Source organism: Nocardioides nitrophenolicus, assembly GCF_016907515.1.
Classification (GTDB): Bacteria; Actinomycetota; Actinomycetes; order Propionibacteriales; family Nocardioidaceae; genus Nocardioides; species Nocardioides nitrophenolicus.
This window is the reverse complement of record NZ_JAFBBY010000001.1, coordinates 4,893,777-4,949,384: the sequence shown is the minus strand read 5'-3', so window position 1 is coordinate 4,949,384 and position 55,608 is coordinate 4,893,777. Positions and strand designations below refer to the sequence as shown.

At 73.4% G+C, this 55,608-nt stretch carries 55 protein-coding genes (2 of these 55 running past the window's edge); 24 read left to right on the top strand and 31 right to left on the bottom strand.

The window, feature by feature from the left end; translation table 11 throughout:
* From JOD66_RS23840 to JOD66_RS23830, 3 genes are all read right to left on the bottom strand, one after another.
* Positions 1-94: the 5' portion of a PhoH family protein gene (locus tag JOD66_RS23840; RefSeq protein WP_204839288.1), read on the bottom strand. It extends 953 nt beyond the left edge of the window; 94 of the gene's 1,047 nt are visible here — the first part of the coding sequence; its start codon is at positions 92-94; its stop codon lies beyond the left edge, outside the window.
* Between the two features lie 110 nt (positions 95-204).
* Entirely contained in the window at positions 205-549 is a 345-nt protein-coding gene (locus JOD66_RS23835) for an HIT domain-containing protein (protein WP_307823687.1), read from the bottom strand.
* 33 nt (positions 550-582) lie between these two features.
* On the bottom strand, positions 583-1,449 hold the full coding sequence (locus JOD66_RS23830) for a hypothetical protein (protein ID WP_204839287.1): 867 nt from the start codon (positions 1,447-1,449) through the stop codon (positions 583-585).
* An 87-nt stretch (positions 1,450-1,536) separates the two neighbouring features.
* On the opposite strand from JOD66_RS23830, the gene JOD66_RS23825 reads away from it, so the two are divergent.
* From JOD66_RS23825 to JOD66_RS23815, 3 genes are read left to right on the top strand one after another with little or no spacing between them, the layout of a single operon-like run.
* The gene (locus tag JOD66_RS23825) at positions 1,537-2,109 is read left to right on the top strand and encodes an RNA polymerase sigma factor (RefSeq protein ID WP_204839286.1); all 573 of its coding nucleotides are present in this window, start codon (positions 1,537-1,539) and stop codon (positions 2,107-2,109) included.
* A 29-nt stretch (positions 2,110-2,138) separates the two neighbouring features.
* A complete protein-coding gene (locus tag JOD66_RS23820) occupies positions 2,139-3,026 on the top strand; it encodes a Gmad2 immunoglobulin-like domain-containing protein (RefSeq protein WP_204839285.1) in 888 nt (295 codons plus the stop codon).
* Complete coding sequence (locus tag JOD66_RS23815; protein ID WP_204839284.1) at positions 3,023-4,075, top strand: winged helix DNA-binding domain-containing protein; 1,053 nt, start codon at positions 3,023-3,025, stop codon at positions 4,073-4,075. Before JOD66_RS23820 ends, JOD66_RS23815 begins: the two co-directional genes overlap by 4 nt.
* Before the next feature lie 65 nt (positions 4,076-4,140).
* Here the strand turns inward: JOD66_RS23815 and JOD66_RS23810 are convergent, their stop codons facing one another.
* The 3 genes from JOD66_RS23810 to hrcA are packed head-to-tail and all read right to left on the bottom strand — an operon-like array spanning position 4,141 to position 7,093.
* The gene (locus JOD66_RS23810) at positions 4,141-4,893 is read right to left on the bottom strand and encodes a 16S rRNA (uracil(1498)-N(3))-methyltransferase (RefSeq protein ID WP_204839283.1); all 753 of its coding nucleotides are present in this window, start codon (positions 4,891-4,893) and stop codon (positions 4,141-4,143) included.
* Positions 4,894-4,895: 2 nt separating this feature from the next.
* Positions 4,896-6,056, bottom strand: coding sequence for a molecular chaperone DnaJ (gene dnaJ / locus JOD66_RS23805; protein ID WP_204839282.1), 1,161 nt, complete (start codon positions 6,054-6,056; stop codon positions 4,896-4,898).
* Positions 6,057-6,067: 11 nt separating this feature from the next.
* Complete coding sequence (hrcA, locus tag JOD66_RS23800) at positions 6,068-7,093, bottom strand: heat-inducible transcriptional repressor HrcA (protein ID WP_204839281.1); 1,026 nt, start codon at positions 7,091-7,093, stop codon at positions 6,068-6,070.
* A 173-nt stretch (positions 7,094-7,266) separates the two neighbouring features.
* On the opposite strand from hrcA, the gene JOD66_RS23795 reads away from it, so the two are divergent.
* The 5 genes from JOD66_RS23795 to JOD66_RS23775 all read left to right on the top strand — a co-directional run bounded on the left by JOD66_RS23795 (position 7,267) and on the right by JOD66_RS23775 (position 12,201).
* Positions 7,267-8,001 carry a DUF2470 domain-containing protein gene (locus JOD66_RS23795; protein WP_204839280.1) on the top strand — a complete coding sequence of 245 codons (735 nt, stop codon included), beginning with the start codon at positions 7,267-7,269 and terminating at the stop codon, positions 7,999-8,001.
* A gap of 16 nt (positions 8,002-8,017) precedes the next feature.
* Positions 8,018-8,797: an MBL fold metallo-hydrolase gene (locus JOD66_RS23790; protein ID WP_204839279.1), complete on the top strand. Its 780-nt coding sequence runs from the start codon at positions 8,018-8,020 to the stop codon at positions 8,795-8,797.
* A gap of 111 nt (positions 8,798-8,908) precedes the next feature.
* Complete coding sequence (locus tag JOD66_RS23785) at positions 8,909-9,694, top strand: SDR family oxidoreductase (RefSeq protein WP_204839278.1); 786 nt, start codon at positions 8,909-8,911, stop codon at positions 9,692-9,694.
* Positions 9,691-11,175, top strand: coding sequence for a flavin-containing monooxygenase (locus JOD66_RS23780; RefSeq protein ID WP_204839277.1), 1,485 nt, complete (start codon positions 9,691-9,693; stop codon positions 11,173-11,175). Before JOD66_RS23785 ends, JOD66_RS23780 begins: the two co-directional genes overlap by 4 nt.
* A gap of 81 nt (positions 11,176-11,256) precedes the next feature.
* On the top strand, positions 11,257-12,201 hold the full coding sequence (locus JOD66_RS23775) for an AraC family transcriptional regulator (RefSeq protein ID WP_204839276.1): 945 nt from the start codon (positions 11,257-11,259) through the stop codon (positions 12,199-12,201).
* 44 nt (positions 12,202-12,245) lie between these two features.
* Here JOD66_RS23775 and JOD66_RS23770 read toward each other — a convergent pair whose 3' ends face one another.
* From JOD66_RS23770 to JOD66_RS23755, 4 genes are all read right to left on the bottom strand, one after another.
* Positions 12,246-13,697, bottom strand: coding sequence for a purine-cytosine permease family protein (locus JOD66_RS23770; protein ID WP_204839275.1), 1,452 nt, complete (start codon positions 13,695-13,697; stop codon positions 12,246-12,248).
* Between the two features lie 83 nt (positions 13,698-13,780).
* Positions 13,781-15,877 (bottom strand): hydantoinase/oxoprolinase family protein, encoded by a 2,097-nt coding sequence (locus tag JOD66_RS23765; protein ID WP_204839274.1) that lies wholly within the window; start codon positions 15,875-15,877, stop codon positions 13,781-13,783.
* Between the two features lie 17 nt (positions 15,878-15,894).
* Positions 15,895-17,673, bottom strand: coding sequence for a hydantoinase B/oxoprolinase family protein (locus tag JOD66_RS23760; RefSeq protein WP_204839273.1), 1,779 nt, complete (start codon positions 17,671-17,673; stop codon positions 15,895-15,897).
* On the bottom strand, positions 17,663-18,847 hold the full coding sequence (locus tag JOD66_RS23755) for a M24 family metallopeptidase (RefSeq protein WP_204839272.1): 1,185 nt from the start codon (positions 18,845-18,847) through the stop codon (positions 17,663-17,665). Before JOD66_RS23755 ends, JOD66_RS23760 begins: the two co-directional genes overlap by 11 nt.
* Positions 18,848-19,036: 189 nt before the next feature.
* Here JOD66_RS23755 and JOD66_RS23750 point away from each other — a divergent pair, with 189 nt between their 5' ends.
* The 8 genes from JOD66_RS23750 to JOD66_RS29655 all read left to right on the top strand — a co-directional run bounded on the left by JOD66_RS23750 (position 19,037) and on the right by JOD66_RS29655 (position 25,988).
* Positions 19,037-19,801 (top strand): IclR family transcriptional regulator, encoded by a 765-nt coding sequence (locus JOD66_RS23750; RefSeq protein ID WP_204839271.1) that lies wholly within the window; start codon positions 19,037-19,039, stop codon positions 19,799-19,801.
* Positions 19,802-19,972: 171 nt separating this feature from the next.
* On the top strand, positions 19,973-21,298 hold the full coding sequence (locus tag JOD66_RS23745; protein WP_204839270.1) for an aromatic ring-hydroxylating oxygenase subunit alpha: 1,326 nt from the start codon (positions 19,973-19,975) through the stop codon (positions 21,296-21,298).
* A complete protein-coding gene (locus JOD66_RS23740) occupies positions 21,295-21,903 on the top strand; it encodes an aromatic-ring-hydroxylating dioxygenase subunit beta (RefSeq protein ID WP_204839269.1) in 609 nt (202 codons plus the stop codon). The genes JOD66_RS23745 and JOD66_RS23740 overlap by 4 nt, the downstream gene beginning before the upstream one ends.
* A 1-nt stretch (position 21,904) precedes the next feature.
* Positions 21,905-22,189 carry a hypothetical protein gene (locus tag JOD66_RS23735; RefSeq protein WP_204839268.1) on the top strand — a complete coding sequence of 95 codons (285 nt, stop codon included), beginning with the start codon at positions 21,905-21,907 and terminating at the stop codon, positions 22,187-22,189.
* The gene (locus JOD66_RS23730; protein ID WP_204839267.1) at positions 22,186-22,848 is read left to right on the top strand and encodes a type 1 glutamine amidotransferase; all 663 of its coding nucleotides are present in this window, start codon (positions 22,186-22,188) and stop codon (positions 22,846-22,848) included. The genes JOD66_RS23735 and JOD66_RS23730 overlap by 4 nt, the downstream gene beginning before the upstream one ends.
* Positions 22,849-22,876: 28 nt before the next feature.
* A complete protein-coding gene (locus JOD66_RS23725; RefSeq protein ID WP_204839266.1) occupies positions 22,877-24,361 on the top strand; it encodes a glutamine synthetase family protein in 1,485 nt (494 codons plus the stop codon).
* A 2-nt stretch (positions 24,362-24,363) separates the two neighbouring features.
* On the top strand, positions 24,364-24,687 hold the full coding sequence (locus tag JOD66_RS23720; protein WP_204839265.1) for a 2Fe-2S iron-sulfur cluster-binding protein: 324 nt from the start codon (positions 24,364-24,366) through the stop codon (positions 24,685-24,687).
* Positions 24,684-25,988, top strand: a complete 1,305-nt coding sequence (locus JOD66_RS29655; RefSeq protein WP_204839264.1) for an NAD(P)/FAD-dependent oxidoreductase — start codon at positions 24,684-24,686, stop codon at positions 25,986-25,988. The genes JOD66_RS23720 and JOD66_RS29655 overlap by 4 nt, the downstream gene beginning before the upstream one ends.
* A 38-nt stretch (positions 25,989-26,026) precedes the next feature.
* Here JOD66_RS29655 and JOD66_RS23710 read toward each other — a convergent pair whose 3' ends face one another.
* Together JOD66_RS23710 and JOD66_RS23705 are read right to left on the bottom strand one after the other, a co-directional pair.
* On the bottom strand, positions 26,027-26,749 hold the full coding sequence (locus JOD66_RS23710; protein ID WP_204839263.1) for a hypothetical protein: 723 nt from the start codon (positions 26,747-26,749) through the stop codon (positions 26,027-26,029).
* On the bottom strand, positions 26,746-27,210 hold the full coding sequence (locus JOD66_RS23705; RefSeq protein WP_204839262.1) for a sigma-70 family RNA polymerase sigma factor: 465 nt from the start codon (positions 27,208-27,210) through the stop codon (positions 26,746-26,748). The genes JOD66_RS23710 and JOD66_RS23705 overlap by 4 nt, the downstream gene beginning before the upstream one ends.
* An 84-nt stretch (positions 27,211-27,294) precedes the next feature.
* On the opposite strand from JOD66_RS23705, the gene JOD66_RS23700 reads away from it, so the two are divergent.
* Together JOD66_RS23700 and JOD66_RS23695 are read left to right on the top strand one after the other, a co-directional pair.
* Positions 27,295-27,780 carry a hypothetical protein gene (locus tag JOD66_RS23700; protein WP_204839261.1) on the top strand — a complete coding sequence of 162 codons (486 nt, stop codon included), beginning with the start codon at positions 27,295-27,297 and terminating at the stop codon, positions 27,778-27,780.
* Positions 27,781-27,835: 55 nt separating this feature from the next.
* Positions 27,836-28,678, top strand: coding sequence for a DUF3097 domain-containing protein (locus JOD66_RS23695; RefSeq protein WP_204839260.1), 843 nt, complete (start codon positions 27,836-27,838; stop codon positions 28,676-28,678).
* Positions 28,679-28,773: 95 nt separating this feature from the next.
* Here the strand turns inward: JOD66_RS23695 and JOD66_RS23690 are convergent, their stop codons facing one another.
* The 9 genes from JOD66_RS23690 to JOD66_RS23650 form a co-directional block, all read right to left on the bottom strand.
* Complete coding sequence (locus JOD66_RS23690) at positions 28,774-29,001, bottom strand: DUF6752 domain-containing protein (protein ID WP_204839259.1); 228 nt, start codon at positions 28,999-29,001, stop codon at positions 28,774-28,776.
* A complete protein-coding gene (locus JOD66_RS23685; protein WP_204839258.1) occupies positions 28,998-30,554 on the bottom strand; it encodes a class I SAM-dependent methyltransferase in 1,557 nt (518 codons plus the stop codon). Before JOD66_RS23685 ends, JOD66_RS23690 begins: the two co-directional genes overlap by 4 nt.
* Positions 30,551-31,003, bottom strand: coding sequence for an FAD synthase family protein (locus JOD66_RS23680; protein ID WP_204839257.1), 453 nt, complete (start codon positions 31,001-31,003; stop codon positions 30,551-30,553). Before JOD66_RS23680 ends, JOD66_RS23685 begins: the two co-directional genes overlap by 4 nt.
* Positions 31,004-31,036: 33 nt before the next feature.
* Entirely contained in the window at positions 31,037-32,248 is a 1,212-nt protein-coding gene (gene hemW / locus JOD66_RS23675) for a radical SAM family heme chaperone HemW (RefSeq protein ID WP_204839256.1), read from the bottom strand.
* A 58-nt stretch (positions 32,249-32,306) separates the two neighbouring features.
* The gene (locus JOD66_RS23670) at positions 32,307-33,185 is read right to left on the bottom strand and encodes a dioxygenase family protein (protein ID WP_204839255.1); all 879 of its coding nucleotides are present in this window, start codon (positions 33,183-33,185) and stop codon (positions 32,307-32,309) included.
* Positions 33,186-33,244: 59 nt separating this feature from the next.
* Entirely contained in the window at positions 33,245-34,144 is a 900-nt protein-coding gene (locus JOD66_RS23665) for a dioxygenase family protein (protein WP_204839254.1), read from the bottom strand.
* A gap of 38 nt (positions 34,145-34,182) precedes the next feature.
* A complete protein-coding gene (locus JOD66_RS23660) occupies positions 34,183-36,015 on the bottom strand; it encodes an AMP-dependent synthetase/ligase (RefSeq protein WP_204839253.1) in 1,833 nt (610 codons plus the stop codon).
* Between the two features lie 57 nt (positions 36,016-36,072).
* Positions 36,073-36,762 (bottom strand): MOSC domain-containing protein, encoded by a 690-nt coding sequence (locus JOD66_RS23655; RefSeq protein WP_204839252.1) that lies wholly within the window; start codon positions 36,760-36,762, stop codon positions 36,073-36,075.
* 239 nt (positions 36,763-37,001) lie between these two features.
* Positions 37,002-37,943, bottom strand: a complete 942-nt coding sequence (locus tag JOD66_RS23650; RefSeq protein ID WP_204839251.1) for an aminoglycoside phosphotransferase family protein — start codon at positions 37,941-37,943, stop codon at positions 37,002-37,004.
* 45 nt (positions 37,944-37,988) lie between these two features.
* Here JOD66_RS23650 and JOD66_RS23645 point away from each other — a divergent pair, with 45 nt between their 5' ends.
* On the top strand, positions 37,989-38,654 hold the full coding sequence (locus JOD66_RS23645) for an N-acyl homoserine lactonase family protein (RefSeq protein WP_239545411.1): 666 nt from the start codon (positions 37,989-37,991) through the stop codon (positions 38,652-38,654).
* Between the two features lie 6 nt (positions 38,655-38,660).
* On the opposite strand, the gene lepA is transcribed toward JOD66_RS23645, so the two are convergent.
* Positions 38,661-40,532 carry a translation elongation factor 4 gene (lepA, locus tag JOD66_RS23640; RefSeq protein WP_204839250.1) on the bottom strand — a complete coding sequence of 624 codons (1,872 nt, stop codon included), beginning with the start codon at positions 40,530-40,532 and terminating at the stop codon, positions 38,661-38,663.
* A 114-nt stretch (positions 40,533-40,646) separates the two neighbouring features.
* On the opposite strand from lepA, the gene JOD66_RS23635 reads away from it, so the two are divergent.
* The gene (locus JOD66_RS23635; protein ID WP_204839249.1) at positions 40,647-42,236 is read left to right on the top strand and encodes an alkaline phosphatase D family protein; all 1,590 of its coding nucleotides are present in this window, start codon (positions 40,647-40,649) and stop codon (positions 42,234-42,236) included.
* On the opposite strand, the gene JOD66_RS23630 is transcribed toward JOD66_RS23635, so the two are convergent.
* Both JOD66_RS23630 and JOD66_RS23625 read right to left on the bottom strand, forming a co-directional pair.
* Positions 42,203-43,837, bottom strand: a complete 1,635-nt coding sequence (locus JOD66_RS23630) for an amidohydrolase (protein ID WP_204839248.1) — start codon at positions 43,835-43,837, stop codon at positions 42,203-42,205. The genes JOD66_RS23635 and JOD66_RS23630 overlap by 34 nt on opposite strands.
* Positions 43,834-45,273: a purine-cytosine permease family protein gene (locus JOD66_RS23625; protein ID WP_204839247.1), complete on the bottom strand. Its 1,440-nt coding sequence runs from the start codon at positions 45,271-45,273 to the stop codon at positions 43,834-43,836. Before JOD66_RS23625 ends, JOD66_RS23630 begins: the two co-directional genes overlap by 4 nt.
* Positions 45,274-45,384: 111 nt before the next feature.
* Here JOD66_RS23625 and JOD66_RS23620 point away from each other — a divergent pair, with 111 nt between their 5' ends.
* Together JOD66_RS23620 and JOD66_RS23615 are read left to right on the top strand one after the other, a co-directional pair.
* Positions 45,385-46,437, top strand: a complete 1,053-nt coding sequence (locus JOD66_RS23620; RefSeq protein ID WP_204839246.1) for a LacI family DNA-binding transcriptional regulator — start codon at positions 45,385-45,387, stop codon at positions 46,435-46,437.
* 8 nt (positions 46,438-46,445) lie between these two features.
* A complete protein-coding gene (locus JOD66_RS23615; RefSeq protein ID WP_307823686.1) occupies positions 46,446-47,372 on the top strand; it encodes a phosphotransferase family protein in 927 nt (308 codons plus the stop codon).
* 11 nt (positions 47,373-47,383) lie between these two features.
* On the opposite strand, the gene JOD66_RS23610 is transcribed toward JOD66_RS23615, so the two are convergent.
* Entirely contained in the window at positions 47,384-47,857 is a 474-nt protein-coding gene (locus tag JOD66_RS23610; RefSeq protein ID WP_204839245.1) for a hypothetical protein, read from the bottom strand.
* Positions 47,858-48,022: 165 nt separating this feature from the next.
* On the opposite strand from JOD66_RS23610, the gene rpsT reads away from it, so the two are divergent.
* The gene (gene rpsT / locus JOD66_RS23605) at positions 48,023-48,283 is read left to right on the top strand and encodes a 30S ribosomal protein S20 (protein WP_141799468.1); all 261 of its coding nucleotides are present in this window, start codon (positions 48,023-48,025) and stop codon (positions 48,281-48,283) included.
* 119 nt (positions 48,284-48,402) lie between these two features.
* Here rpsT and holA read toward each other — a convergent pair whose 3' ends face one another.
* Together holA and JOD66_RS23595 are read right to left on the bottom strand one after the other, a co-directional pair.
* Positions 48,403-49,374, bottom strand: a complete 972-nt coding sequence (gene holA, locus JOD66_RS23600; protein WP_204839244.1) for a DNA polymerase III subunit delta — start codon at positions 49,372-49,374, stop codon at positions 48,403-48,405.
* A gap of 49 nt (positions 49,375-49,423) precedes the next feature.
* The gene (locus JOD66_RS23595; RefSeq protein WP_204839243.1) at positions 49,424-51,727 is read right to left on the bottom strand and encodes a ComEC/Rec2 family competence protein; all 2,304 of its coding nucleotides are present in this window, start codon (positions 51,725-51,727) and stop codon (positions 49,424-49,426) included.
* 107 nt (positions 51,728-51,834) lie between these two features.
* On the opposite strand from JOD66_RS23595, the gene JOD66_RS23590 reads away from it, so the two are divergent.
* The gene (locus JOD66_RS23590) at positions 51,835-52,872 is read left to right on the top strand and encodes an HPP family protein (RefSeq protein ID WP_204839242.1); all 1,038 of its coding nucleotides are present in this window, start codon (positions 51,835-51,837) and stop codon (positions 52,870-52,872) included.
* A 24-nt stretch (positions 52,873-52,896) separates the two neighbouring features.
* On the opposite strand, the gene JOD66_RS28745 is transcribed toward JOD66_RS23590, so the two are convergent.
* From JOD66_RS28745 to leuS, 4 genes are all read right to left on the bottom strand, one after another.
* Positions 52,897-53,907 (bottom strand): ComEA family DNA-binding protein, encoded by a 1,011-nt coding sequence (locus tag JOD66_RS28745; RefSeq protein ID WP_239545409.1) that lies wholly within the window; start codon positions 53,905-53,907, stop codon positions 52,897-52,899.
* A gap of 127 nt (positions 53,908-54,034) precedes the next feature.
* Complete coding sequence (locus JOD66_RS23580; RefSeq protein ID WP_204839241.1) at positions 54,035-54,901, bottom strand: DegV family protein; 867 nt, start codon at positions 54,899-54,901, stop codon at positions 54,035-54,037.
* Positions 54,902-54,911: 10 nt separating this feature from the next.
* A complete protein-coding gene (locus JOD66_RS23575; RefSeq protein WP_204839240.1) occupies positions 54,912-55,520 on the bottom strand; it encodes a TetR/AcrR family transcriptional regulator in 609 nt (202 codons plus the stop codon).
* A gap of 66 nt (positions 55,521-55,586) precedes the next feature.
* Positions 55,587-55,608, bottom strand: the 3' end of a protein-coding gene (gene leuS / locus JOD66_RS23570; protein ID WP_204839239.1) for a leucine--tRNA ligase. Its footprint extends 2,393 nt past the window's final position; only the last 22 of its 2,415 coding nucleotides appear in the window; its start codon lies beyond the right edge, outside the window — the gene reads right to left on this strand; the stop codon is at positions 55,587-55,589.

Genomic DNA, 55,608 nt, shown 5'->3' with positions numbered 1-55,608 from the left:
AGAGGGTCACCATGTCGATGCTGTTGGGCACCACCACGGTGTGGCGGGTCGGGGACGCGGCGGCGGGGCTGGCGTTCGGAAGTGAGTCGGTCATGGATGCCCGGGACGGGCGGCCTTTCAGGTACGACGATGCGGCCCCTCCATGGTACGTGGCGGGACCGCGGCACGCCCACTCGATTGCTCGCCGCGGGCCCGGCTCCGGGCTCAGCCCGGCGGCCAGCCCATCGGCCGGCCGGCGAGCACGTGGCCGTGGGTGTGGAAGACGGTCTGCCCGACGCCGGCACCGGTGTTGAACACGAGGCGGTAGTCGTCGTACCCCTCCGCGGTGGCGACGGCCCGCGCGGTGAGGGCGATCTCGGCGAAGGTCGCGGCGTCGGTGTGTGCGGTGGCGGCGGCGTTCGGCTCGTGGTCGCGCGGCACCACCAACACGTGGGTCGGCGCCTGCGGGCTGATGTCGCGGAAGGCGATCGTGCGCTCGCCCTCGTGGACGATCTCGGCCGGGATCTCACCGGCGACGATCTTGCAGAACAGGCAGTCGGGATCGCTCACCCGGCCCAGCCTAGGGCCCGGGACGGCGGCGGCTCACCACTCCCAGCGGACACCGAGCGACCCGGGCCCGAAGCCGGTCTGCCGGTAGTTGACGCTGCGCGCGCCGGCGAGCTCCACCGGCCAGTCGTGCCGCAGCCCGCCTTCGGAGAAGTACACCCAGCACCGGGAAGGCAGCCGGTCGGGATGGAAGCGCACCCACACCAGCGCCTCCTCGAGCCGCTGCTCCGCGGCGAGCGCGTAGTCGGTCTCGAGGTCGAGGCCGCCCTCGGTCGTGGCCTCGATCTCGGTCACCGTGGACTCCCCCAGCCCGAGCGGGCGCTCGAAGACCAGGCGGGAGCCGCGGATGCCGTTCTCGAGGTCATGGGTCTCCTCGATCGTGCAGCCGGCGACCGCCGTCATCACGACAGCGTTCTCCTGGGTGCCGACGTCCGGCCCGACGAAGAGGGTGACGCCGTCGACCCCCTCGCGGTCGGCGACGACGACCTGACGCACCCGCGCGCGCACGATCTCTCCCTGCGCTCCGACGTCGACGACCAGGTGGGAGGACACCCGACACACGTCCTCCTCGCCGATCACGGCGTCGACCGCGGGGTCGCCCAGGAGCGAGTCGAACGGCTCGACCGCGCCGACCCGGCGTCGGGCCCGGCCGCTGAGCCGCCGGCTCAACGCACCCGTCTCGAGCCCGAGGACCGCCTCGAGCTCGGGGATGGCCTCGATCGACGCCACCCGCTCGGGCTCGCGCTGGCCCGAGCGCCAGTACGACAGCGCGGTGAGCGAGACCGGATGCCCGCGCTCGGCGAGCCGGTCGCGCAGGTGGGTCAGCGTCGCGCCGCGGCGTGCCATCGCCTCCCCCAGGGCGTCGGCGAACGTGGTCGGCACCGTCCCGGACCTGTCCTCCACGCCCACATGGTGCATCACATCCGGTCGGCCGGACTGTGAAACCGCCGTACCTAGCCTCGCTGCTCCGACTCTGGAGGGGGATCCGGGATGGAGACGAGGGACTGCTCCGACGCTCAGCTGATCGACCGGGTGCGGCGGGGCGAGGACGCCGACGAGGCCTTCGCGGAGCTCTTCCGCCGGCACCGGGCCGCGGCGCTGAGGGTGGCGCGCTCGATCGTGCCGGGCGAGGAGGACGACGCCGTGGCCGAGGCCTACCTGGGCCTGCTGCGGGTGCTGCGCGCCGGCGGCGGGCCGACGTACGACGTGCGCGGCTATGTCCTCACCAGCGCCCGCAACCGCGCCATCCAGCGGGCCCAGGCACGCAGTCGGGCGGTGGCGACGGCGGAGCCGGTGCTGGACGGGGACGGCGTCGAGGACGACCACACCTGGGCGGTCGAGGGCGACCTGCTGACCCGGGCCTTCCAGGCGCTCGCGCCGCGCCAGCGCCAGGTGCTGTGGGCGGTCGACGTCGAGGGCCACCGGCCGCGCGAGCTCGCCGCGGCGCTGGGGTGCGAGCCGGCGGCGATCTCCGCGGTGGCGCACCGGGCCCGGCGCCGGCTGCGGACCCTCTACCTCGCGCAGCTCGCCCCGGTCGACACGCGGGTCGCCGTCGTCCGCTGAGCTTCCGCGGCATCGGGGAGGATCGAGCCATGACCTTCCCCCGCCCCCTCACCGCCGCCGGCGCCGTCCTCGCCCTGGGCCTGCTCGCGGGTTGCGGCGACGACGAGCCCGCTGCCCGGCCGACCCCCAGCCCGGCGACCTCCGACGTGGCGACGGAGTCCAGCTCCACGCCGCCGACCGCCTCACCGAGCGACCAGGCCTCGGCGGTGCCCGCCTACTACGTCGGCGAGACGCCTCAGGGCGACCGGCTCTACCGGGAGTTCCTGCAGGTCGCCGGCGCCGACCGACTGGTCGCCACCGCCGCCGCGATCACCAGCGGCGACCCCGTCGACCCCGACTACCGCACGCTGTGGCCGAAGGGCCGGTTCGCGTCGGTCGAGAAGACCGCCGACGCGATCGTGGTCGCGCTGCCCGACGACACCTGGGTCTCGGCCGGGTCGCTGAAGCCCGCGCAGGCGCGACTCGCCGTCCAGCAGCTCGTCTACTCCCTGCAGGGCGCGGCCGGGGCGCGGCTGCCGGTGCGGGTGACCCTCGACGGCGAGCCGGCCGCGACGCTGCTCGGCGTCCCCGTCGGAGACGGCCTGAGCGCCGCGCCCGAGCTCGACGTCCTGGCCCTGGTCAACGTCACCGAGCCCGCCGAGGGCACCGCCGTGAGCGGCAGCTTCACCGCCACCGGCCGGTCCAGCTCGTTCGAGGCGACCGTCGCCTGGGAGATCCAGGACGCCGACGGCAAGGTCGTCCTCGAGGGCTCCGCGATGGCCGAGGGCTGGATCGACAAGCTCTACCCGTGGACCACCGAGGTCGACGTCAGCGAGCTGCCGCCCGGCGACTACACCTTCGTGGCCCGCACCGATGACCCGTCCGGCGGCGAGGGCGGCGGCCCCACCGAGGACACCAAGCGGATCACGATCACGTGAGGTTCTCCCGCCTCCGGCTGAACCGGACCCTGCTCCTGCGCCAATACCTGCTGGAGCGGGTGGCGATGGAGCCCGGCGCGATGGTCGACCACCTGGTCGGCCTGCAGGCGCAGGAGCCGCTGCCGCCGTACCTCTCCCTGGCGGCCCGGCTCACCGAGCTGGACCCCTGGGCGGTGAGCCGGGCGATCGAGGACCGGTCGCTGGTGCGGGTGCTCAGCCTGCGCGACACCGTCCACCTCCACCTGCCGGCCGACGCGGTGACCCTGCCGGTGTGGGCGGCGCCGGTGCGCGAGCGCGAGATCCGGGCCAGCCAGACCATCGGCTCCGCGCGCGAGGTCGACCGGGCCGCCTTCTCCGCGGCCGTGCACGAGATCCTCGCCGACGGCCCGCTCCCCCAGCGCCGACTCGGCGCCGCCCTCGCCGAGCGCTTCCCGGCGTACACCGCCACCCAGCTCGGCCAGGTGGCGCGGGTCGCCGAGGTCCTGGCCCAGCTCCCGCCGCGCGGCTGCTGGAAGCCCACCGGCTCCACCGCCGTCGCCTACGACCTCGCCGAGCGCTGGACCGGACTCCCGCTCACCGCGCCCGACGTACCGACCCTCGTGCGCCGCTTCCTGCGCGCCTACGGCCCCGGCACCGCCGCCGACGTCACCGCCTGGTCCGGGATCACCCGGCTCGGCCCGGTCGTCAAGGCGATGCCGGACCTGGTGGTGCACGAGGACGAGAACGGCAAGCCGCTCTACGACCTCGCCGACGCCCCCGTCGCCGACGAGGACGCCCCGGCCCCGGTGCGGCTGTTCGGCACCTACGACAACCTGTGGCTCTCCCACGCGTCCCGGGACCGGGTGATGGCCCCCGAGCACCGGCGGCTGTGGATGGGCGTCAACGGGGCGCAGGCGATGTCGGTGCACGTCGACGGGTGGTTCGCCGGGCTGTGGCGGGTCGAGGACGGGCGGGTCGTGGTCGTCGAGCTGGTGCGGGAGCTGAGCCGGGCCGAACGGGCGGGGTTGGACGAGGAGATCGGGCGGGTGGAGGCGCTGCTGGCCCGCTGATGACGTTGCGGTTTGGGACCAAACCGCAACATTTCGGCGATTTCGGTGCAGTCTCTGCCCAATCGCTAGCTGGTCAGACCACCCCAACGCGACGTCCGCGCCAGCACCGCGGCGACCGCGGCGACCCCCGCGGTGGAGGTGCGCAGCACCTCCGCGCCCAGCCGTACGGCGACCGCACCCCGCCCGACGAAGGTCGCGACCTCCTCCTCGGTGAGCCCGCCCTCGGGCCCGACGATCACGACCAGCTCGCCGTCGTCGGGCAGCGCGAGCGCCCCGATCGGCTCGGTGGCGTCCTCGTGCAGCACGATCGCCACGTCGGCCGCACCGACCAGCGCGGTCACGTCGTCGGTCGTGGCGAGCGGCGGCACGGTCGGGTGCCAGGCGCGGCGGGCCTGCTTGGCCGCCTCGCGGGCGGTGGCCTGCCACTTGGCGTGCGACTTGGCGGCGCGCTCGCCCTTCCAGACCGCGACGCTGCGCGCGGCGGCCCAGGGAACGATCCGGGCGGCGCCGATCTCGGTGAGCACCTCGACGGCGAGCTCGCCGCGATCGCCCTTCGGCAGTGCCTGGACGACGGTGACCCGCGGGCGCGGCTCGGGCTCGTCGCGGACCTCGGTCACCAGCGCCGTGAACGAGCGCTTCGTGGTCGCACTGACCTCGCCGGTCGCGACCCGGCCCAGCCCGTCGGCGAGCAGCAGGCGCTCGCCCACCCGCAGCCGTCGTACGACGACCGCGTGGTGGGCCTCGTCGCCCTCCACGACCACCGCCGAGCCGACGCCGACACCGTCGAGCGACGGCACGAGGTGCTGCGGGAGGGTCATGCTCAGTGGGCCGTGAACGCGTCGCGCAGCCGGCCGAACATCGACTTGTGGGTGGGCCGGACGTCGCCGGTGGGCTGCTCCTCGCCGCGGATCGCCGCCAGCTCGCGCAGCAGCTCCTCCTGACGCGGGTCCAGCCGGGTCGGGGTCTCGACGGCGACGGTGACGGCGAGGTCGCCGCGTCCGCCGCGCAGGCCGGGCACGCCGAGCCCGCGCAGGACGACCTGGTGGCCGGACTGGGTGCCGCTCGGCACCTGCAGGTCGAAGGAGCGCTGGACGTCGGCGCTCGGGTCGAGGTCGGCCTCGAGGGTGGGGAGCTCGATGGTCGTGCCGAGGGCGGCGGCGGTCATCGGCACCGTCACCGTGCAGTGCAGGTCGTTGCCGTGGCGCTCGAACACCTCGTGGGGCGCGACGTGGATCTCGACGTACAGGTCGCCGGCGGGGCCGCCGCCGGGACCGACCTCGCCCTGCTCGCTGAGCTGGACCCGGGTGCCGTTGTCGACGCCGGCGGGGATCTTGACGGTGAGGGTACGCCGCGAGCGGACCCGCCCGTCGCCCGCGCACTCGCGGCACGGGTCGGGGATCACGGTGCCGAAGCCGCGGCAGGCCGCGCACGGGCGCAGGGTGCGGATCTCGCCGAGGAAGGAGCGCTGCACGTGGGCGACCTCGCCCTGCCCGTGGCAGGTCTCGCACGGCACGGGGTGGCTGCCGGGTGCGGCGCCCTCGCCGCCACACGTCGTACAGCGCACGGCGGTGTCGACCTTCAGCTCCCGGGACACGCCGAAGGCCGCCTCGGCGAGCTCGACCTCGATCCGGATGAGGGCGTCCTGGCCGCGGCGCACCCGCGAGCGCGGCCCCCGCCCGGCACCGCCGCCACCGCCCTGGCCGCCGAAGAAGGCGTCCATGATGTCGGTGAACGAGAAGCCGGCGCCCTGGCCGCCGAAGCCGGCGCCGAAGGCGTCCCCGCCGCGGTCGTACGCCGCCCGCTTCTGCGGGTCGGAGAGCACCTCGTAGGCGGCGGTGACCTGCTTGAACCGCTCCTGGCTCTCCGGGTCGGGGTTGACGTCGGGGTGCAGCTGGCGGGCGAGCTTGCGGTAGGCCTTCTTGATCGTGTCGGCGTCCGCGTCGCGGCCGACGCCCAGCAGCTCGTAGGGGTCCTGGGTCACTTCTCTTCTTCTCAGCTCTCGTCGAGGATGCGGGAGACGTAGCGCGCCACGGCGCGCACCGCCGCCATCGTTCCGGGGTAGTCCATGCGGGTGGGGCCGACGATCCCGAGCGCGGCGAGCGCGTCGTCGGGGCCGTAGCCGGTGGCGACGACGCTGGTGGAGGCGAGGTTCTCGAAGGGCCCCTCCGCACCGATCCGCACCGTCACGGCGCCGCCGGCGGTCGCCTCGCCCAGCAGCTTGAGGAGCACGACCTGCTCCTCGAGCGCCTCGAGGAGCGGGCGGACCGAGGTCTCGAAGCTGTCGCCGAACCGGGCCAGGTTCGACGTGCCGCCCACGGCGACCCGCTCGTCGGAGCGGTGGTCGCTCATCGCCTCGACCAGGGTCTCGACGACGGCGACGGTCGGCGAGGTGGCCTCCGGGGCACCGTCGAGGCCGTGGACCAACGCGTCGAGGGCGCTGGCGGCGTCGGCGATCACCTCACCGGTGGCGGCCAGGTTGATCCGGGAGCGCAGAGTGGCCAGCTCGTCGTCGCTGATGTCGGCGTCGAGCTCGACCAGGCGCTGCTCGACCCGGCCGGAGCTCAGGATGAGCACGAGCAGCAGTCGCACGGGGGTGAGCGCGACGACCTCGATGTGGCGCACGGTGGAGCGCGAGAGCGTGGGGTACTGCACGACGGCGACCTGGCGGGTGAGCTGCGCGAGCAGCCGGACCGAGCGGTTGACGACGTCGTCGAGGTCGACGGCACCCTCGAGGAAGCCCGCGATCGCGCGGCGCTCGGCCTGGGTCGTCGGCTTGACCGTGGAGAGCCGGTCGACGAAGAGCCGGTAGCCCTTGTCGGTCGGCACCCGGCCGGCGCTGGTGTGGGGCTGGTGGAGGTAGCCCTCCTCCTCCAGCGCCGCCATGTCGTTGCGGATCGTGGCGGGCGAGACGTTGAGGTGATGGCGCTCCACGAGCGCCTTGGAGCCCACCGGCTCCTCGGTCGAGACGTAGTCCTCGACGATCGCACGCAGCACGGCGAGCCTGCGCTCCTCCTGCATGCCCACCTCCTCCAGACCTGGCACTCCACCATCGGGAGTGCCAATCCTAGCCCCGAGCCGCGCGAAAGCCCGGACCCGCGGGACACCTCACCCGCTCCGGCTTCCCAGATTCCACCGATTCGAGTAGGTTAGGCTCACCTAATCTTCTCGTCCCGGAGCTGCAAGGAGCGGACATGACGGTCGACCCCGGTCTCGACGTACGACGACTCGCCGCGGCGGCGCGCAGCATCCTCGCCTGCCCCCACGAGGTGCAGCTGGTGGTCGACGGGCTCGACGACGTCACGTCCGGGCTCGACGAGTCCGTGCTGGAGATGCAGGACCACGGCGGCCGGCCGCTGCTCTCCTGCCCCGCCGACTCCGCGCTGGCGCTCGCCGCCACCGACCGGCGCGGCGCGCTGCTCACCGTCACCAGCGGCCTGGGCACTCCCGGATCCACCGACCGCGACGCGATGCTCACCCTGTCCGGGCGCCTCGACGCGCTCGGGATCGAGCAGTGCGAGTGCTGCGACGAGCTCCGGATGCGAGTGGGCCTCGACCTCGACTTCATCCTGCTCGCCCGGGCCAGCGCCCCCGACGACGCGCCCGACGAGACCCGGGTCCGGGTGCCGCTCGCCGCGTTCACCTCGCCCGAGCACGACCTCAACCGCGGGTTCCTGCAGCGTTCCACCGAGCACGCCAACCAGTGCCACCAGGACGAGCTGCGCCGCGCGGTCTCGGCGCTGAGCCAGACCCGGCTCGGCGACGTCGTCGGCGTCCAGCTCACCGGCCTGCGCGCCGAGGGCGTCGAGCTGCGCTGGGTCGACCCCACCGGCGCCCACCGCACCCTGCTCCGCTTCCCCCGGCCCGCCACCTCCGCGGCCGAGCTGGGCGAGCTGCTGCGCACGGAGCTGCACGCCGGGCTGTGCTGATCGCTACGGTGGACGGGTGCCGTTCACCGAGGTCGCGGACCGGGTCTGGGTCCGCCGTGTTCCGTCGTACGACGTCAACCTGGTCGCCGTCGGGGGCGAGCGGGGCCTGGTCGTGGTCGACACCCTCGCCACCGCCGCCGAGGCCCGTGCCTCGATCGCCGCGATCGGCGACCTGGGCGCCGGGCGGGTCGTGGCCGTCGTCAACACCCACGACCACTTCGACCACGTGCTCGGCAACGCCACCTTCAAGGAGCGCTACGACGACCCGCCGGTCCACGCGACCGAGGAGGCCGCCGCCCGCACCGACCCGGCCGCGCCGCCGGCCGACCACACCTTCTCCAGCGCCGCCGTCATCGACCTCGGCGACCGCCAGGTCGAGCTGGTCCACCCCGGCCGCGGCCACACCGCCGGCGACCTCGTCGTCCGGGTCCCCGACGCCGACGTCCTCCTCGCCGGCGACCTCGTCGAGGAGTCCGCGCCCCCGTCCCTCGGCGCCGACTCCTGGCCGCTCGACTGGCCGCAGACCCTCGACCTGGTCCTCGGCCTGACCACGCCCTCGACCGTCGTCGTCCCCGGACACGGCGGCATCGTCGACCGGCGCTTCGTCGAGGACCAGTGCGACGACCTGCGCGCCGTCGCCGAGACGATCCGCGAGCTCGCCACCCGCGGGGTGCCCGAGGCCGACGCACTCGCCGCCGCGGAGTGGCCCTTCCCCGTCGAGGCGCTGCACCACGCGATCGGGCGGGGGTACGCGCACCTGCCGCCGCAGGTGCGGCGCCGGCTGCCCCTGGCCTGAGTCCTCGCGCGGACCGGACAGGACCCGCGCGCAACGGATAGCCGCCGCTCGCGCGGCGTCCCTAGCGTCCCCTCCCAACCTCATCGCCCGATGACTCAGGAGGCAGGACACATGAGAGCTCTCGACGGCCGCACGGCGATCGTGACCGGCGGCTCGACACTGATCGGACACGGCGTGGTCACCGCGTTGGCGAGGGCCGGCGCGCACGTCGTCGTGGCGGACCTGGACGCCGCCGGCGCCGCGGCCCTGGACGGCCCGCGGGTGACCTTCCGGCACACCGACGTCACCGACGACGACCAGCTCGCCGCGCTGGTCCGCGAGACCGTCGCGGAGCGCGGCGGCATCGACGTGGTCGTCAACCTGGCCAGCGTCTACCTCGACGACGGCCCCACGACGTCGCGGCGCGACTGGCTGAGCGCGCTCGACGTCAACGTCGTGTCGATGGTCGCCCTGGTCCAGGCGGCACTTCCCTGGCTGCGCGCCAGCCCGCACGCCGCCGTGGTCAACTTCGGCTCGGTGTCCTCGAAGGTCGCCCAGCCCGGCCGGTGGACCTACCCGGCGAGCAAGGCCGCCGTCGTCCAGCTCACCCGGAGCATGGCGCTCGACCTCGCCCCCGACGGCGTCCGGGTCAACTCGGTCAGCCCCGGGTGGACCTGGTCGAAGGTGATGGACCAGCTCTCCGGCGGCGACCGGGCCCGCACCGACGCCGTCGCCGCGCCCTTCCACCTCACCGGCCGGGTCGCCGACCCGGCGGAGGTCGGCGAGGTCGTCGCCTTCCTGGTCTCCGACGCGGCCTCGGTCGTCACCGGGGCCGACTGGGCCGTCGACGGCGGCTACTCCGCGCTCGGTCCCGAGCAGGCCGTGCCCGCCATCCCGCTGCTGACGGAGGGCCGATGAGGATCGCGATCGTCGGGGCCGGCTTCGCCGGGCTCGCCTCGGCCAAGGTGCTCCGCCAGCTCGGCCACGAGGTCACCGTCCACGACAAGGCGCCGGACGTCGGCGGGGTGTGGAGCCTCACCCGCCGCTACCCCGGACTGCGGACGCAGAACAACAAGCAGACCTATCGCTACTCCGACCACCCGATGCCACGCGCCTTCCCCCAGTGGCTGGAGGGCGCGCAGGTGCAGCAGTACCTCGAGGCATACGTCGACCGCTTCGGCCTGGCCCCGTGCCTGCGCCTGGGCACCGAGGTCGAGCGGGCCGCGCCCGCCGAGGGCGGCGGCTGGGAGGTCGTCACCTCCGGGCAGGAGGCGGGCACCGAGCACTTCGACCACCTCGTCGTGGCCAACGGCATCTTCTGCGAGCCGGCGATCCCGGACTTCGACGGGGTCGCCGAGCTGACCGCGGCCGGCGGCCGGCTGATCGCGACCAGCGAGCTCGCGAGCCTCGACGAGGTCCGTGACCGCCACGTCGTGATGGTGGGCTACGGGAAGTCGTCGTGCGACGTCGCCGTCGAGGTGAGCCGGGTCGCCGCGAGCACCACCGTCGTGGCCCGCGGGCTGCTGTGGAAGGTGCCGCGCCGGATCAAGGGCGTGCTCAACTACAAGTACCTGCTGCTCACCCGCCTCGGGGAGGGGCTCTTCCCCTACCAGCGGCTGAGCGGCGTCGAGCGCGTGCTGCACGCCCGCGACTCGGCGCTGCCGGGCGCGATGCTCGGGAGCGTCGAGAAGGTGGTCACCGGCCAGCTCGGGCTCGACCGGCTCGGCCTGGTGCCGGAAGCGCCGTTCGCGAGCATCGCCAAGGCGTCGGTGTCGCTCGCGACCGAGGGCTTCTACGAGGCCGTGGCCGACGGCACCATCGGCGTGCACCGGGACACGGTCGTCGCCCGCTTCCTGGAGAAGGACGGGCGGCCGCACGCCGAGCTGACCGACGGCGCGGTGGTGCCGGCCGACGTGGTCGTGTGCGGGACCGGCTTCCGCCAGGAGGTGCCCTTCCTGCCGGAGGAGGTCCAGCGCCGGCTGCTCGACGAGCGCGGCAACTTCGCGCTCTACCGGCAGATCCTGCCGGTCGACGTGCCCGACCTGACCTTCGCCGGCTACAACTCCTCGTTCTTCTCCCCGCTGTCGGCCGAGATGTCGGCGGTGTGGATCGGCTCCTACCTGTCCGGCCACCACCGGGTGCCGGACGCGGCCACGATGCGGGCGGTCGTGCGGGAGCGGGTCGCCTGGATGGAGGAGCGCACGGACGGACATTCCGCCCGGGGCACCAACGTGGTGCCGTTCTCGATGCACAACATCGACGAGGTGCTCGCCGAGGTCGGCCTGGACGTAGGGCGCGGCACCAAGGCGCTGCAGTGGCTGCTGCCGGTGCGGCCCGCGTCGTACCGGAGGATCACCCGGCGGCTGGCCCGGCGCGTGGGCTCCGCCGATTCTCCGTGACGGAAAACGGGCACCGGGACTCGCCCGCGCGGGTGCGTCGGCCCTAGGGTCGGCGCACCCGCGTCCCGCAAGGAGCAGCCGATGGCCGCCGACCTGCTCACCAGGCATCCGGTGGTGGCGACCACCGAGCTCGAGGTCGCCCGCGAGCAGGTCGCGGCGCGCTACTGCCCGCACACCCTGGCGCTGGCCCGGCGCGACGAGCGCCTGGACCTGGTCCACAACGCCGTCGCGCTCGGCGAGGACGTCGTCCTCAACTACATGCGCTACGGCGGCGAGGTCCGGATCACCCCGGGCCGGTTCCTGGACTTCTACCTCGTGCAGATACCGCTGCGGGGCCGCGCCCGGGTGCGTTCGGGCGACCGTGAGCTCGTCGCCGACCGGCGCACGGCGTTCGTCGGCTCGCCCGACGAGCCGGTCGACATGAGGTGGACCGCCGACTGCGCCAAGCTCGTGGTCTACGTGCGCCGCGGCGCCGTCGAGGAGCTCGGCGTCCCCGGCCTCACCTTCGACCCCGTCCTCGCACTCGACCGCCCGGCGGCCCGCGACTGGATGCGGCTGCTCGGGCTCTGCGTCGAGCAGCTCGAGGTGGGCAGCGACCTGCTCCGCTCCCCCGTCGTCGCGACGAGCTATGAGCAGGCCCTGATCTCGGGCCTGCTCGCGCTCCAGCCCAACAACGCACTCACCCGGGAGCCCGCGGCCGGGCCGAGCCACGCCGTCCGCACCGCTCGGGCGCTGATCGACGGCGACCCCGGCCGCGCCTGGCGGGTCGCCGACCTCGCTCGGCTCAGCGGCGTGTCGGCACGCACCCTCCAGGACGCCTTCCGGCGCGAGCTCGACACCACCCCCCTGGCCGAGGTGCGAGGCGCCCGGCTCGAGCGGGCCCGGGGCGACCTGGTCGCGGCCGACCCGCTGTCGACCACCGTCGCCGTCGTGGCCGCGCGCTGGGGCTTCTTCCACCTCGGACGGTTCGCGCAGGCCTACCGCGACCGCTTTCACGAGCTGCCCTCACAGACACTGGCGCGCTGACCCCGGAGGGTCAGCGCGCCAGTGGTCGGTCGGCGGCGTCGGCGCTACTCGGCCAGCTCCAGCGCGGCGCTGGCCTCGACGGTGCCGGTGCCGCGGCCCTCGGGCAGCAGCGAGGAGCGCAGGGCGACATAGAGCAGGGGGCACAGGACGAGGGCGATCAGGAAGCCGAGGTTGGTCCGGCCCGAGTCCTGCAGCCAGTAGGCCAGCGCCGACGACGCCAGCATCGCGACGATGCCGGCCCAGTTGAACTGCTCGACCCGCTCCCGGTGGGCCGCGCCGCGGCGGACCACGAAGAAGTCGGTGATCATCAGCGCGCACAGCGCCGTGGTCAGGATGCCGAGCAGGCCGAGGAAGGAGTTGATCCGGTCCAGGATGTCGCCCCAGATGGCGAGCAGCGCGATCACGTTGCCGAGCACCACCATGACCAGCCGGCCCGGGCTGCGGCCGAAGACCGCGTCGGAGAGGTTGCTCAGGGCGAGCGAGCCCGAGTAGGTGTTGAGCACCTGGGCCTTGGCCTGCGCGGCGTACATCACCAGGAAGCCGAGGAAGCCGGACAGGACGATGAAGTAGGCGCCGGGATTGGCCGACGACATGAAGGCGATCTTCTCCGGGATCGTGGCGCCCACCTGGCTGGCGGCCTGGGCGGCGTTGGTCGGGTCGGCGAGGTGCTCGGCGACGACGAGGTTGCCGGCCTGGAAGACGATCGTGCCGATCGCCACCACCACGATGTTGACCACGATCGCGCCGCCGACCGCGAGCACCCGGACGTCACCCGAGGTCCGCGCGTAGCGGCTGAAGTCGGCGCCGACGAGGGCGAGCGCGCCGGCGATGCCGGCGATGATCGACAGCGCCGCGGTGATCTCGGTGAAGCCCACCCCCGGCGGGCTGTAGGACCACACGTCGCCCAGCGAGACCGACGACTTGTCGAGGGCGACGATCGTGACCACGACGAACAGCACGCCGCACACCACGGTCAGCAGCAGCGACACCTTCTGCACCAGGCCGAGACCGAAGGTGGTCAGCACGATCCAGGCGACGGTGAGGACGCCGTAGATGCCGAGCTTGTTGGCGGTCGACGGCTCCCACCCGAACATGAAGATCGTGCCGTAGTAGAGCAGCGCGTTCTCCAGGGCGAGGAAGCCGAGGATCATGAACGCGAACACCAGCGAGGCGAGTGCCGAGCCGCGGGTGCCGAGGCCGTGGAAGCGGGCGGTGACCGTGGACGACGTACCGGTGGCCTGGCAGATCCGGCCGACCGCCCAGCCGATGCCCGAGCCGAAGACCGCGGCCACCAGGGCCACCACGAGACCCCACCGGGTGCCGGCGGTGAAGGTGACGGCGGCACCGACGCCGAGGACCACCAGCGTCGAGCCGACGCCGGCGGTGTTGGCGAACAGCGCCCAGCCGCTCTGGCGCTGGTCGAGCGGGACGGACTGCAGGGCGTTGTCTTCGATGACGGCCCGGAGATCGGGCCGTCGTGAGGTGTTTTCGGGCATGACGGAACTCCTGACGGGGTGAGAGGTGGCCGGCCCGGCGCGGAGTGCGCCGGGCCGGTGAGGGGCCCGAGAGGGGGCGGGGCTCAGAGGTTGAGCCGGGCCTCGAGCTCCGCGGCGCGCTCGCGCAGGTACATCACGAAGGAGCCGCTGCGGTCGACGACGCAGTCGTACTGGTCGAGCACGACGATGGTCGTCGTGCCGAGCTCGATCACCGCGGGACCGCTGATCCGGGCGTTCGGCCCCATCGCCGTGCCCTGATGGACGTCGACCTCGACCATCGCCTTCTGTGCCGGCGACCAGATCTCGCGCCGCGCGGGACGCTCCGGCTTGTCGACGACGACCTCGGAGGCGAGGTCGATCCGCTCGTCGGACGTGCGGCCGACCGCCGAGAGGCGGACGTTGAGGACGTCGATCGGCATCTCGTCGCTGTGGTAGCCGAAGAGCAGCTCGTGCTCGGCGTGGAAGGCCGCCGCGATGGTGGCGACGTCGGGCGCGGCCAGCATCGCCGCGTCGAGCGGGATGTTGAGCTCGTACCACTGACCCTTGTAGCGCAGGTCGAGCGACGGCTCGAAGGTGATCGCGTCGTCGGCGACACCCTCGCCGTGCAGCGTCGCCCGGCCCTCCTCGGCCATCGTCTTCCAGGTGCGGACCAGCCCGGCGAGGTCGAGCACGTCGAGGCGGTCGTTGGCGCTCTGCACGTAGTCGTGCTTGAAGTCGCACACCAACATGCCGGCGGCGCAGAAGATCGACGAGTCGCGGGGCGTGATCAGGACCGGGATGTCCAGCTCGCCGGCGATGGCGGCGGCGTGCACCGGACCGGCACCGCCGGCCACGACGATCGGGAAGTCACGCGGGTCGAGGCCGCGGCGCACCGTGATGTCGCGGACGCCGGAGGCCATCGAGACGTTGACCATCTCGTAGATGCCGGCCGCCGCCTCGAGCACGCTGAGTCCCAGGGGCTCGGCGACGTCGCGGCGGATCGCCTCCTCGGCGGCCGCCTTGTCGAGCGCCATCTGGCCGTTGAGGAAGCTGTCCGGGTCGAGGTAGCCGAGGACGACGTCGGCGTCCGTCGTCGTCGCCCGGTCGCCGCCCCGGCCGTAGCAGGCCGGACCCGGCACGGCGCCCGCGCTCTGCGGCCCCACGCTGAGCAGCCCGCCCTCGTCGACCGAGGCGATCGAGCCGCCACCGGCGCCGATGGTGTGGATGTCGACCGAGGGCAGGGCCAGCGACCAGCGGTCGATGCTGCCGTCGGTCATCACCAGCGGCTTGCCGCCCTTGACCGCGGCGGCGTCGAAGCTGGTGCCGCCCATGTCCACGGTCAGGCACGAGTCCCAGCCGTGCTCGGCGGTGACCAGCAGGCCGGCGGTCGGCCCCGAGGCCGGCCCGGAGAGCAGCGACAGCGCGGCCCGGCGGGCCAGCTCGGCCGGCGTCGCGACGCCGCCGTTGGACTGCATCATCAGCAGCAGACCGCCGAACCGGACCTCCTCGAGCAACCCCGTGAGCGTCCGGAGGTACGACGAGATGATCGGCCCCGCGTAGGAGTTGAGCACCGCCGCGCTCGACCGCTCGTAGTAGCGCGCCTGGCCGAGCAGCTCGGCCGACTCGGTGAGGTAGACGTCGGGCAGCGCCTCCCCCAGGATCTCCGCGGCCCGGCGCTCGTGGGCTGGATTGGCGTGGGAGTGCATGAACGAGATCGCCACGGCCTGGACGTCCTGCTCGCGCAGCGCCTCGGCGGCGGCGCGGACGCCGTCCTCGTCGAGCGGGGTGACCTCGCCGCCCAGGTAGTCCATCCGGCCCTCGATCGGCAGCCGGAGGTGGCGCGGCGCCAGCGGCTCGGGCATCGCGAGGAGGTTGTCGTAGCCGTCCTCGCGGGTGCCGTGCCGCATGGGCAGCACGTCGCGGAAGCCCTCGGTGACGAGCATGGCGGTCTTCGGGCCGCGCCGGGTCAGCAGCGCGTTGGTGGTGACGGTGGTGCCGTGGACGATCAGGCCGATCCGGTCGACGAACGCCTCGACCGAGGTGCCCTCGAGGTCGGCCAGCTCGCGCAGGCCGTTGAGGACCGCCTGGGGCGGGTCGACCGGGACCGAGCTGGTCTTGTGGATGCGGCGGCTGCCGTCGGGGTAGATCACGAGGAAGTCGGTGAACGTGCCGCCGACGTCGATTCCGATGCGGATGCTCATGGTGGGTCCTTGGCGGTTCAGGCGCGGAGCGCCGCGGTCTGGGCTTCGTCGACGGCCTGGCCGTCGGCGGTGAGGACGACGCCGTAGTCGGCGCGGGCCTTCTCGGCCGAGAGGAGGCCGTCGCGGACCTCCGCCAGCACCTTCGCGGCGGGCCGTCGGCGCGGGTCGCCGTACCCTGCGCCGCCGCCGGCGTGCGAGATGACCCGGGTGCCGACGGGCTGGTCGATGATCTCCTTGGAGCCCCAGTCCTGGCTGGTGCCGTCGGGGTACTCGACGCGCAGCTCGTTGAGGCCGGAGTCGAGACCGCCGAAGAGGCCGCGGGCCGGAAAGGCGCCCTCGTGGGCCATGTTGTCGGCGAGGGTGACGCCGATCTGGCCCTCGCCGTAGGTGCGCCAGGCGGAGCGGGTGCCGTAGCCGCCGCGGAACTCGCCGGCGCCGGCCGAGTCGGGGAGGTACTCGTTGTACTCCAGGAAGTGCGGCGTGGTGATCTCCAGCATCTCCGGGTCGGGATAGCGCATCTGGCCGGCGGTGCCGGTGAAGCCGAGCGCGTCCCAGCCGTCCTGCCCCTGCACGCCGCCCGGGCCGGTGCGCTGGAAGACGGTGAACGCCGCGAAGGGCTCGCCGGTGCGCGGGTCGATGCCGTTGGTGGCGGTGCACATGTACTTGTTCCAGCCGGCGCAGACCCGGTCGGGCAGCGCGTCGGCGAGCGCGAGCATGATCGCCTCGACCACCTCGTCGCAGAGCTGGTTGCCGTAGATCGTCGCCGCCGGGAACTCCGGGTCGACGATCGATCCCTTGCGGAACCTCGTGGCGATCGGCGCGAACAGCCCCTGGTTGGTGGGGATCCGGATGCCGCCGCTGGCCATCAGCATCAGGAAGGCGATCCGGACCGCCCCCTTGGCCGCCGCGGGCGGCATGTTGCAGATGCCGGGCGACTGGTCGTCGGAGCCGGAGAAGTCGAAGGTGATGTCGCTGCCGGCGATCTCGATGTCGACAGCGATCTTGTACTTCCGCGTCGGGTCGACGCCGTCGGAGGTCATGAAGCTCTCGCCGTGGTAGCGACCGTCGGGCCAGCGGCCGACCTCGGCCTCGACCTGGCGGCGGGAGCTGTCGAGGATGTAGCGCCAGTGCGACTCGTAGCTGTCGAGTCCGTAGCGCTCGACCACCTCCACCACCCGGCGGGCCCCGACGGTGCAGCAGCCGACCATCGCCCGGATGTCCTCCATGACGAAGCCGAACCGGATGTTCGCGGCGAGCAGGTCCCACACGTCTTTGCGGGGCACGCCCTTCTCGGCCAGCTTGAGCGGCGGGATGCGGAGCGCCTCCTGCCAGATGTCGCGGGCGTTGGGGTTGTAGCCGCCGGCGGTCATGCCGCCGATGTCGGCGAGGTGCCCCTTGGCCGCGGCCCAGCCGATCAGCCGGCCCTCGGCGAAGATCGGCAGGAAGATCCCGGTGTCGGCGTTCTGGTTTCCCCCGTGGTAGACGTCGTTGTGGATGATGACGTCGCCCTCGTGGATGTCGTCCCCGAAGTACTCGATGATGTACTCCAGCGACGGGTGCGCGCCGAACGCGATGATCGCCGCGAACTCGGCCTGGGCGAGCGTGTTGCCGTTGCGGTCGAAGATGACCGTCACCAGGTCGCCGATCTCGTTGAAGATGGGCGAGCGCGACGAGCGCATCAGCATCGTCGCCATCTCCTTGCTGATGGAGTCGACCCGGCGCTGCAGCACGGAGGCCGTGATCGGGTCGATGCCGGCGGCCGGGGCGGCCGGGGCGGTGCTCTGGTCAGTGGTCATGGACGGAGACCCCTCCTCGGGAGATGCGGTGGAGACCGGTGGGGTGCTCGGACAGCTTCCGGCTCCCGCCGGGCTCCACGATGAAAGTGTCGGACATGTAGCCGCTGTGGCGACCCTCGGTGTCCTGGACCATCGGGTGGAGGGTCAGGACCATCCCCGCCTCGATGGTGTTGTCGGCCGACTGGTCGGGGTCCTCGACGACGTCGAGCCCGATCATCGGGTCCTCGATGACGTCGAGCCCGAGCGAGTGCCCCGACCAGTACGACGTGGTGGCGCCGTGCTGCTCGACGCCGGCCAGCACGGTGCGCTGGATGTCGCTGGGAATCGCCCCGGGCGTCATCGCCCGGGCGCCGTTGCCGATGCCGTCGGTGACCGCGCGGGCCATCCGTGCGGTGACCTCGTCCGGAGCGGCGAAGGTGACCATCCGGGCCAGCTCGGTCCAGTAGCCGCGCGGCCCGATCATCTCGAACGAGAAGGTGTGCACGTCGTGCGTGCCGAGCACCCGGTCGCGTGGGCTGTCGAACGTCGAGCGGGAGTGCTCGTTCTGCTCGTCGGTGTGCATCGACAAGAAGATCGGGTCCTCACCGCCGAGCAGGTGCCCGACCCGGTGCATCTCCGCCGCGATCTCGCGCTCGGTGATGCCGGCGTGCGCGATCTCGAGCAGCCGGTGGAAGCACTGGTCGAGGATGTACGCCGACTCCTCGGCACCGGCCAGCTCCCAGGCGCTCTTGACCGCGCGGACCCGCTCGAACTCCTTGGTGAAGTCGACGAACGCGCAGCCGGGGAACGCCTCGGTGAGCGCGAGGTACTCGTTGACCTTGAGCACCTGGCCGAGCCCGATGACGCCGACCTTCTCCAGCCGGTCGGCCTCCTTGAGCGCCTCGACCAGACCGGCGCCGGTGGTCTGCGGGAACCGGTAGTCACGCACCCAGCCGGAGACCGGCTTGCGGGCGCTCACCAGGCTGCCCGAGAGCACGAGCACCGGCTCGCGCTCGCGCAGGAGCACGGCGTTGCCGTACTTGTGGCACAGGTTGTAGTCGGCGACGTAGCGCAGCGACCCCTTGTGGCCGCGGTAGTCGTTGGCCGCGAAGACGAGGGCGTCGAGGTCGTGCGCGACCATCGCCCGGTCGAGCGCGGCCCACCGCCGATCGCGCTCGTCGATGGACTGGGACATGGGGAACCTCCTCCACTGAGGACGGGGGCGGACGACGGCCTGGCCGTCGGGCCCGGACACGGTGAGGACCGGCGCCGTCCGGCGTGAGAGGCCACGCGGGGCCGGCGATCCGAGGGTCGGTCCTCGAAGTGCCGTGAACGTAGTCCCGACGAAACGAGGCCGAGAACGAGCGGCGCTATGTTTTTCGTTGTGGCGAATTCCGCACCTCCGATCGAGTCCCTGCATCGCGGCCTGGTCCTCCTCAAGGAGCTGCGCGACGGCCGGGTCCTCGGCGTCAAGGAGGCCGCGGAGCTGCTGGGCGTCGCGCCGTCGACGGCCCATCGGCTGCTCACCGCCCTCTGCTACGACGGCTTCGCGGTCCAGGACCGGGACCGCCAGTACCGGCTCGGCCCCGAGCTGCGTCCCGAGCAGGTGCGCGGGCGCGACGTCGGGGAGTTCCGCACCCTCGTGCACCCGGTGATCGACCGGCTGAGCCAGGCCGTCGGCGAGACCGTGCACGTCTGGGTCCGCCAGGGACCGTTGCTGCGCTGGGTCGACGGCGTCGCCGGCCCCGCCCCGTCCCACGTCGCGACCGACCGGTGGGACCGGGTGCCGGCGTACGCGTCGGCGGCCGGCAAGGCGCTGCTCTCCGAGCTCAACGGCAAGCAGCTCGAGGAGGTCTTCGCCGACGGCCTGCCGCCCGCCCGCTCGTCGCGGATCACCAGCATGCAGTCGCTCAAGCGCCACCTGCACGCCGTCCGCACCCGCGGCTACGCGCTGAGCATCGAGGAGTCCGCGCAGGGTGTCGACGGCATCGCCGTCTGCTCGAAGGACGCGCTGGGGCGGCCGATCTTCGCCATCTCGCTGGCCATCCCGAGCTCGCGCTTCGAGCGCGCCAAGGTGCCCGACTACGTCGAGGCGCTGCGCTACGCCGTCGAGCAGACCGAGGAGGCGCTGGGCTCGCCGACGGACTGATCCTCGACGGGAGCGTCCGAGATTCCCCCTGGGGGAATTCCGCGCGCTCGGCGTGGCCGGGGGCCGCGGGCCGTCAATAGCGTGCCGCCACCCGCAGCGCGGTGGAGGCGTACGCACTTCCGGCGAACCTCCGCCGCTGCTCATCGACCTGCGATCCGAGCGAGGCGCGAGATGACCGTCCAGGAACAACGACCGACAGCACCCGAGAGGGACCGGACCGACCGCTGGAGCGACCTGGTCCACGAGGACCGGGTGCACCGCACCCTGTACACCGAGGCCGACGTCTTCGCCGAGGAGATGGTGAAGGTCTTCGGCGGCGAGTCGTGGGCCTACCTGGCCCACGAGTCGCAGCTGCCCGGGCCGAACGCCTTCGTGTCGGTGCGGCTGGGGCTGCGCCCGGTGCTGGTGACCCGCGACCGGCACGGCGCGCTGCACGCGATCTTCAACCGCTGCGCGCACCGCGCCGCGACCGTATGCCGCGAGGAGTCGGGCACCGCCAAGAGCTTCCAGTGCCCGTACCATGGCTGGACCTTCCGCAACACCGGCGAGCTGGTCGGCGTGCCCTGGCCTCAGGGGTACGCCGAGCTGGACAAGGACGCGTTCGGCCTGACCCGCGTTGCCCGGGTCGAGAGCTACCGCGGGTTCGTGTTCGGGACCATGAACGCCGACGCGCCGTCGGTCGAGGAGTGGCTCGGGCACGCGCGGCCCTGGCTGGACTACTGGATCGACCGGGCGCCCGCGGGCGAGGTGCTGCTGGGCTCGGCCGCCTACCGGATGGGCTTCCGCGGCAACTGGAAGCTCGCCTACGACAACGCCGGCGACGGCTACCACCCGTCGTTCTCGCACCGCTCGCTGCTCGAGATGGCCTCGCGGATGGGCGAGTCGAAGGACATGTCGTACTTCGGGCGCACGCCCGACGACGGCCCGATGGTGTCGTACTCGCTCGGCAACGGGCACAGCGTGATCGACCAGCGGCCCGCGCACGGCGACGAGCCGGGCAGCTTCTGGGCGAACCAGCGTCCGCAGCCGGGCCGCGAGTCGTTCGAGGCGCGGATCCGCGCCGAGCACGGTGCCGACGCCGACCGGCTGCTCGACCTGGCGATCGGCGCCCAGATCAACCTCAGCATCTTCCCGAACCTGCTCATCATCGGGAACCAGGTCCAGGTGATCGAGCCACTGGCCGTCGACCGCACCCAGCTGACCTGGCACGCGACCCGGATCGGCGGCGTGCCCGAGGAGGTCAACACGCTGCGGATGCGCAGCCAGGAGGACTTCCCGGCGTTCGGCGAGCCCGACGACCAGGCCAACTTCGAGGAGGCCCAGCGCGGCCTCGCCGCGACCGAGGCGGAGTGGATCTTCATGAACCGTGGGCTCGACGTCACGCCGTGGCAGTCGCTCGGTGAGGACGGCGTCATCGCCACCGCCGTCACCGACGAGCTGCACATGCGCAGCTACTACGACGAGTGGCTGCGCCGGATGCGGGAGGAGGTCCGATGAGGCTCTCGGCACTTCCCCCGCAGTTCCAGGACACCTCGGCGCACTCCTTCCACGTCGACGCCGACTGGTACGCCGAGCTGGACGCCTTCCGCGCGCTGCTGGCCGACGACTGGCCGGCCGCGCCCATCGACGAGTGGCACCAGGCGCAGTCGTTCCTGGCCCGCGAGGCCCGGCTGGTCGACGAGGGCCGGTTCAACGACTGGCTCGGGATGTTCGCCGGCGACGGCCTGTACTGGGTGCCCGTCACGGCGGGCGGCGGCGACCCGCGGCACGAGGTCAGCCACGCCTTCGACGACCATCGGCGGCTCACCGACCGCGTCTACTGGCTGCGCACCGGCCTGGCCTACAGCCAGATCCCGGCCTCGCGGACCCGGCGCGCGATCACCAACGTCGAGACCGTCACCGACCTCGAGGGACGCCGTCTGGTCCGCTCGAGCTTCGTCGTGCACGAGTTCCGCGCGGGCGTCGCGAAGACCTACGCCGGCTGGTACGGCCACGTGCTCGTGCCCGCGGACACTGGCGGGGACGACTGGCGGATCCGGCTCAAGCTGGTGAACCTGCTCGACTCCGAGCAGTACCACGAGAACCTCACCCTGGTGTTCTGACGTGGACACCACCGACCAGGCCGCCGACAGCGCGCGCCTGGAGCGCGAGCTCGCCCTCCTCCGGGCCCGCGTCCGGCGGCTGGAGCGCGACCTCGCGTCCGTCCAGCCGCTGGTGCGGACCGCCCGCCACCTGGCGCCGTGGGACTTCACGCCCTACCAGGTGCGGCCCGACGGCGACTGGGTCGCCGTCGACCGGCGCCGGGTCGAGGAGCTCCTCGCCGCGCTCGCCGCCATCGACCACTGGGTGCCGTGGAGCACCCCCATCGAACCGAGGCCCCAGCCATGACCATCGCTGTGCTCAGCCACGTCCCCGAGCCCCTGATCGCCGTCCTGCGCGAGCGGGCGGCGGCCGCGGGCCGCGAGCTGACCGTCTACGCCGCCTATCGCGGCGAGCTCCCCGAGCGGGACGCTCATGAGGCCTGGGTCGTGCTCGGCGGTGCGCAGAGCGCGCACGCGGACCGCGCCACCCTGCAGCCGGAGATCGACACACTCGCGGGCGCGGTTGACGACGGACTGCCGCTGCTCGCGATCTGCCTCGGCGCCCAGCTGCTCGCCGTCGCGACCGGCGGGCGGGCCTTCACCGGCGACAGCGGGCTGGAAGCGGGCCTGATCGAGGTCTCCTCGACCGCGGCGCAGCCCCCCTCGGGCCGGTATCTCTCGTTCCACTCCGACTCGATGGAGCCGCCGCCGGGGGCCGAGCGCCTGGCGAAGAGCGACCGCTACCTCCAGGCCTGGCGGTACCGCAGCGCGCTGGCGGTCCAGTTCCATCCCGAGCTCGACGTCACCGGCTTCGAGGCCGTGCTCGACGTCGAGGAGGACAAGCTCGCCCATTTCGGCGTCGACGTGCCCGCCCTCCGGGCCGAGATCGCCGTCCCCCAACCCTCGCCGAGCGCCGGCGAGCGCCTGATCGACAGCTGGCTGGCCGGTCTCCCGGCCCGCCCCTGACAGCCCACTCACCCATCCAGGAGGAATCATGTCCGCGAAGTTCATCGAGCAGCACGGGCTCCACACCGCCGACCAGGCGACGGCCGCCGAGCAGTCGCTCAAGGTCATCGAGCAGCAGGGCATCGAGATCGTCCGGCTGGTCTGGCCCGACCAGCACGGCCTGCTCCGTGGCAAGGCGCTGACCACCGACGCCTACCGCGCGGCGCTGGCCGCCGGCAACGAGATCACCATGGCGCCGTTCTTCTTCGACCCCGCCAACGCGATCGTGTTCAACCCGTTCACCCCGGACGGCGGCTTCACCGTCGACGGCCTCGGCGGCAGCCCCAACGTCAAGATGGTCCCCGATCCGGGCACCTTCACCGTCCTGCCCTGGCTCGACAAGACGGCGCTGGTGTTCTGCGACCTCTACCTCGTCGACGGCCGGCCGTTCCCCCTCGCGCCGCGCTCGATCCTCAAGCAGGTGCTCGCCGAGCTCGACGACGCCGGCATGCGGCTGATCGCGGGTGTCGAGATGGAGTGGTATCTCACCAGGCTCCTCGAGGACAGCCTGACCGGCGTCTCCCTCGGCGCACCGGGCACGCCCGCCGACCCGCCGGCGGTGGCACCGGTGGCCCGTGGCTACAGCTATCTGCTGCTGGAGCACCTCGACGAGATCGACCCGGTGCTCGCGCCGATCCGCGACGCGTTGCTCGCGATGGGCCTGCCGCTGCGCTCCTTCGACGACGAGTGGGCGCCCAGCCAGGTCGAGACCACCTTCGACATCCTCGAGGGCCTGGCCGCGGCCGACTCGGCCGCGCTCTTCCGCACCACCACCAAGCAGGTGGCCCGGCGACACGGCCACCACGCATCATTCATGTGCACCCCCGCCATCGAGGGCTTCTACGCCAACGGCTGGCACCTGCACACCTCGATCGTCGACCGGGAAGGCCGCAACCTGATGGTGCCCGGCGAGGGCGAGGCGCTCTCGGAGCTCGGCCGCCACTACGTCGGCGGCACCCTGGCGCACGGCGTCGCGGCGTCGGTGTTCACCACGCCGACGGTCAACGGCTACCGCCGGCGCCGGCCGTACTCGCTCGCCCCCGACCGGCTCACCTGGGGCCAGGACAACCGGGCCGCGATGATGCGGGTCATCAGCGCCCCCGGCGACACCGCGTCCCACGTGGAGAACCGGGTGGGCGACTCCGCCGCCAACCCCTACCTCTACATCGCCGCGCAGGCCGCGGCCGGACTCGACGGCATCCTGAACCGGATCGAGCCGGGCCCGATCAGCGCGGACCCGTACGCCGCCGACGTCCCGCAGCTGCCGACCTCGCTCGCCGAGGCGGTCGAGGCCCTCGACGGTGACGCCTTCTACCGCAAGACGTTCGGTGACGGCTTCGTCGACTACCTGGTCACCATGAAGCGCAGCGAGGTCGACCGGCACCGCGCGTGGGTGGAGGCCCATCCCGACGAGTCGACGTACGTCAACGGGGTCTCCGACTGGGAGCACCGCGAGTACTTCGACCTGTTCTGACCATGCCGACCATCGAGTTCACCTGTCCGGACGGCAGTCACCGCACGGTCGAGGCGCGCGTGGGCGCGTCGGTCATGGAGACCGCCGTCAAGCTCGGCGTCCCCGGGATCGTCGGCGAGTGCGGCGGCGGGCTGTCGTGCGCTACCTGTCACGTCTTCGTCGACGCCGACCAGATCGACCTGACCGGCCCCGCCACGGACTTCGAGGAGGAGATGCTCGAGGACGCGGTGACGCCGCCGACCGAGCTGAGCCGGCTGTCGTGCCAGATCACCATGACCGACGCGCTCGACGGCCTCCGCGTCAGCATCGCCAAGGAGCAGCAGTGACGGCGCCGGCCGGGTGCGTCGCGGTCGTCGGCGCCGGCCAGGCGGGCCTGCAGCTCGCCACCACCCTGCGTGCTCTCGGGTACGACGGCCGGGTGGTGCTCGTCGGCGCCGAACCGGCGCTCCCCTACCAACGCCCGCCGCTGTCGAAGGCCTATCTGGCCGGCACGGTACCGGCCGAGGACCTGGCGCTGCGCGACCCGGCGTACCTCGCCGAGCAGGGGGTCGAGCTCGTCGCCGGGCGCCGGGTCGTCGGGGCGACCCTCACCGGCGTCGGCGGCGTGCTCCGGCTCGACGACGGCGTCGTGCTCGGATTCGACCGGCTGGCCCTCACCACCGGCGCGACGGCCCGGCGGCTGCCCGTGCCCGGCGCGGGACTGCCGGGCGTCCTCGGCCTGCGCAGCGTCGCGGACGCCGAGCAGCTGCGCTCGGGGTTGGCGGAGGCCGCTGACGTCGTCGTGGTCGGCGGCGGCTTCGTCGGGCTCGAGGTGGCCGCGACGGCGCGGGCACAGGGGAAGCGGGTGCACGTCGTCGAGGCGGCCGACCGACTCCTGGCCCGGGTCGTCGCGGCGCCGTTCTCGGCGCACGTGCGCGCCTGGCACGAGTCCCGCGGCACCACCGTGCTGACCGGCGCCTCGGTGAGCGCACTGGACGGGACCGACCGGGTCACCGGCGTCGTGCTCGGCGACGGCCGCACGCTGGCCGCCGACCTCGTGGTCACGGGCGTCGGCGCGGTTCCGGACGTCGCCCTGGCCCAGGCCCTGGGCCTGGAGGTCGAACGCGGCATCGTCACCGACGCGGCCGGCCGCACCAGTCATCCGCACGTCGTCGCGGCCGGCGACTGCACCGTGCAGCCACACCCCCACCTCCCGGGCCGAGGGCTCGGCATCGAGTCGGTCAACAACGCCGTGGAGCAGGCCAGCGCCGCCGCGGCGGTCCTGCTGGACCAGGAGCCGGCGCCGCGCGGCGTCCCGTGGTTCTGGTCGAACCAGGGCGAGCTCAGGCTGCAGACCGCCGGCATCGCCGACGGCCACGACCAGGTCGTCGTCCGCGGCGACGGGGGCGCCGACGGCACCGGCCGGCTCACCGTCCTCTACTACCGAGCCGGCCGGCTCATCGCCGCCGACGTCGCCGGCAACCCGCGTGACTTCAACGCCGCCCGCGACGCCCTCGCCCACGGCCTGAGCGTCGACCCGGAGGCGGCGCGGGACGCCGGTGTACCTCTCAAGTCCCTCGTCGAGGATCCGTCGGCGCCGGCGCCCACGGGCCCGGCTCTCGCCGCGCATCTGACGAACGGACCGTGAGGCCGGCGGCGCGCTCTCTGCCCGCTCGCCGCCGGCCGCTACCGCCGCGGGACCGGCTGTGGCCGCGCCGAGCCGGGGACGACCTGCCCGTCGATCAGCAGCGTCGAGGTGTAGCTCTCCAGGTCGTCCGGGATCTCGAAGACCGAGTACCCGGCGCCGTCGACCTCGTGGACGGGCAGCGTCGTCGTGCGCTCCCCCGCCTCGATCCGCACCCCGTCGACGTCGGGATGGACCGAGAAGACCCACACGAACGAGTCGCCGACCTCCGCGCCGGAGTCGTCGTAGCGCGCGGGGTCGGCGAGGTAGCTCGCCGGGTCGACGACCGTGCCGCAGGCGGTGTCGACGTACGCACCGTAGGTGTACCCGGTCGTGCTCCACTCGCTGCCGAGCAGGTTCTTGCGCTCCTCGACGAGCTCGACGCCCCGGACCGGCTGTCCACACGCGTCGACCCGGTCGCTCTCGACGAGGAGATAGCGGCTGCCGTCCACCTCGCCTGAGGTGACGATCCGCTCCGCGGGGATCGTGTCGACGTACTCGGGGCCCTGGCGCAGCACCGCGCCCGCGGTCAGCGCGACCGGTGCGACGAGCACCCCGGCGCCCACGAGGAGCCGGCGCCGCCGCCGCGACCTCCGGGCTCGGGCCCGCTCCTCGGCGGCGGCGAGGCCGGCGTCGACCGCGGGCTCAGTGATCCCCCCGGCGACCGCGGCCAGCGTGGCCCGGACCCGCTCCGCGGCCATCTCACGACTCAGCACGTCCTTCATGACATCTCCTTGCGCAGCTTGTCGAGGGCCCGGCGGTGGTCCGAGCGGACCGTCGAGGCAGGCCGGCCCACGACGAGCGCGACCTCGGCCAACGGCAGGTCCTCGTAGTAGTGGAGGACGACGACGGCCCGCTGCACCCACGGCAGCCGGGCCACGCGCGCCCACATCTCGTCGATCTCCGGCGGCAGCTCGACCCGCGGGCGCTCGGGCACGCGGGCCCGGCGCCGCAGCACCCGCCGCTGCTCACCCTTGACCGCGTTGACCACGGCCCGGCGCAGGTACGCCGGCGGGTTCTCGATCGCCTCCCACCGCTGGTGGGCCGAGGCGAACACCGCCTGCACCACGTCCTCGCTCGTCTCGTGCGAGCCCGACATCAGGTAGGCGAGCCGCACCAGCTCGACGCGGTGCGCGCGATAGGCCTCCTCGAAGCCCGCGGCCGCGACCTGTCGTTTGGCAGTCATCACACCCCTTCGTCGTCCGAGCATGCCGGAACGTTGCACCCGATCCGGCCACTGCCGTCGCCTGGGCCGCCTAGGCTGCCGGGCATGGCACAGGTCTCGGTCGGGCGGGTGGGCGGCGACGTCGTCGTCCCGGGCGACGTCTGCGTCAAGACCGGCGTGCCGACCCGGCAGCGGGTCACGATCAGCGGCGCCACGGTGCCCTCCTGGGTGCACGCACTCATCGTGTTCAGCTTCCTCGCGTGGCTGATCGCCCAGTCGAACTCGCAGCGCCGCTACCGGGTCGAGGTGGCCTTCCAGCACGCCGCCTGGGACCGCTGGAACCGGCTCCGTCGGCTCGCCTGGGCGCTCGGGACCGGGGGTCTGGTGGCGGCCTTCTGGGCCTCGACCTCCGGCGTACCGCACGGTCTCGCCTTCCTCGCCCTCACCGCCGGCGGCTTCGTGCTCGGCCTCGGCAACGCACTGGTCCACACCGTCGGCTTCCGGCAGCAAGACGACCTGCTGGTGATGACGCGGGTCCACCCCGACGCGGTCGCCGCGATCCGGGCGGCGAGGATCGCGTCACAACCCTGACCGCGCCGCGTGTTAGGGCCGGGAAGGGCGGGGCCGCGGCCTAGGCTGCTCGGTCGTGGATCGCTACGGGACCGACGTACTGTCAGGCGACTGGAAGGTCCCCAAGCGGGGCCGGGCCGTGGAGACCGCGGCCGACACCGGGCTCGTGGTCGAGGAGGTCACGACCGACTGGTGCGGCGAGATCGTCGCGGTCGACCGGGACCTCGACACGGTGACCCTGGAGGACCGGCACGGCAAGCGGCGCACCTTCCCGCTCGGCACCGGCTTCCTCCTCGAGGGCAAGCCGGTGATCCTGGTGCCGCCGATCACACAGGCCGGCCCGGTCAAGCCCACGCGTACGGCGAGCGGCTCGATCGCCGTCCACGACGCGAAGGCGCGGGTCGCGCGGGCCAGCCGGATCTTCGTCGAGGGCCGCCACGACGCCGAACTGGTCGAGAAGGTGTGGGGCGACGACCTGCGGATCGAGGGCGTGGTCGTGGAGTACCTCGGCGGCGTCGACGACCTCGCCGACCACCTGCGCCACTTCAAGCCCGGACCCGAGCGGCGCGTCGGCGTCCTGGTCGACCACCTGGTGCCCGGCTCCAAGGAGAGCCGGATCGCACAGAACATCATGAAGTCGCCCGTCGGCAAGGACGTGCTGATCGTCGGACACCCCTTCATCGACATCTGGCAGGCCGTCAAGCCGTCGCGACTCGGGTTCGAGGCCTGGCCGAAGGTGCCCAAGGGGATCGACTGGAAGACCGGCACCTGTCAGCAGCTCGGCTGGCCGCACCGCGACCAGGCCGACATCGCCCGGGCGTGGAAGCACATCCTGGGCGGGGTGCGGGGGTTCCAGGACCTGGACCCGGCGCTGCTCGGTCGGGTGGAGGAGCTGATCGACTTCGTCACGGCGGCCTGAGGACGAACTGGTCTGACCACCTGACCGCTTGCGGTTTGGGACCAAAACGGTGCGACACGCCGACGACCGTTGCGGTTTGGGACCAAACCGCAACGTCACAACCCCGCGCGGAACCTCTCCAGCACCTCATCCACCCGCGCCGAGTCCCGCGCCTCCAACGGGATCAACAACTCCGCGACGACGTCGGTGAGCTCGGCGATCCGCCGGTTCAGCTGCCGGTTCTCCTGCACCTCCTCCTCGAGCACCCGCACCCGCTCGCGCAGGCTGGCGTGCTCGCGCAGCCGGCGGCGGGCGAGCCGGGCGCGGTGGGCGAGATCGGTCATGACGTCTCCTTCGCAGGGTCCTTCGCAGGGGCCGGCGCCGGCCAGGCGGCGCGGATGCGGCACACGGCCGGGTCGGGCAGGTCGAACATGTCCTCGCCGGGGCCGGTGGTGAGGCTCTCGACGATGCCGCCGGCGGCCTCGATGCCGCGGCGCACCACCTCGACCGGCGTACGTCGGACCAGCCCGTCGGTCGGGCTGGGCTCGCCGGCGGCGAACTCCAGGAACAGTCGCCCGCCGCCGGGGCGCAGGGCCATCCGGGCGAGCAGCCAGAGCTGGTCGAGGGCGGCGGGGTCGAGGCAGCCGACGAGGTGGCGGGCGTAGAGGTGGTGGGGGTCGCGGGCCAGGCGGGTGCCGTGCAGCAGGGTGGAGCGGAGCTCGCCGAGGATCAGCTGGTCCACCTCGACCGGGACCCCGCGCCGCCGGGATCGGCGGCGGGCGACGGCCAGCGCGCCGCGGGAGAAGTCCACGGCGCTGACCGGACGGCCCGAGGACGCGAACCAGATCGCGTCGCGGCCGGTGCCGGTGCCGAGGTCGGCGACCGGCAGTGCGCCGAGCTGCGGCGCGACCCACTGGGCGAACGACGAGGGGGCCCGGGGCACGGCGGCGCGCCGGGGTCCGTTGTGGAGCTCGGTCCAGCGGCCCATCTCGGTGCGGAAGCCGCGCAGCCAGCCGTCGAGGCGGCGTACGCCGGCCGGCGGGTCGGCGTACTTGAACGACGGGTCGGGGCTGCGCCAGCCGGGACCGTAGAGGAAGGCGAGCATGGCCTCGGGGTCGCGGGGTGCGGGGAACTCGTGTCCGTGCAGCTCGATCGTCGAGAACGGCACGATCGCCTCGCGCGGGAGGCGGCCGCTGCGGTTGCCGAACTGGTAGAAGGTGCCGTCGATGTGGAACGCCGAGAACACGTCGATGTGGCAGACCCGGCCGTCGGAGAGCGGGAGCAGCAGCTTCACGTCGCCACCCGACATCCGCAGCACCCGCCACCCGCGGGCGCGCAGGGCGCGGGTGATCCGGTACGACTCGAGGACGATGTCGGCCGGCGAGGTGTGCTCGGAGAGGTAGCACAGGTCGGTGTCGGAGTCGTGGGCGAGCATCCGGCCCTCACGCACGGCACCGAGCAGCGCCCCGTAGTTGAGGTACGCCGCCACGCCGGCGTACTCGCTCAGGTCGTCGATCGCGCGGCGGGTGCCGCGCAGGATCTCGTCGCGCACCCCCTCGTCGGTGGCGGCGAAGGAGCGGGCCAGGTGGCCGACCTTGTCGACGCTGAGCCGGTGCCCGGAACCGTCGACGACGGCGAGCGGTCCCTCGCCGGCACCGAGCCCGATCTCGGCGTCGTACAGGACGGCGGCGCCGGCCGCGTCGGTCACCCGCACCCGGCCGCGGCCGCTGAGGTGGGGGCGCAGCACGCCCGGCCACGGGACCAGCACTCCCCCGGCGGCGGGCTGCCCGTCGCGCAGCGGGGTGAGGGACCAGACGTAGTGGCCGTCGATCTCGACGACCAGGGGCGCGTCCCCGGGCGGTACCAGCAGGCCGTCGTCGGAGACGGCGACACTCATGCGCTGGACGCTCCGCGGTGGGCGAGCGCCTTGCGCAGCGCGGTGGACGAGGTCTGGAGCGTGTAGGGGAAGTAGGTGACCTCGACGCCCAGCGCGGCCATCTGCTCCTCGAGCCTGCGGCCCTTGGCGGTCCCCTGCCAGTCGTCGCCCTTGAAGATCCGGTGGAACCCCACATCCCGCCAGGAGTCGGTCTTGTCCGCGGTGCTCTCGGCGTAGACGGCGTCGACGATGCCGATCGCCTCGACGATCTCGAGCCGCTCGGCGAGCGGAACGGTCGGGAGCACGCCCTTGGTCTCCACGCACACCTCGTCGGCGACGACTCCGGCGACCAGCACGTCACACCACTGCCGCGCCTGGCGCAGCGCGTTGAGGTGTCCCACGTGGAAAAGGTCGAAGGCGCCCGGCACATAGCCGATCACGGGGCCGACGACGTCACCCGACTTGTTCATAAAGTCGAGTGTAACACTGTATTTAATAGGAGTTCACGTCAGGAGCCGATGCACGACCCCGTCGGCGAGCAGCCGACCCCGCCGGGTGAGCACCACCCGGTCACTCCGGTCCGCCACCAGGCCGTCGGCGACCAGGCCGGGAAGCGCCGCCCGCGCGGCGTCGTCGAGCACCTCGACCGGCAGCCCGGAGCGCAGCCGCACCTCCAGCAGCACCCGCTCCACCCGCCGGGTCTCCGCGTCCAGCACCTCCCGCGCGTGGGCCGGCGTGGCGCCCTCGGCCAGCCGTCCGGCGTACGCCGCCGGGTGCTTGACATTCCACCAGCGCACCCCGCCGACATGGGAGTGCGCGCCGGGCCCGATCCCCCACCAGTCCGCGCCGGACCAGTAGCCCAGGTTGTGGCGGCACCGAGCGGCATCGTCGCGCGCCCAGTTCGAGACCTCGTACCAGCCCAGCCCGGCACCGCCCAGCCGCTCGTCGGCTTGGACGTACTTGTCGGCGAGGTCGTCGTCGTCGGGCATCGGCAGCTCGCCGCGCCGCACCCGCCGGGCGAGGGCGGTGCCGTCCTCCACGATCAGGGAGTACGCCGACACGTGGTCCGGCGCGCACGCCAGCGCCGCCTCCAGGGTCCGCTCCCAGTCGTCATGGCTCTCCCCCGGCGTGCCGTAGATCAGGTCCAGGCTGAGCTGCTCGAAGCCCGCGGCCCGCGCCGCCTCGACCACCCCGGGCACGCGCACCGGGTCGTGGGTGCGGTCCAGCACCGCCAGCACGTGCGGCACCGCGGACTGCACGCCGAACGAGACCCGCGTGAAGCCGGCCTCCCGGAGCCGCTCGAGGTAGCCCCGGTCGACCGAGTCCGGGTTCGCCTCGGTGGTGACCTCGGCGTCCGGCGCCAGGCCGAACTCGTCGTCGATCGCCCGCAGGATCCGGCCCAGGTCCTCGGGCGGCAGCAGCGTGGGCGTGCCGCCGCCGAGGAACACCGTCTCGACCGGGAGCTCCCGCTCGCCGAGCACCCGCCGGGCCAGCCGGACCTCGGCGACCGCCTGCTCGGCGTACGACGACCGGGAGACGCCGGGCCCGAGCTCCTCGGCCGTGTAGGTGTTGAAGTCGCAGTAGCCGCAGCGCACCCGGCAGAACGGCACGTGGACGTAGAGCTCGAAGGGACGGGCGCCGAGCTCGCTCAGCGCGGACGGCGGGAGGGAGCCGTCGGTCGGGACGGGATCACCTTCGGGAAGGGCGGACGGCACGGCGCCAGTGTCCCAGGCCGGCCCCGGATCCCACGATCCACGCCCAGCCTGGATGCGCTCAGACGGGAACGTTGAGGGTCGCCACGTAGCCGTCGGCGACCGAGCCGGTCATGGTCACCATCTGCAGCGAGTAGCCGTCGCGGAAGATGCTGTCGGAGTCGAGGGAGATGGCGCGGAAGTTCGGCACGCTCGCGCCGTAGCCCGTCGAGGCGTAGACCTCCTCCGCGACCCGCGCGGGAAAGGCGAGCTGGCTGGTGCGCAGCTTCGGCGCGGCTCCACGCGTCGCCGCCGCGAGGCTCTCGTAGACCTCGAAGTGGATGTGCGGCCAGCGCTGCGGGTAGCAGCCGGGGAAGACCGTGAGGAACTCCAGGCCGCCCTCGGCATCGGCCTCCTGGACGCCCCGCAGGTAGTTCTCGTCGCGGGCGCCGTCGTTGTAGAGCGAGTAGCGCCCCTCGCGGTCGCACTGCCAGGCGTAGACCGCCGCCCCCGCCAGCGGGGTCACCTCGGAGCCCGCGAGGTCGAAGATCCGCATCCGCAGGGTCACCGGGACCCCCTGGGCCACGCCCGACGCGCTGCCGAAGCTGGCCCGGATGTCGCGGCGTACGACGCCGGCCTCGGTGAGCACGTCGGGCCCGTTGCTGCCGTCGGCCGGGAACGGCCCCTCGGTCTCCTCCGGGATCTCGCCCGCCTTCGGATCGACCGGGTGCTCGCTCACCGTGTCCGTGGGGCTCGGCGGCGGCGAGGCCGGTGACGGGGTGGTCGGCGGCGCGGTCGGCGGGGTCGAGGTGGGGCTGCCGGCGGCGGGCTCGCCGTCGGTCGCGCAGCCCGCGAGGGCGAGCGCGCCCGCTCCTCCCACCACGCCGAGCAGTCCGCGGCGTCCGGTGCGCAGGATCCGGGGCAGGTCGTGGCGGAGTCCGAGATCGTGGTCGTGCGTCATGACGTCATCGAACCCGGCGTTCCTGAGGGGGGGCCTGAGCACTCCCGTGCTACGGGAGCTCACACCGGCACGTTGAGCGTCACCGTGTAGCCCTCGTCGACCGACCCGGTGACCTTGGCGAGCTGCAGCGAGTAGCCGTCGCTGAAGATGCCGTCGGTGTCGAGGCTGAGCTTCGCGAGGTTCTGCACGCTCTGCTCGTAGCCCTCGGTCGCGTAGACGTCGTTGCAGACGTCCTCGGGCAGCGCGAGCTGGGAGGTGCGCAGCTTGTTGGCGACGTCGGTGGCGGCGTCGAGGCTCTCGTAGACCTCGAAGTGCATGTGCGGCCACCGCCCGGAGTAGCAGGCGGGGAAGATGGTGGTGAAGGTGAGGTTGCCGTCCTCGTCGGCGGCCTGGACGCCGCGCAGGTAGTTCTCGTCGGCGATCTCGTCGTCGTACATCGAGTAGCGGCCCTCGCGGTCGCAGTGCCACAGGTAGATCGCCGCGCCCGCGAGCGGGGTGACCTCGTCGCCGTTGAGGTCGTAGACCTTGAGCCTGACCGTGGTGGGGATGCCCTCGGCGACACCCGAGGCGCTTCCGAAGCTGGACGTGAGGTCGCTGCGGACCACGCCGGACTCGCTCAGTACGTCGGGCCCGTTGCTGCCGTCGCCGGGGTACGGGCCGGCGGTCTCCTCGGGGATCTCGCCCTCGGCGACCTCGACGCCGCTGTCGGCGCCCATCGCGCCTCCCGGAGGCGCCCCGGCGGGGCCGCCGGACGACGCACCGGGCGAGCCGGAGGAGGTGGACCCCGACACCGTCGCGGTGTCGTCGGAGCCGCAGGCGGTCAGCGCCGCGGCCGCGCCGACCCCGCCCAGGAGCCCGAGCAGCCCGCGCCGGGCCAGCAGCCTCGGCAGGTCGTGGGACAGCCCGAGGTCGTGCTCCTCGGTCTCGTGGGTCTCGTCGGCTCCGCGGTGGTGGCTCATGCCCCGAGTCTCGGGGCCGTTCCTGTGGGCTCGCTGTGTCAGCCGTAGAAGGACTCGATGAGGTCCTTGTTGTTGGTCTCGACCACGTTCCGCTTCACCTTCAGCGACGGGGTCAGCTCACCGGACTCGATGCTCAGGTCGTGGTCGAGCAGCTTCCACTTCTTGATCGTCTCCCAGCGGTTGAGCTGGGCGTTGAGCTGGTCGACGTAGTCCGCGACCATCGCCTGGACGGCGTCGTCGTTGACGAGGGCGGTGTAGTCCTTGCCCTCCTTGCCGTTCTCGGCGGCCCAGCCGGCGATCGCGTCGGGATCGAGGGTGATCAGCGCGGAGACGAAGTTGCGCTCGGCGCCGAACACCATGAACTGGCTGACGTAGGGACACAGCGCCTTGAACTTGGCCTCGATCGCGGGCGGGGCGATGTACTTGCCGCCGGAGGTCTTGAAGAGCTCCTTGATCCGGCCGGTGATCGTCAAGAAGCCGTCGGCGTCGAGCTCGCCCTTGTCGCCGGTGCGCAGCCAGCCGTCCTCGGTGAGCGCCTCGCCCGTCGCGTCGGGGCGGTTGTGGTAGCCGGCCATGACGTGCGGGCCCTTGAGCTGGACCTCGCCGCCCTCGCCGATGCGGACCTCGGTGCCGGGGAACGGCTGGCCGACGGTGCCGAGCTTGTAGGCGTCCGGGTGGTTGACCGTGGCGCCGGCGGCGTTCTCGGTCATGCCGTAGCCCTCGAGGATGAGGACGCCGGCCGCGTGGAACCAGGCGGCGATGTCGGCGTTGAGCGCGGCCGAGCCGGAGATGAAGAACTTCACCCGGCCGCCGAAGCGCTCGCGGACCTTGCTGAAGACCAGCTTGTCGAAGAGGGCGTGCTGGAGCTTGAGCGGCAGCGGCACGGACTTGCCGGCCAGGCGCAGCGCGTCGACCTTGCGGCCGACCTCGAACGCCTTGAGGAAGATCTTCTCCTTGGCGCCGCCCTCGGCGGCCTGCATGGTGACGATCCGGGCGTGCGCCTTCTCGAAGATGCGGGGCGCGGCGCCCATGAAGGTCGGCTTCACGATGCCGAGGTTGTCGACGATCTTGTCGACCCGGCCGTCGATCGCGGTGGCGAAGCCACAGGCGAGCTGGGTGGAGAGCAGCACCTTGCCGAAGGAGTGGGCCATCGGCAGCCACAGGAACTGCAGGTCGTCCTCGTGGAGGATGTCCTGGGCCTTGATCGCCTCGCCCTCGAACACCCACGCGCGGTGGAGGGTGCGCACGCCCTTGGGCTTGCCGGTGGTGCCGGAGGTGTAGATCAGGGTGGCGAGCTGGTCGGGTCCGATGGCCCGCGCGACCTCGTCGACGGCGTCGGGGTTCGCGGCGAGGTGGGCGTCGCCGAGCTCGGCGAGCTGGTCGAGCGAGATCACCCAGTCGCCGTCGGCACCCTCGGCCAGGGCCGGGTCGAAGGAGACCACCTTGGTCAGCTCGGGCAGCTCGGCGCGGTGCTCGCGCAGCTTGGTCAGCTGGGACTCGTCCTCGGCGAACACGACCCGGCACGCCGAGTCGCTGAGGATGTACGCCGTGTCGTCGCCCCCGGTCGACGGGTAGACCGTGGTCGTGGCGCCGCCCGCGCACATCACGGCGAGGTCGGCGAGGATCCACTCGTAGCGGGTGGACGAGGCGATCCCGACCCGCTGCTCGGACTCCAGGCCGAGCGCGAGCAGTCCGGCGGCGAGGCGGCGTACGCGGTCACCGGCCTGGCGCCAGGTCACCGACTCCCACGCCTCACCCCGCGGGAACCGGAACGCCTCCCGTTCGGCACTCTTCTCCACGCGGTCGAGGAACTGCGCGGCGCAGTTCGGCGGCATGTGCTCGAGGAAATTGGTGTCGTGAATGATGGGCATGACGCTCCCTGCGTTCGCTCGTCTGCTCGTCCGAGACCGGTGTGACTGGGCAGTAACCTAAGCCACGGGCTCCGCCGGGGGTAGCGAACCGGCCGACCTCTGGACGAAATCCTCGGCTTTGGCGCGCACCTTGGGCAGCAGCCCGTCGACCACGAGCAGGTCCGGCAGCCGGCTGCGGTCGGTGTTCAGGGCGACGAAGAGGTCGCGGATGGTCCGGCCGTGCCCCGGCACGTGGACCACCTCGATCGCGTCGCCGGGGGCGATGGTGCCGGTCTCCAGCACCCGGAAGTAGGGACCCGGGCGGGCCTCGCGGGTGAACCTCTTCACCCACGCCCGCGGGTCGAAGCCGCTCTCGCCCATCCAGCCCTTGAAGTCGTTGCAGGGCGTGCGGACGTAGACCGCCTCCAGCAGGACGCCGACGCCCGGCTCGCCGACGCGCAGCCGGGTCCCGATCTCCAGCGCGTTGAGGTCGATCCCCTCGGTGGTCAGGTTCTCGCCGAACTGGCCGTCGCGGATCGGCAGCCCGAGCTCGGCCTCCCAGAAGTCGAGGTCCTCGCGGGCGTAGGCGTAGACCGCCTGGTCAGGGCCGCCGTGGTGCTTGGTGTCGGAGACCGAGTCGCCCTCGATGCCGAGCTGGTGGACCGCGACCGGTCCGCCCACCGGGCGCTTGTCGATCGAGGTGCGGCCGAGACCGGCCCAATCCCTGACCTGTGGCTGGCCGACGCTGATGCTCCGCACGAACGACATGACGCGAGGCTACCTCCGAGGGGTGCGCCCGCTCCTCCTCATTCCCCGCCGGGGGGGCTGGCGCTGGTCCCCGGCCCGCTGTAACACGCTGTCCACCCGTCTGGGCGTCGGTTCTCCGCATCAAACGCCTCCGACACGCCGTGCTCAGCGCTGACAACCGCCGGGTAGTCGCGCTGACAGCGTGTTACAGCGCGGCCCACGAGCGCAGGCTGACGACCCGGTCGCCTCGGTGCGGGTGCTCAGTCCTGGACGGCCTTCGCGACCGTGATGCAGGCGGTGACGTGCTCCCGCTCCTCGGCGCTCAGGGACCGGCGCGCGCGGACCGCGTCCTCGTGGGCCCAGTGCGCGTTGAGGACCGAGCGGACCACCACCCAGTCCCGGGCCCGCGGCTCGTCGAGCCCGGCGCCGTCGACCAGCGCGTGGAAGCGGCGGCGGATGCCGTCGCGCACCGAGCCGACCGCCCACGGGGCGGCGTACTCCTCGAACCGGTCGCGCAGCATCGGCTCCAGCTCGTAGTGCGGGTCGCCGTTGGCCGGCTTCGGGTCGATGACCAGCCAGGCGTCCTCGCCGTCGCGACGGCCGCGCAGCACGTTGCCGTAGTGGAGGTCGCCGTGGATGACGGCGGTCGCGGGCTCCGCGACCAGCTCGCGGGCCAGGCCGAGCGCCTGCTCGACCAGCCGGCGCGGCACCGGCACGGTGTCGGCGTCGCGGGCGAGGGCGGCCGCCCAGCGCTCGACGTACGCCGCCTGGGCGCGTAGCTGCGGCATCGGCGGCAGGTGCAGGTCGGCGTAGCGGCCCGCGACGATCTCGCAGGCCTCCACGTCCCAGGCCTCGGTGAGGTCCTCGCGCTCGAGCCGCTCCAGCAGCAGCGCCCGGCGTCCGGGATCGGCGCGCAGCAGCCGGACCGCGCCGCGGCCGTGCCAGCGCTGGAGCGCGAGGTGCTCGTGCTCGGACTCGTCGTCGGGCAGGCCCACCTTGAGCGCGGCAGGCGTGCCGTCGGCGGTGGTGACCGGGAGCACCAGCGAGCAGAAGCCGTGCCAGCTCTCCCCCTCGGGCGTGAGTCCCCAGTCGTCGAGGACCGCCTGGGTGGTCGCCGGGAGCCGGTCCAGCCAGGCCGCCCACTCGGGGCCGAGCGCGCGCTGGGCGTCGAGCTCGGCGGGGACGGTGACGCGCGGTGGCACGGGGTCATCCCACCAGAGCGGGCCAACCGACGTACCGTGCGGGGCATGCTGGCCATGCGGGTCGACGACGTGCGACGCATCGACCTCGGCAGCTTCGTGCGCCCGGCCGAGGAGACCGGGACCGGGCGGCCGCGAGTCGAGGCGGTGCTGGGCTACGCCGTGCGCACGGCCGCAGGGCTGCTCCTGCTCGACACCGGGATGGGCGACGCCGGCGCGGAGACCGAGGCGCACTACCGGCCGACCCGGGTGCCGCTCCCGGAGGCGCTGGCGGGCGCCGGGCTGCGGCTCGACGACGTCGACCTGGTCGTCAACTGCCACCTGCACTTCGACCACATCGGCGGCAACCCGCTGCTCGCCGGCCGGCCCGTCCTCGCCCAGCGTGGGGAGCTGGAGTCGGCGCGCGGGCCGGACTACACGGTGCCGGAGCTGGTCGACTTCCCGGGCGCCCGCTACGAGCTGCTCGACGGCGAGACCGAGCTCGCGCCGGGGGTGCTCGTCGTACCGACGCCGGGTCATGTCGACGGCCACCAGTCCCTCGTGGTGACCTGCACCGACGGCACCGTCGTGCTCGCCGGCCAGGCGCACGACACGGCGGCGGAGTGGGCCGCGCACGCCGCATCGAGCGCGCCGAGCGCGTGGATGCGGCGGATCCTGGCCCTCGACCCGCGCCGCGTCGTGTTCGCGCACGACGCGGCGGTCTGGGCGCCCTGAGCGGGCCTACTTCTTGGGCTTGTCGCCCGCCGGGCCGGTGGTGGACAGCGCGGCGACGAAGGCCTCCTGGGGCACCTCGACCCGGCCGACCATCTTCATCCGCTTCTTGCCCTCCTTCTGCTTCTCGAGCAGCTTGCGCTTGCGGGTGATGTCACCGCCGTAGCACTTGGCGAGCACGTCCTTGCGGATCGCGCGGATGTTCTCGCGGGCGATCACCCGGGCGCCGATCGCGGCCTGGATCGGCACCTCGAACTGCTGCCGCGGGATCAGCTCCTTGAGCTTGCCGGCCATCATCACGCCGTAGGAGTACGCCGCGTCCTTGTGCACGATCGCGGAGAAGGCGTCGACCGGCTCGCCCTGGAGCAGGATGTCGACCTTCACCAGGTCGGCGGCCTGGTCGCCGGAGAACTCGTAGTTGAGCGAGGCGTAGCCCTTGGTCTTGGACTTGAGCTGGTCGAAGAAGTCGAAGGCGATCTCGCCCATCGGCAGGGTGTAGCGCATCTCGACCCGATCCTCGGACAGGTAGTCCATGCCCTGGAGGGTGCCCCGCTTCTGCTGGCACAGCTCCATGATCGTGCCGATGTAGTCGGCCGGCGCGAGCACCGTGGCGTCGACGATCGGCTCGCGGACCTCGGCGATCTTGCCGTCGGGGTACTCGCTCGGGTTGGTCACGGTGAGCGTCGTGCCGTCCTCCATGACGACCTCGTAGACCACGTTGGGCGCGGTGGAGATGAGGTCGAGGTTGAACTCGCGCTCGAGCCGCTCGCGGGTGATCTCCATGTGGAGCAGGCCGAGGAAGCCGCAGCGGAAGCCGAAGCCCAGCGCGCCCGAGGTCTCCGGCTCGAAGGTGAGCGCCGCGTCGTTGAGCTGGAGCTTCTCCAGCGCGTCGCGCAGCGTCGGGTAGTCGTCGCCGTCGATCGGGTAGAGCCCGGCGAAGACCATCGGGTTGGGGTGCTCGTAGCCGCCCAGCGGCTCGCTCGCCTGGCGGCCGTTGACGGTCACCGTGTCGCCGACCCGGGACTGACGCACGTCCTTCACGCCGGTGATGAGGTAGCCGGTCTCGCCCACGCCGAGCTTGGCCGCCTTCATCGGCTCGGGGCTGATCACGCCGACCTCGAGCATCTCGTGCAGCGCGCCGGTCGACATCATCTTGATCTTGTCGCGATGGGACAGCTCGCCGTCGACCACCCGGACGTAGGTGACCACGCCGCGGTAGGTGTCGTAGACCGAGTCGAAGATGAGCGCCCGGGCCGGGGCGGCGGCATCGCCGACGGGCGCCGGCACCGACCTCACGATCTCGTTGAGCAGCGCCTCGACGCCGACGCCGGTCTTGGCCGAGGTGAGCAGCACGTCCTCGGGCTCGCAGCCGACCAGGTTGGCCAGCTCGGCGGCGTACTTCTCGACGTTGGCGCTGGGCAGGTCGATCTTGTTGAGCACCGGGATGATGTGGAGGTCGGCGCCCATCGCGAGGTAGAGGTTCGCCAGGGTCTGCGCCTCGATGCCCTGGGCTGCGTCGACCAGCAGGATCGCCGCCTCGCACGCCTGGAGCGAGCGGGAGACCTCGTAGGTGAAGTCGACGTGGCCCGGGGTGTCGATCATGTTGAGGACGTAGGTGCCGGGCTCGGCACCCGCCTCGTTGTCGGCGGTGACCGTCCACGGCATCCGCACGGCCTGGGACTTGATCGTGATCCCGCGCTCGCGCTCGATGTCCATCCGGTCGAGGTACTGCGCCTTGGCCTCGCGCTCGCCCACGACGCCGGTGAGCTGCAGCATCCGGTCGGCGAGCGTCGACTTGCCGTGGTCGATGTGCGCGATGATGCAGAAGTTGCGGATGATCGCGGGGTCGGTGTGACCCGGCTGCGGGGCGGCGGCAGACATGGTGGGGCCATTCTCCCAAAGCCGGACGGGTTCAGGAATTCGCCGCCCGCGGTTCACCCGCGGCTCCCCCGCCCGGCACCCCGGCGTTCGCCCGCGAGCGGTGGGCTGGGCGCCATGACCTCGGACCTCTCGGCCCCCACCTCCCGCCGCACCCTGCTGCGCGGCGCCGCCCTCGTCACCGGCACCGCCGCCGCCTCCGGACTCGCCACCGGCGGGCTCGCCGGCCGGGCCGCCGCCGCTCCCCTGCTGGTCCGCCGCGACCGCCCCGCCCTGCCCCTCGGGGTCCAGTCGGGCGACGTCCGGCCGGGCTCCGCCGTGCTGTGGTCCAAGGCCGACCGGCCCTCCCGGCTGGTCGCCGAGATCAGCCGGGACCCGTCCTTCCGCAGGGCGCACACCGTGCGCGGGCCGGTGGTCACGCCCGACACCGACCTCACCGGGCGGATCCTGCTGCGCGGCCTGCCCGAGGGCAGCGACCTCCACTACCGGATCCGGGCCGTCGACCTCCACCACCACCGCGCCACCAGCGCCCCCGTCGTCGGCCGGCTGCGCACCGCGCCCGGCCGCCGTGACGACGTGCGCTTCCTGTGGTCGGGCGACATCGCCGGGCAGGGGTGGGGCGTGAACCCGGCGTACGGCGGCTTCCGGATCGCCGACGCGATGCGCTCGCGCGACGCCGACTTCTTCCTGTGCAGCGGTGACAACGTGTACGCCGACGGCCCGGTCCAGGCCTCCGTCGCCCTGCCCGGCGGCGGCACCTGGACCAACCTGGTGATCCCGGAGAAGACGAAGGTCGCCGAGACGCTCGACGAGTACCGCGGCCAGTACCGCTACAACCTGATGGCCGACAACTGGCGCGCCTTCCTCGCCGAGACCGCGCAGGTCACCCAGTGGGACGACCACGAGGTCACCAACAACTGGTATCCCGGCGAGATCCTCGACGACACGCGCTACACCGAGAAGCGGGTGGACGTGCTCGCCGCCCGCGCGCACCGCGCGTTCCACGAGTACGTGCCCGTGGCGCAGATCTCGCCGGACCCCGAGGGCCGGGTCTACCGGGTGATCCACTACGGGCGGCACCTCGACCTCTTCGTGCTCGACATGCGCACCCACAAGGACCCGAACACCGACGACCGCGAGCCGGCCGGCGACGGCGGCGTCCTCGGCGAGGCGCAGACGGCCTGGCTGATCCACGAGCTGCGGCGCTCGACGGCGACCTGGAAGGTGATCGCCAACGACCTCCCGCTGGGCCTGGTCGTGCCGGACGGCGCCACCGCCCAGGAGGGCCTGGCCCAGGGCGACCCGGGCACGCCGCTGGGTCGGGAGATCGACATCGCCCGGGTGCTCACGGCGCTGCGCCGGGCGGGGATCCGCAACCACGTCTGGCTGACCGCCGACGTGCACTACACGGCGGCGCACCACTACTCGCCCGACCGCGCGGCGTACCAGGACTTCGACCCGTTCTGGGAGTTCGTCTCCGGTCCGCTCAACGCGGGCGCGTTCGGGCCGAACGCGCTCGACGGCACCTTCGGCCCGCGCGCCGACTTCGTCGCGGCCCCGCCCGCCGCCAACGCCTCACCCGCCCAGGGCTTCCAGTTCTTCGGCGAGGTCGAGGTCGACGGCCGCAGTGGGCGGCTGAGCGTCACGCTGCGCGACGTCGACGGTGCGGCGATCTACGCCAGGACGCTGGACCCCGCCGCACGCTGAGTCCGCTCGACGCCGGCCACGAAGGTGCGCAGCACCTCGGTGGTCAGCAGGTCCTCGGGCGCCGTCGCGAACGGATCGGCCGCCAGCACCACGAGGTCGGCCACGCGGCCCGGCGCGATGGCGCCGACCAGCCCTTCCATCCGGGATGCGTACGCCGCGTCCCGCGTGGCGTGGGTCAGCGCCTCGGCCAGCGGCACCGCGAGGTGCGGTGTGTTGGCCGGCAGCCCCTCGACCAGCGCGGAGCGGCGGGTGGTGGCGACGTACATGTTGTGCAGCGGCAGGTGCGGGGCGGTGGGGGCGTCGGTACCGAAGGCGAGCACGGCGCCCGCGTCGGTCATCTCGCGCCACGGGTAGCCGCGCTCGACCCGCTCGTCGCCGAGCACCGCGCGCCAGTTGTCCTGGACCGCGGGGTCGGCGTGGACCGGCTGCATGGACGCGACGACACCGAGCCGGGCCAGGCGGGCGACGCTCTCCTCGGAGACCACCTCGAGGTGCTCCATCCGGTGCCGGCGCTCACGCGGGCCGTTGACCCGGATCGCCTCCTCGAGGGCGTCGAGGGCGATGGCCGAGGCCTGGTCGCCGATCGCGTGGATCGCGATCTGCAGGCCGGCGGCGTCCGCGGCGACGACCACGGGGATCAGCGCCTCGCGGCCCCAGATGGGCGCGGCGTTGCTGCCGTCGGCGTACGGCTTCGCCATCGAGGCCGTGCAGCTGTCGATCACGCCGTCGGCCATGATCTTGATGCCGGTGATCCGCAGCCGGTCGCCGTCGAGGCGGCGGGCGTGGGCCAGCGCGGTCGCGACCTGGGCGAGGTTCTCTGCCTCGGTCGCCGACGGCTTCACCAGCCAGTGCCCGATGACGCGCAGCGGCAGCGCGTCGGCGGCCAGGGCCCGCTCGAAGGCGGCCAGGTCGTGCTCCTCGACGCCCATGTCGACGACCGTGGTGACGCCGTCGGCGAGGTAGCGGGCCATCCCGGCCCGCAGCCAGGTGTCACGGTCGGCGTCGGTGACCTGGGCGGCGAGGAAGCCGCGGGCCAGGCCGAGGGCGGCCATCTCGCTGAGCAGACCGGTCGCCTCGCCGGCCACGTCGCGCTCGATGGTGCCGCCGATCGGGTCCGGGGTGTCGCGGTCGATGCCGAGCTCGCGCAGCGCGGCGGAGTTGCACCAGGTGGAGTGCAGGTCGTTGGCCTGCAGGTACACCGGCACGTCCGGCACGACCGCGTCCAGGAGGTCCTTGTGCGGCGCCCGGCCCTCGAGTGCCGGGAACAGCCAGCTGTTCCCGATCACGCGGGCGCGCCCCTCGGTCGCGGCGGCGGCCACCCGAGCCTGGATCTCGGCGATGCCGGCGGCGTCGACCAGGCCGACCTCCTCCGCCGAGGCGCCCATCTCGACCAGGTGGGTGTGGGCGTCCACGAAGCCCGGCAGCACGAACGCGCCGTCGAGGTCGATCACCTCGGCGCCCTCCGGCGCGGCCTGGTCGAGGGCCTGGACCCGGCCCTCGGCCAGGGTCACCGACCCCGCCCACGGGCGGTCGGGATCGGCGGTGAAGATCCGGGCGTTGCGCAGGACGGTGGCGCGGGGCCGGCCGGGCTGGCGGGTCATCGGGGGGTCCTTCCGTAGAAGAGGCGGGTCAGGCCGGCGTACAGCACCGCGGCGCCGATCATGCCGACCGGGACGGACAGGTCGAGCCCGCCGAGGGAGCGCGCGATCGGTCCGGTGAAGGCCTCGGTGCTGGCACACATCAGCGCGGCCGCGAACGAGACGAGGCAGGCGATGGCGCCGGCGAGGTTGACCCCGCCGGTGTACCAGTAGCGCGATCCCGGGGTGCTGTCGCTGAGCTCGGCGCCGTCGTAGGCGTTGCGGCGGATCAGGATGTCGGTCACGTAGATCGCCATGATCGGGCCGACCAGGCTGACCAGCAGGACCAGGCTGCTGCTGACCGTGTCGAGGAAGTCGAAGACGAACAGCGCGTAGAGGGTCATCGCCACGCCCACCAGCGCCGTCACGATCACGCTCACGACTCGCGAGAACGGCAGGCCGACGGCCTGGAGCGCCAGCCCGGAGCTGTACGTCGTGAGCGCGTTGTTGGCGAGGATGCCGACGATGATCGCGACCAGGAAGAGCGTCACCAGCCAGCCCGGGACGATGCCCGCGAGGCCGGCCTCCGGGTCCGACAGGTCGGTCACGGTGGCGGCGAGGACGCCGACGGTCAGCAGCACGACGCCGGGGACGGCGTTGCCGAGCGCGGTCCAGGTGGCGACGGCGACCGGGCTGGTGTCGCGGGGCAGGTAGCGGGCGAAGTCGGAGCTGATCGTGTACGACAGCGGGGTCGCGGCGATCAGGGTCACGCCCGCGACCCAGGTCAGCCACAGGTCGGCGCCGTGCAGGGCCACCGGCGGGGCGTAGGAGAGGTCCGCCTTCGCCACGAGGTAGCCGGAGACGAGCAGGAAGACGAGCGTCAGGCCCGCCGAGAGCGGGCCGTAGAGCCGCATGATCAGGCCCTGGCCGTAGACCGAGATCGCCGTCGTCGCGGACGCGATCACCAGCACCACCGCGACCTGCACCGGCGCCGAGGAGCCCAGCCCGAGCCGCTCGGTGAGCGCGAAGCCGATCACCGAGGCGGTCAGCCAGTTCAGCGCGATGTAGCAGACCGAGACGAACCAGCCGTTCACCGCGATCGCGACCCGGTTCCCGCGCACGCCGTACATCGCCCGGGTGGCGACCTGGCTCGGCGTGCCCGACACCGGGCCGGTCACCGCGACGATGCCGGTCGCGATCGAGAACAGGCAGCCGACCACGACCGCCGCGATCGCCTGGGCCAGGCTCAGGCCGATCAGGACCAGCACGCCGCCGACGACGAACGAGAGGTAGTTGACGTTCGGCGCGACCCAGAGCGCGAACAGGCCGCGGGCGGTGCCGGTGCGCTCGGCGTCCGGGATGACGTCGATGCCGTGCGCCTCGACCTGGCCGGGCAGCAGGCCCACGTCGTGGGCGGCGCCGGCGCCGAGCGCGGCGTCGGAGGGGTGGTGGCTGGCCATGGCTCTCCCGGTGGTCGATGTGTCCGGCGTCACGCTAGGCAGCCAAAACGATTTGGACCAGGCTATGCGCCGCGCTGGCCAAAACGGTTTGGGCCCGCCTACCGTGAGCCGGTGACCGCCCGTCGACCGACGATCCGCGATGTCGCGCGCCGCGCAGGCGTCTCGGTGACCACCGTGTCGCACACCTTCACCGGCAACGGGAGCGTCGCCGCCGCCACCCAGCAGCGGGTCCGCGCCGCCGCCCACGACCTCGGCTACCGCCCCGACGTGATCGCCCAGGGCCTGCGACGCAACCGGCTCGGCGTGATCGCCCTGGTCGCCCGCCAGCTCGACGCGCTGCGCCCCGACCTGCTGGTCGACGTCGACTACTTCGCCCGCTTCGCCGGCGCGGCCGCGGTCGCCTCACTCGCCGAGGGCCTCGGCCTGATGCTGGTCTCGGACCCCACCGGTCCGCGCGCGGCCGGCGCCGCCCTCGCCAGCGACGGCTTCATCGTCACCGAGCCGGTCACCGACGACCCGCTGGTCGCGATGCTGAGCAGCGCCGGGATCCCGTTCGTCACGGTCGGCGAGGTGCCCGGTGTACCCGTCGGGCCCGGGGCCGCGCCGCACGTCGACATCGAGTCCGGCCGGCTCACCGGCCTCGCCCTCGACCACCTCTGGGAGTCCGGGGCGCGCCGGGTCGCCCTGGTCACCGGCACCGACCGCAACGAGTGGAACCTGCGCACCGCCGCCGTCTACCAGCGCTGGGCGCGCTACCGCCGGATCACCCCGTGCCTGGTCCACGTCCCCGAGCACCTCGACGACGAGGGTGGCCGCCGGGCCGCGGCGACCCTGCTGGGGTCCGGTCCCGCACCCGACGGGATCTACGCCCTCACCAGCAACCATGCCCTCGGCATCGTCGCCGTGCTCCGCGAGCGCGGCCTGCACGTCCCCGGCGACGTGCGCATCGTCGCCGGGTCGGACGCCGAGAGCCTGCGCGCGGCCCGCCCCACCATCTCCTCGATCGACCTCCAGCCCGACGAGCTGGCCCGCCGCGCCGTCGAGCTGCTCGCCGCCCGGCTCGACGAGCGGCCCGCACCCGACCACTCCGCCCGGCCGGTCGGACGACTCGTCGTCCGGGAGTCCTCGACGCCGGGAGCCCAGCCGTCCGGTGGTCGGCCATGATGGGCCGCGTGTTCCCCACCGTCATCCCCCACGGCCGGACCGCCCGGCGCCTGTCCTGGGCGCACCTGCCGCCGCTCGTCCGGCGCGCCGTCGAGCAGCGCCTCGGCTCGCCGGTCGTGGACGCCGTCTCGCAGGACGGCGGGTTCACGCCCGGGTTCGCGTCGGTGCTCACCTGCGCCGACGGCACCCGCACCTTCGTGAAGGCGGCCTCCACCAAGGCGCAGCGGGTCTTCGCCGACGCCTACCACGAGGAGGCGCGCAAGCTCGCGGGGCTGCCGGCCGCCGTACCCGCGCCGCGGCTGCTGTGGACCGACGAGGTCGCCGACTGGCGGCTGCTCGCGACCCAATACGTCGAGGCCCGCGCTCCCCACCGCCCCTGGACCGCCGAGGACCTCGCCGCCGCCTCCGCCATGGCCGTCGCCATGGCCGACGCCCTCACCCCCGCACCCGGGCCGGGGCTCGCCAGCGCCGTCGACGACTTCGCGTCCTGGCCCGCGCTCTGGGACCGGGTCGCGCATCCGCGGCGCGCCGAGCTGCGCGCCCTCGCCGACCGGTACGCCGACGTGGTCGCCGGCGAGACCGTCGTCCACACCGACATCCGCGACGACAACATCCTGATCCGCCCCGACGGCACCGCACTCCTGTGCGACTGGAACTGGCCCAGCGTCGGCGCCACCTGGCTCGACTCGCTCCTGCTGCTCATCGGCCCCCGCGGCGACGGCCTCGACGTCGAGGCCCACATCGCCGCCCACCCGCTGCTCGCGAGCGTGCCGGCCGAGGACGTCGACGTGTTCCTCGCGCTGGTCCTGGGCTTCTTCGCCGCCAACGCCGACCAGCCCGTCCCCGCCACCTCGCCGCACCTGCGCGCGGCGCAGGCCTGGCAGCGCGACGTCATCGACGACTGGCTGGCCGAGCGGCGCGGCTGGGCCACCTGAGCGCGCCCGGCTCAGCGTCCCAGCGCTGCCGCGTCGATGACGACATGCCTCTCGTCGTCGGGGTGGACGTGCACGTCCAGCACCATGCCCGGCTGGATCCGCGGGATCGCCAGCTGGGAGACCAGCTCGGTGACACTGGTCCGGTAGCTCGCGCCGGCCTCGGGAGCGATCTCGAGCTCGAAGACGACGTAGGGGTCCTGGTTGAGATGTCCCGTCACCCGGGTGCTCACGATCCGCGCCGTGGCCCGGATCCCGTCGCGCACCGCCCGCAGCCGCTCCGCGTTGCGCGCGCGGACCTGACGGATCTTGACGAAGGCGAACACCGCCAGGGTCAGCCCGGCGACCCCGAAGGCGTGCCCGGCGTACCTGCCCGCCGCGCCCTCGTCGCCGCTCGTGGCGCCCTTGACCACGAGGAACCAGAACAGGATCGTGGGCAGGACGAACAGGACGCCGATCGGGAACGGCGGCTGGGAGGGGGCGCGCACGAGGTCATCCTGCCCGATTTGGGCGGCGGATCGACCCGCTGTTAGCCTTACTGGTCGCGTCTCCGCGTTCCCTCCTGCCCGCCCTCCCGGCGGTCGGGACCAGGGTGACCGAGGCGCGCTCCGGACCAGAACCAGCATCCCACCCGACACAGAGGCGAGTAACCCGTGGCGAACATCAAGAGCCAGATCAAGCGCAACAAGCAGAACGAGAAGCGTCACGAGCGCAACAAGGCCGTCAAGTCCGGCCTGAAGACCGCGATCCGCAAGTTCCGCGAGGCCGCCGAGGCCGGCGACAAGGACGCTGCCGTCGCGCTCGGCCGCGAGGCCACCAAGAAGCTCGACAAGGCCGCCTCCAAGGGCGTCATCCACAAGAACCAGGCCGCGAACCGCAAGTCGTCGATCGCGAAGCAGGCCGCCTCTCTCTGAGACCACCCTGCTGGCTCCGGTCCTGAGCCATCACGTCAAGGGAGTCCCCGCGTCCGCGGGGGCTCCCTTCGTGATTTCCTCGTGAATCTCCGCGGCGCGGCGCGGCGCGGCGCGAGCCGTCAGCCGCGACGCAGCGCGATCACCGTGAGGACCAGCCGCTCGAGCGCGTACGACGCGTCGCTGGCCGCCCCCTTGATGTCGGCGTCGGCCTGGGCGACCGCGCGGATCGCGCGGGCCAGGCCCCCCTCGGTCCAGCCGCGCGCCTGGTCGCGCAGGGAGCGCAGCTTCCACGGCGGCACGCCCACCTCGCGCGCCAGGTCGGCGTCGCGCATCCCGCGCGGCGCGCTGACCAACCGGGCCAGGCCGCGGGCGCTCCCGGCGAACGCGGAGGTGATCAGCACCGCGGCCGTCCCCGCGTCGAGCGCCCAGCGCAGCTCCTCCAGGGCGACCCGGTCACGTCCGGCGAACGCGGCGTCGGCCACCGCGAACGACTTCGCCTCGGCCCGGCCGCCGAAGTAGCGACGGACCTGGGCCTCGCCGATCCGCTCCCCCGGGAAGTCGTTGGTCAGCTGGTGGGCAGCGCCGGCCAGCGAGCGCAGGTCGCGGCCGATCGCCTCGATCAGCACGTCGGCGGCCTCACGGTCGATGGAGGCGCCGTGCCGGCGCACCTCGTGGGCCACGAAGGCGGGGTAGTCCGACGCCTTGAGCTCCTCGGACTTGTGCTCGGTGACGGTCTTGAGCTTGCGCAGCTTGGTCAGCACGCCGCTGCCCTTCTGGCCGCCGCCGTGGACCAGCACCAGCGCGACGTCGTCGACCGGGGCGGCGGCGTATCCCAGCAGGCCCTCGACCGACTCCTCCGGCAGGTTCTCCAAGCCCCGCACCACGACGCAGCGCACCGCGGAGAACAGCGACGGCGCCGCCATCTCGCCCAGCGTCGCCAAGGTCAGGTCGGAGGCGGCGCTGTCGGCGAACTCGGCCTCGGCGTCGTGGGCGCGCACCGCCGCCCTCACCTCGTCGACGGTCCGCGCACCGAGGAACTCCTCCTTGCCGGTGATCAGGATGACCCGACCCAGCACGTCCTCGGCCCGCATGTGCTCACCCTCCCACACACCCCCGACACGAACCCGGGCACGTCGGCGCTCACCGCCGGGTGAGCGCCCGCGCCCCACCCGATCCGTCCACCACGACCGCGATGTCGCCGTCGCGGTCCGTGCGCAGCACCCGTGCTCCCGCCGCCGTCAGGGCGCGCACCACCTCGGGCGACGGGTGCCCGTAGTCGTTGTCGGCACCCACCGACACCAGCGCGAGCTCCGGTCGCAACCCGGTCAGCCAGGCCAGGTCCTGGTGGGCGCTGCCGTGGTGGGGCACCTTGAGGACGTCGATGTCCAGCTCGCCCACCAGGGCGGCGACCTGGGCCTGGCCCGGCGGCTCCAGGTCGCCGGTCAGCAGCAGGCGCAGTCCCGCGACCTCCACGAGCAGCACCACGCTGGCGTCGTTGGCCGTGCTCCCGTCGCCGGGCCCCGCGCGCGCCCCGCCGTCCGAGCCCGGCGGGTCGGGGTGCAGGACCTGGACCGTGGCCGCGCCGATGCGCCGGGCGAGGCCGAACGCCGCCGTCGACACCGGCACCCCCTCGGCGGCGCCCGCCCGCCGGACCAGGTCGACGCCACCGGGCGGGTCGGCCACGGCCGTGGTCTCGATGGCGCCCACCGTGCGACCCGCGAGGACTCCGTCGAGACCCTCGACGTGGTCGGCGTGGAAGTGGGTGAGCACGACCAGCGGGACCTGCGTCACGCCCAGCCGGTCCAGGCAGCCGTCGACCGCTCGCGGGTCGGGTCCGGCGTCCACCACGATCGCGGACCTCGGTCCGACCGCGAGCACCAGCGCGTCGCCCTGACCGACGTCGCACGCCACCATCAGCCACCCGGGCGGCGGCCACGGTCCCGACCTGGCCGACCAGAGCCGGCCCGGCACGCCCAGCACGACGAGCAGCAGCAGGACGCCGAGCAGCACGCCGGTGGTGCGGTGGCGCAGCAGCCGCGGCAGCGCCAGCGCCACCACCAGGCAGAGCGCCACGAGCAGCCCGACGGCGAGCGCGCCGGTCCCCCACCCGACCGCCGCACCGGGGAGCGCCGCGGCCCGATGCGCGACGGCGATGATCCAGCCGACGCTCAAGCCCGCGAACGTCCCACCCAGGCGCCCGGCCCACGGCCACACCAGTCCGACCAGGCCGCCCGCCAACCCGAGAACGGTCGCCGGGCCGACCGCGGGGCCCGCCAACAGGTTGGCTCCGATCGCGACCAGGCTGACCTGTCCCGACAGCCCGGCGATGACCGGGGTGCAGGCCAGCTGGGCCGCGGTCGGCACCGCGATCGCCTCCGCCGCGGCCCGAGGCAGCCACCGGGCCAAGGCTCCGGTCAGGGTCGGCCCGAGCAGCACGATCCCCGCCGTGGCCAGCACCGACAGCGCGAACCCCGCCGCGACGGCCAGCCCCGGCTGCACCAGGATCAGTCCGGTCACCGCGACGCCGAGCGCGCGCAGGCCCCGCCGACGACCGTCGGGGCCGAACGCGAACAGCCCGACCGTGCCCATCACCGCCGCCCGGAGCACACTGGGCTCGGTCCGGGCCAGCAGCACGAACCCCACGATCCCGACCAGGCCCACGACCACCAGCCAGCGACGTCGTACGCCGACCGCCCGGGCCACCAGGAGCAGCGAGCCGACCACCAGGGTCAGGTTGGTGCCGCTGACCGCGGTCAGGTGGGTCAGGCCGGTGGTGCGGAAGTCCTGCTCGAGCGCGGCGGGCAGCGCCGCGTCGTCCCCGTCGACCAGGGCCGGCACCAGGCCCGCCTGGTCGGCCGGCCGGTGGGCGACCGCGCGCCGGATCGAGGCCCGCACGGCCGCGGCCGCCCGCCACCAGGGGTCCGGCCCCCGGATCCGGACCGGCGCGCGCGCATCGGTGAGCAGCGCCGCCGTCGCCGGATCGTCGGCGGCCGCCAGCCGTCCCCTGGCCGCGACCCGCTGGCCGAGCCGGGTCGCGGCCCAGCTCGGCGTACCGATGACGACGACGGCACCACCCGTACGCAGCCGGCGGCCGCGGGCCGACACCTCCCGGACCCGGAGCCGGACCACGACCTGCGGTCCGGCGCGGCCTCGGATCTCGCGCGGGTCGGAGACCACCGTGCCGACCAGGGCGGCCGTGGCGCGGTCGGCGGCGAGGTCGTGGAGCGGCGAGCGCCGCACCGCGTCGTGGCGCAGGGAGGTCCCCGTCACCACGGCCGCGGCGACGACGAGGAGGGTGAGGAGCAGCCGGACTCCGCCCGGCGGCAGCCGCGAGGCGAGGCCCCAGACCACGACGGTGAGGGCGATCAGGGCGGCGTAGCTGAGGCGGGTGGAGTGCTGGGCGGCGATGCCGCCGAGCCAGGCGGCCACGGCGAGGGCGGGCATCCGGAGGTCGGTTGGGGGCGGGAGGTCAGGAGAGGAGGGCACGTGGGGTCAGGGGGTGAGTGGGGAGATGGGAGCGGAGTGGGGGGACACGCCCTAAGGTCGGGCGGGTGACGCGTTACAGCGGGGGCGAGGTGGCCCGAGGTGCGTTGGGGGCGCTGCTCGGCATCGCAGTCGCCGGGGCCACGGCGCGGGTGGTGCCGGGCGGTCCCGAACTGCTGCCGTTCGTCGTGGCGCCGATGGGGGCCTGCGCGGTGCTGCTGTTCGCGGTGCCGGCGAGTCCGCTCGCACAGCCCTGGCCCGTGCTCGGCGGCAACCTGGTCTCGACCGCGATCGGACTGGGGGCGCACTGGGTCGTCGACGACGTGCTGCTCGCCGCGGCGCTCGGGGTGGGGTCGGCGATCGGGGCGATGATGCTGTTGGGGTGCCTGCATCCGCCCGGCGGAGCGTGCGCGCTGCTGGCCGCCACCGCGACGCCGGCGATCCACGAGCAGGGGGCGTTGTTCGTCGTGACGCCGGTCGCGGTGAACGCGCTGGCGCTGCTGGTGATCGCGGTCGCGGTGAACAACCTGAGCGGGCGAAGGTACCCGCACCGGCCGGTCGCCGCCCCCGCGACCTCGCCCGCCGCCGCGGCCCTGGGCATCACGACGCCGGACGTGGAGCAGGCGATGAAGCGGCTCGCCGACCGGCTCGACGTACTGCCGGGAGACATCGTGTCGATCGTGCGGGACGCCGAGACACACGCCCTGGACCGGCGGCTGGGGTCGATCCCGGTGTCGCGGATCATGAACCCCGACGTCGCGGTGGTGCACCCGTTCGAGTCGATCTATCGGGCGCGGACCCTGCTCGTGCGGCGCCGGGTCAAGACCCTGCCGGTCGTCGACGACGAGCGGCGCGTCGTCGGCGTGGTGTCGATCATCGACCTGTTCACCCGTGACCTGGTGGAGCTGGAGTCGGTCGACTCGATCATGCGGACCGACGTCACCACGATCGCGGCCGACACCCCGGTCGCCGACCTGGTCCCGGTGATGACCACCGAGGGGTACAAGAACGTGCCGGTGGTCGACGAGGAGGGACGGCTGGTCGGCATGATCACGCGGGGCGAGCTGATCGCCGTCCTCCACCGGGCGCTCCTGGGCGCCACCTGAGCGGGTCACCACGTCCGGCATCGCTCACACCGTCGCGTGCGGAGTGATCTGGGCGAGCGTCTTGGGTCCGATCCCGTCGACCTCGAGCAGCTCGTCGATGCTGGTGAAGCCGCCGTGGGCGTCGCGCCAGGCGATGATCGACTGAGCCGTGACCGGACCGACCTGGGGCAGCGACTCGAGCTCGGCCTGACCCGCGGTGTTGAGGTTGACCAGCGGACCGGCGGCCGCGTCGGGCCCGGTGGTCGCGGGAGGCGTCGCCCCCGACCGGGCGGGGCCGCCGACCACGATCTGCTCGCCGTCGACCAGGACCCGGGCCAGGTTGAGCGGCGTCAGGTCCACGCCTCGGCGGGCGCCACCGGCGGCCGTGAGCGCGTCGGTGACCCGCGCCCCCGCGTCGAGGACGACGATCCCCGGCCGGCGCACCTTGCCCGCCACGTCGATGGTGACCGTCGCCCCGCTCGTCGGGGACGCCTCCCCGGCCGGCGCACCGGAGGGAACCGACGCCGGTGGCGCGGCGGGCGTGGCCGCCACCAGCGGCGCGGTCGGCTCGGCCGCGACGGCGGACAGCGCCTCGGGGCGCTCGCGCATCACCCACCAGGTGGTGACCGCCAGGCCGACGGCGACCACCAGCGCGACCACCGCGACCTGGGGCAGCCCGAGCGTGGGAAGGCGGTCGACGAGCGGGGCGAGGGCGGGCCGCGGGGTGGGCCGGGAGCGTCGCCGGCGGGCGGCGTGCCTCCCCGGCTCGGGCAGCGCCGGCACCGGCAGCGCCGGCAGCACCGGCCCGGGCGACTCCCCCGTCGCCGCCCGGGCGGACCGCACCGGGTCGGCGATGCGGGTGTGGTCGGCCCACCAGGGCTCGACCGGGTCGGCCGCGGGCGACCCGGTCGCGGCGGGCACCGCCGGGACCGAGCCCGCGAGCGCCGACCCGGCCGGGACGGGCGCGACTCCCAGATCGGCGGCGATCAGCGCCAACCGCCGCGCCGCGGCGTCGGCGGGCGGCTCGGAGCGGGCGGTGGAGCGGCGTACGGACATGGCGGCACGCTAGGCCGGGGTGCGGGCAGCGCGCGGCGGAGTCGCGGCGGCCTGGGGAGAAGTGGTGGGCCGAACCCGGGCTGTGGAGGACCGAGGGACTCCGCGGTGACCAGTGGGACTGGAGTGGTCAGAGAGTGGGCGCCACGCAGATCGCCAGCATGCCCGGCCCGACGTGGGCGCCGAGCACCCCGCCGAGCTCGACGCACCGCACGACCTCGCCCGAGCGCGCCGGGACGAGCTGCTCGCCGAGGGCCTCCGCGAGCCGCGCGGCCATCGCCGCGGCGCGCTCCTCGGCGGCCAGGTGGGCGACGCACACCTCGACCGGCACGTCCCCCGCGGCCTCCACCGCCAGCGCCTCGAGGCGGGCGATCGCCTTGGCGGCGGTGCGGACCTTCTCCTGGGGCGAGATCACGCCGTCGACGATGCCGAGCAGCGGCTTGACCGCGAGCGCCCCGCCGAAGACCGCGGCGGCCGCACCGACCCGACCCCCGCGGCGCAGGTACTCGAGGGTGTGGACGTAGAACAGCGAGGTGGCGCCCGCGGCGCGCAGCCGGGCGGCCTCCGCGGCCTCGGCAGCCGTGCCGCCGGCGGCGATCACGTCCAGGGCCGACTCGACGGCGTAGCCCGTCGCGACGCCGACCTGCCGGGTGTCGACGCAGGTCACCGGCACCGGCGCCTCCCGCGAGGCGACCAGGGCCGACTCGAAGGTGCCGCTGACCTCGGCGGAGAGGTGGACGGACACGATCTCGGTCGCGCCCTCCGCGGCGAGCCGCTCGTAGAGGTCGGCGAACACCGCCGGCGAGGCCCGGGAGGTACTCACCGCGCGCTTCTCCTTGAGCGCGACCGCGAGCCGCTCCGGGGTGACCTCCTCGGCGCCCTCGTCGAAGACGTCGTCGTCGATGACCACCTGCAGAGGGACGACGTGGACCCCGCTGGCCTCCGCGACCTCGGCCGGGACGGTCGAGGTGGAGTCGGTGACCACGACGATCGACATGCCGCAGAGGCTATCGGCTCAGGCCGAGCAGGACCGGATCGCAGCCCAGCTCGCGGGCCGCCGCCTCCAGCCACAGGCGCGGGATCGAGGCCACCGGGACCTCGCGGTCGCCGAACGTCGCCGCGACCGAGAGACCGTCGAGCAGCGCCGACAGCCGCACCACGGCGTCCGCCGGCGCCACCGTGGTGAAGCAGCCCTCGCTGATCCCCTGGTCGATCACCGATCGCAGCAGCGCACGCCACCGCGCCTCCAGGGCGGCGCACAGCGCGGCCGTGGCCGGGTCACGGAGCGCTCGCACCCAGAACTCCATCCACAGGATCCAGGCACCGATGCCAGTGTCGGGCGCGCCGGAGCGCTCGACGAGCAGGCACAGCCGCTCCGGAGCCGGGCGGTCGGTCGAGCCGTCCTCGAGGCTGCGGTAGTAGCGGTCCTCCGACTCCTCCATCGCCGCGGCGACCAGACCGTCGAGGGTGCCGAAGTGGTAGAGAACCAAGCCGGTGCTCACTCCGGCACGCCGCGCGATCTCGAGGGTGCGGGCGCCCGCGAGTCCGTGGTCGCGGATCACGTCGAGCGTGGCGTCGATGATCCGGCGTCGCCGGGAGTCCACCTCGGCTGCCATCTGCCCTCCTCTCGCCGAGAGACTAGCCAGCGCACCCCGAGGTCGGAGGCTCGGCGGACGGCCGGCTCAGACGACGATGTTGACGAGC

Excerpts from the sequence above, each read along its gene's own strand:
- JOD66_RS23825 (WP_204839286.1), top strand. The coding sequence starts at position 1,537 with ATGGAGACGAGGGACTGCTCCGACGCTCAGCTGATCGACCGGGTGCGG.
- JOD66_RS23820 (WP_204839285.1), top strand. The coding sequence starts at position 2,139 with ATGACCTTCCCCCGCCCCCTCACCGCCGCCGGCGCCGTCCTCGCCCTG.
- JOD66_RS23810 (WP_204839283.1), bottom strand. The coding sequence starts at position 4,893 with ATGACCCTCCCGCAGCACCTCGTGCCGTCGCTCGACGGTGTCGGCGTC.
- hrcA (WP_204839281.1), bottom strand. The coding sequence starts at position 7,093 with ATGCAGGAGGAGCGCAGGCTCGCCGTGCTGCGTGCGATCGTCGAGGAC.
- JOD66_RS23795 (WP_204839280.1), top strand. The coding sequence starts at position 7,267 with ATGACGGTCGACCCCGGTCTCGACGTACGACGACTCGCCGCGGCGGCG.
- JOD66_RS23785 (WP_204839278.1), top strand. The coding sequence starts at position 8,909 with ATGAGAGCTCTCGACGGCCGCACGGCGATCGTGACCGGCGGCTCGACA.
- JOD66_RS23780 (WP_204839277.1), top strand. The coding sequence starts at position 9,691 with ATGAGGATCGCGATCGTCGGGGCCGGCTTCGCCGGGCTCGCCTCGGCC.
- JOD66_RS23775 (WP_204839276.1), top strand. The coding sequence starts at position 11,257 with ATGGCCGCCGACCTGCTCACCAGGCATCCGGTGGTGGCGACCACCGAG.
- JOD66_RS23770 (WP_204839275.1), bottom strand. The coding sequence starts at position 13,697 with ATGCCCGAAAACACCTCACGACGGCCCGATCTCCGGGCCGTCATCGAA.
- JOD66_RS23765 (WP_204839274.1), bottom strand. The coding sequence starts at position 15,877 with ATGAGCATCCGCATCGGAATCGACGTCGGCGGCACGTTCACCGACTTC.
- JOD66_RS23760 (WP_204839273.1), bottom strand. The coding sequence starts at position 17,673 with ATGACCACTGACCAGAGCACCGCCCCGGCCGCCCCGGCCGCCGGCATC.
- JOD66_RS23755 (WP_204839272.1), bottom strand. The coding sequence starts at position 18,847 with ATGTCCCAGTCCATCGACGAGCGCGATCGGCGGTGGGCCGCGCTCGAC.
- JOD66_RS23745 (WP_204839270.1), top strand. The coding sequence starts at position 19,973 with ATGACCGTCCAGGAACAACGACCGACAGCACCCGAGAGGGACCGGACC.
- JOD66_RS23740 (WP_204839269.1), top strand. The coding sequence starts at position 21,295 with ATGAGGCTCTCGGCACTTCCCCCGCAGTTCCAGGACACCTCGGCGCAC.
- JOD66_RS23730 (WP_204839267.1), top strand. The coding sequence starts at position 22,186 with ATGACCATCGCTGTGCTCAGCCACGTCCCCGAGCCCCTGATCGCCGTC.
- JOD66_RS23725 (WP_204839266.1), top strand. The coding sequence starts at position 22,877 with ATGTCCGCGAAGTTCATCGAGCAGCACGGGCTCCACACCGCCGACCAG.
- JOD66_RS23720 (WP_204839265.1), top strand. The coding sequence starts at position 24,364 with ATGCCGACCATCGAGTTCACCTGTCCGGACGGCAGTCACCGCACGGTC.
- JOD66_RS23710 (WP_204839263.1), bottom strand. The coding sequence starts at position 26,749 with ATGAAGGACGTGCTGAGTCGTGAGATGGCCGCGGAGCGGGTCCGGGCC.
- JOD66_RS23705 (WP_204839262.1), bottom strand. The coding sequence starts at position 27,210 with ATGACTGCCAAACGACAGGTCGCGGCCGCGGGCTTCGAGGAGGCCTAT.
- JOD66_RS23700 (WP_204839261.1), top strand. The coding sequence starts at position 27,295 with ATGGCACAGGTCTCGGTCGGGCGGGTGGGCGGCGACGTCGTCGTCCCG.
- JOD66_RS23690 (WP_204839259.1), bottom strand. The coding sequence starts at position 29,001 with ATGACCGATCTCGCCCACCGCGCCCGGCTCGCCCGCCGCCGGCTGCGC.
- JOD66_RS23685 (WP_204839258.1), bottom strand. The coding sequence starts at position 30,554 with ATGAGTGTCGCCGTCTCCGACGACGGCCTGCTGGTACCGCCCGGGGAC.
- JOD66_RS23680 (WP_204839257.1), bottom strand. The coding sequence starts at position 31,003 with ATGAACAAGTCGGGTGACGTCGTCGGCCCCGTGATCGGCTATGTGCCG.
- JOD66_RS23670 (WP_204839255.1), bottom strand. The coding sequence starts at position 33,185 with ATGACGCACGACCACGATCTCGGACTCCGCCACGACCTGCCCCGGATC.
- JOD66_RS23665 (WP_204839254.1), bottom strand. The coding sequence starts at position 34,144 with ATGAGCCACCACCGCGGAGCCGACGAGACCCACGAGACCGAGGAGCAC.
- JOD66_RS23660 (WP_204839253.1), bottom strand. The coding sequence starts at position 36,015 with ATGCCCATCATTCACGACACCAATTTCCTCGAGCACATGCCGCCGAAC.
- JOD66_RS23655 (WP_204839252.1), bottom strand. The coding sequence starts at position 36,762 with ATGTCGTTCGTGCGGAGCATCAGCGTCGGCCAGCCACAGGTCAGGGAT.
- JOD66_RS23645 (WP_239545411.1), top strand. The coding sequence starts at position 37,989 with ATGCTGGCCATGCGGGTCGACGACGTGCGACGCATCGACCTCGGCAGC.
- lepA (WP_204839250.1), bottom strand. The coding sequence starts at position 40,532 with ATGTCTGCCGCCGCCCCGCAGCCGGGTCACACCGACCCCGCGATCATC.
- JOD66_RS23635 (WP_204839249.1), top strand. The coding sequence starts at position 40,647 with ATGACCTCGGACCTCTCGGCCCCCACCTCCCGCCGCACCCTGCTGCGC.
- JOD66_RS23630 (WP_204839248.1), bottom strand. The coding sequence starts at position 43,837 with ATGACCCGCCAGCCCGGCCGGCCCCGCGCCACCGTCCTGCGCAACGCC.
- JOD66_RS23625 (WP_204839247.1), bottom strand. The coding sequence starts at position 45,273 with ATGGCCAGCCACCACCCCTCCGACGCCGCGCTCGGCGCCGGCGCCGCC.
- holA (WP_204839244.1), bottom strand. The coding sequence starts at position 49,374 with ATGCGGGCCGAGGACGTGCTGGGTCGGGTCATCCTGATCACCGGCAAG.
- JOD66_RS23595 (WP_204839243.1), bottom strand. The coding sequence starts at position 51,727 with ATGCCCGCCCTCGCCGTGGCCGCCTGGCTCGGCGGCATCGCCGCCCAG.
- JOD66_RS28745 (WP_239545409.1), bottom strand. The coding sequence starts at position 53,907 with ATGTCCGTACGCCGCTCCACCGCCCGCTCCGAGCCGCCCGCCGACGCC.
- JOD66_RS23580 (WP_204839241.1), bottom strand. The coding sequence starts at position 54,901 with ATGTCGATCGTCGTGGTCACCGACTCCACCTCGACCGTCCCGGCCGAG.
- JOD66_RS23575 (WP_204839240.1), bottom strand. The coding sequence starts at position 55,520 with ATGGCAGCCGAGGTGGACTCCCGGCGACGCCGGATCATCGACGCCACG.